General features: G+C 62.0%; 43 protein-coding genes, 3 tRNA genes and 2 pseudogenes. 25 read left to right on the top strand and 23 right to left on the bottom strand.

Going from position 1 to position 51,626, the window contains the following annotated elements; translation table 11 throughout:
- The coding region (locus GXB81_RS14700; RefSeq protein ID WP_205989575.1) for a DUF932 domain-containing protein at positions 1 to 703 on the bottom strand (703 nt) is incomplete at its 3' end.
- Between the two features lie 387 nt (positions 704 to 1,090).
- Positions 1,091 to 1,420 (bottom strand): hypothetical protein, encoded by a 330-nt coding sequence (locus GXB81_RS14705; protein WP_205989577.1) that lies wholly within the window; start codon positions 1,418 to 1,420, stop codon positions 1,091 to 1,093.
- Positions 1,421 to 1,484: 64 nt separating this feature from the next.
- On the opposite strand from GXB81_RS14705, the gene GXB81_RS14710 reads away from it, so the two are divergent.
- The gene (locus GXB81_RS14710; protein ID WP_205989579.1) at positions 1,485 to 1,802 is read left to right on the top strand and encodes a hypothetical protein; all 318 of its coding nucleotides are present in this window, start codon (positions 1,485 to 1,487) and stop codon (positions 1,800 to 1,802) included.
- A 24-nt stretch (positions 1,803 to 1,826) separates the two neighbouring features.
- Here the strand turns inward: GXB81_RS14710 and GXB81_RS14715 are convergent, their stop codons facing one another.
- Complete coding sequence (locus GXB81_RS14715) at positions 1,827 to 2,705, bottom strand: IclR family transcriptional regulator (protein ID WP_205989581.1); 879 nt, start codon at positions 2,703 to 2,705, stop codon at positions 1,827 to 1,829.
- A 185-nt stretch (positions 2,706 to 2,890) separates the two neighbouring features.
- A complete protein-coding gene (locus GXB81_RS14720) occupies positions 2,891 to 3,787 on the bottom strand; it encodes an amidohydrolase family protein (protein WP_345889915.1) in 897 nt (298 codons plus the stop codon).
- Between the two features lie 204 nt (positions 3,788 to 3,991).
- Between GXB81_RS14720 and GXB81_RS14725 the strand changes: the two genes are divergently transcribed.
- The 7 genes from GXB81_RS14725 (at position 3,992) to GXB81_RS14755 (ending at position 10,783) form a co-directional block, all read left to right on the top strand.
- Positions 3,992 to 5,329 (top strand): acyclic terpene utilization AtuA family protein, encoded by a 1,338-nt coding sequence (locus tag GXB81_RS14725; protein ID WP_205989582.1) that lies wholly within the window; start codon positions 3,992 to 3,994, stop codon positions 5,327 to 5,329.
- Positions 5,326 to 5,652, top strand: a complete 327-nt coding sequence (locus GXB81_RS14730) for a hypothetical protein (RefSeq protein WP_167038659.1) — start codon at positions 5,326 to 5,328, stop codon at positions 5,650 to 5,652. Before GXB81_RS14725 ends, GXB81_RS14730 begins: the two co-directional genes overlap by 4 nt.
- A 57-nt stretch (positions 5,653 to 5,709) precedes the next feature.
- On the top strand, positions 5,710 to 7,098 hold the full coding sequence (locus GXB81_RS14735; protein ID WP_205989584.1) for an MFS transporter: 1,389 nt from the start codon (positions 5,710 to 5,712) through the stop codon (positions 7,096 to 7,098).
- Positions 7,099 to 7,237: 139 nt separating this feature from the next.
- Complete coding sequence (locus GXB81_RS14740) at positions 7,238 to 8,332, top strand: porin (RefSeq protein ID WP_241016371.1); 1,095 nt, start codon at positions 7,238 to 7,240, stop codon at positions 8,330 to 8,332.
- A gap of 86 nt (positions 8,333 to 8,418) precedes the next feature.
- A complete protein-coding gene (locus GXB81_RS14745) occupies positions 8,419 to 9,225 on the top strand; it encodes an SDR family NAD(P)-dependent oxidoreductase (RefSeq protein WP_205989586.1) in 807 nt (268 codons plus the stop codon).
- A gap of 55 nt (positions 9,226 to 9,280) precedes the next feature.
- Positions 9,281 to 9,796: a carboxymuconolactone decarboxylase family protein gene (locus GXB81_RS14750; RefSeq protein WP_167284730.1), complete on the top strand. Its 516-nt coding sequence runs from the start codon at positions 9,281 to 9,283 to the stop codon at positions 9,794 to 9,796.
- Between the two features lie 54 nt (positions 9,797 to 9,850).
- Positions 9,851 to 10,783 (top strand): 3-keto-5-aminohexanoate cleavage protein, encoded by a 933-nt coding sequence (locus GXB81_RS14755; protein WP_205989588.1) that lies wholly within the window; start codon positions 9,851 to 9,853, stop codon positions 10,781 to 10,783.
- 198 nt (positions 10,784 to 10,981) lie between these two features.
- On the opposite strand, the gene GXB81_RS14760 is transcribed toward GXB81_RS14755, so the two are convergent.
- The 3 genes from GXB81_RS14760 to GXB81_RS14770 all read right to left on the bottom strand — a co-directional run bounded on the left by GXB81_RS14760 (position 10,982) and on the right by GXB81_RS14770 (position 12,766).
- The gene (locus GXB81_RS14760; protein ID WP_205989589.1) at positions 10,982 to 12,208 is read right to left on the bottom strand and encodes an integrase arm-type DNA-binding domain-containing protein; all 1,227 of its coding nucleotides are present in this window, start codon (positions 12,206 to 12,208) and stop codon (positions 10,982 to 10,984) included.
- Between the two features lie 159 nt (positions 12,209 to 12,367).
- Positions 12,368 to 12,454, bottom strand: a tRNA-Leu gene (locus GXB81_RS14765).
- A 225-nt stretch (positions 12,455 to 12,679) separates the two neighbouring features.
- Positions 12,680 to 12,766: transfer RNA gene (locus GXB81_RS14770), tRNA-Leu, on the bottom strand.
- A 374-nt stretch (positions 12,767 to 13,140) separates the two neighbouring features.
- On the opposite strand from GXB81_RS14770, the gene rnr reads away from it, so the two are divergent.
- Together rnr and rlmB are read left to right on the top strand one after the other, a co-directional pair.
- Positions 13,141 to 15,636, top strand: coding sequence for a ribonuclease R (gene rnr / locus GXB81_RS14775; protein WP_167283482.1), 2,496 nt, complete (start codon positions 13,141 to 13,143; stop codon positions 15,634 to 15,636).
- Between the two features lie 229 nt (positions 15,637 to 15,865).
- On the top strand, positions 15,866 to 16,609 hold the full coding sequence (gene rlmB / locus GXB81_RS14780) for a 23S rRNA (guanosine(2251)-2'-O)-methyltransferase RlmB (RefSeq protein WP_167038645.1): 744 nt from the start codon (positions 15,866 to 15,868) through the stop codon (positions 16,607 to 16,609).
- 104 nt (positions 16,610 to 16,713) lie between these two features.
- Here rlmB and GXB81_RS14785 read toward each other — a convergent pair whose 3' ends face one another.
- The 4 genes and pseudogenes from GXB81_RS14785 to GXB81_RS14800 form a co-directional block, all read right to left on the bottom strand.
- Positions 16,714 to 17,028: a hypothetical protein gene (locus GXB81_RS14785; RefSeq protein ID WP_205989591.1), complete on the bottom strand. Its 315-nt coding sequence runs from the start codon at positions 17,026 to 17,028 to the stop codon at positions 16,714 to 16,716.
- A gap of 242 nt (positions 17,029 to 17,270) precedes the next feature.
- Complete coding sequence (locus GXB81_RS14790; RefSeq protein ID WP_241016373.1) at positions 17,271 to 17,537, bottom strand: contact-dependent growth inhibition system immunity protein; 267 nt, start codon at positions 17,535 to 17,537, stop codon at positions 17,271 to 17,273.
- Between the two features lie 246 nt (positions 17,538 to 17,783).
- The gene (locus GXB81_RS14795; protein ID WP_241016375.1) at positions 17,784 to 18,077 is read right to left on the bottom strand and encodes a contact-dependent growth inhibition system immunity protein; all 294 of its coding nucleotides are present in this window, start codon (positions 18,075 to 18,077) and stop codon (positions 17,784 to 17,786) included.
- Positions 18,078 to 18,107: 30 nt separating this feature from the next.
- Positions 18,108 to 18,916 (bottom strand): annotated as a pseudogene (locus GXB81_RS14800) (RNase A-like domain-containing protein).
- 211 nt (positions 18,917 to 19,127) lie between these two features.
- Here GXB81_RS14800 and rpiA point away from each other — a divergent pair.
- Together rpiA and GXB81_RS14810 are read left to right on the top strand one after the other, a co-directional pair.
- Positions 19,128 to 19,823, top strand: a complete 696-nt coding sequence (rpiA, locus tag GXB81_RS14805; protein ID WP_167038638.1) for a ribose-5-phosphate isomerase RpiA — start codon at positions 19,128 to 19,130, stop codon at positions 19,821 to 19,823.
- 1,015 nt (positions 19,824 to 20,838) lie between these two features.
- Entirely contained in the window at positions 20,839 to 21,261 is a 423-nt protein-coding gene (locus GXB81_RS14810) for a transcriptional regulator (protein WP_167038636.1), read from the top strand.
- A gap of 347 nt (positions 21,262 to 21,608) precedes the next feature.
- On the opposite strand, the gene GXB81_RS14815 is transcribed toward GXB81_RS14810, so the two are convergent.
- From GXB81_RS14815 to GXB81_RS14825, 3 genes are all read right to left on the bottom strand, one after another.
- Entirely contained in the window at positions 21,609 to 23,018 is a 1,410-nt protein-coding gene (locus GXB81_RS14815) for an undecaprenyl-phosphate glucose phosphotransferase (protein WP_205989594.1), read from the bottom strand.
- Positions 23,019 to 23,062: 44 nt separating this feature from the next.
- Entirely contained in the window at positions 23,063 to 23,797 is a 735-nt protein-coding gene (locus GXB81_RS14820) for a Crp/Fnr family transcriptional regulator (RefSeq protein ID WP_064269966.1), read from the bottom strand.
- 1,239 nt (positions 23,798 to 25,036) lie between these two features.
- The gene (locus tag GXB81_RS14825) at positions 25,037 to 26,110 is read right to left on the bottom strand and encodes a DUF1839 family protein (RefSeq protein ID WP_167038632.1); all 1,074 of its coding nucleotides are present in this window, start codon (positions 26,108 to 26,110) and stop codon (positions 25,037 to 25,039) included.
- A 400-nt stretch (positions 26,111 to 26,510) separates the two neighbouring features.
- Here GXB81_RS14825 and GXB81_RS14830 point away from each other — a divergent pair, with 400 nt between their 5' ends.
- The 3 genes from GXB81_RS14830 (at position 26,511) to GXB81_RS14840 (ending at position 29,686) form a co-directional block, all read left to right on the top strand.
- Positions 26,511 to 27,044 carry a GNAT family N-acetyltransferase gene (locus GXB81_RS14830; protein WP_167038700.1) on the top strand — a complete coding sequence of 178 codons (534 nt, stop codon included), beginning with the start codon at positions 26,511 to 26,513 and terminating at the stop codon, positions 27,042 to 27,044.
- 718 nt (positions 27,045 to 27,762) lie between these two features.
- Positions 27,763 to 28,482, top strand: a complete 720-nt coding sequence (locus GXB81_RS14835) for an FCD domain-containing protein (protein WP_167038630.1) — start codon at positions 27,763 to 27,765, stop codon at positions 28,480 to 28,482.
- A gap of 205 nt (positions 28,483 to 28,687) precedes the next feature.
- The gene (locus GXB81_RS14840) at positions 28,688 to 29,686 is read left to right on the top strand and encodes a Gfo/Idh/MocA family oxidoreductase (RefSeq protein ID WP_167283511.1); all 999 of its coding nucleotides are present in this window, start codon (positions 28,688 to 28,690) and stop codon (positions 29,684 to 29,686) included.
- Between the two features lie 115 nt (positions 29,687 to 29,801).
- Here GXB81_RS14840 and GXB81_RS14845 read toward each other — a convergent pair whose 3' ends face one another.
- The 6 genes from GXB81_RS14845 to GXB81_RS14870 all read right to left on the bottom strand — a co-directional run bounded on the left by GXB81_RS14845 (position 29,802) and on the right by GXB81_RS14870 (position 35,014).
- Positions 29,802 to 30,461: an amino acid ABC transporter permease gene (locus tag GXB81_RS14845; protein ID WP_167038628.1), complete on the bottom strand. Its 660-nt coding sequence runs from the start codon at positions 30,459 to 30,461 to the stop codon at positions 29,802 to 29,804.
- Positions 30,462 to 30,651: 190 nt separating this feature from the next.
- Positions 30,652 to 31,446, bottom strand: a complete 795-nt coding sequence (locus GXB81_RS14850) for a cystine ABC transporter substrate-binding protein (protein ID WP_167038626.1) — start codon at positions 31,444 to 31,446, stop codon at positions 30,652 to 30,654.
- Positions 31,447 to 31,562: 116 nt separating this feature from the next.
- A complete protein-coding gene (locus GXB81_RS14855; protein WP_205989596.1) occupies positions 31,563 to 32,585 on the bottom strand; it encodes a quinone-dependent dihydroorotate dehydrogenase in 1,023 nt (340 codons plus the stop codon).
- Between the two features lie 205 nt (positions 32,586 to 32,790).
- A complete protein-coding gene (locus tag GXB81_RS14860) occupies positions 32,791 to 33,612 on the bottom strand; it encodes an arginyltransferase (RefSeq protein WP_205989598.1) in 822 nt (273 codons plus the stop codon).
- Between the two features lie 109 nt (positions 33,613 to 33,721).
- On the bottom strand, positions 33,722 to 34,459 hold the full coding sequence (gene aat / locus GXB81_RS14865) for a leucyl/phenylalanyl-tRNA--protein transferase (RefSeq protein ID WP_167038620.1): 738 nt from the start codon (positions 34,457 to 34,459) through the stop codon (positions 33,722 to 33,724).
- A gap of 9 nt (positions 34,460 to 34,468) precedes the next feature.
- Positions 34,469 to 35,014 carry an NUDIX hydrolase gene (locus GXB81_RS14870; protein WP_167038618.1) on the bottom strand — a complete coding sequence of 182 codons (546 nt, stop codon included), beginning with the start codon at positions 35,012 to 35,014 and terminating at the stop codon, positions 34,469 to 34,471.
- Between the two features lie 80 nt (positions 35,015 to 35,094).
- Between GXB81_RS14870 and GXB81_RS14875 the strand changes: the two genes are divergently transcribed.
- A complete protein-coding gene (locus tag GXB81_RS14875; RefSeq protein ID WP_167283402.1) occupies positions 35,095 to 35,634 on the top strand; it encodes a hypothetical protein in 540 nt (179 codons plus the stop codon).
- Here GXB81_RS14875 and GXB81_RS14880 read toward each other — a convergent pair.
- Positions 35,635 to 36,266 (bottom strand): annotated as a pseudogene (locus GXB81_RS14880) (IS5 family transposase); the annotation flags it as partial.
- A gap of 447 nt (positions 36,267 to 36,713) precedes the next feature.
- On the opposite strand from GXB81_RS14880, the gene GXB81_RS14885 reads away from it, so the two are divergent.
- From GXB81_RS14885 to GXB81_RS14915, 7 genes are all read left to right on the top strand, one after another.
- A complete protein-coding gene (locus GXB81_RS14885; RefSeq protein WP_205989600.1) occupies positions 36,714 to 44,996 on the top strand; it encodes a hemagglutinin repeat-containing protein in 8,283 nt (2,760 codons plus the stop codon).
- Positions 44,986 to 45,627, top strand: a complete 642-nt coding sequence (locus GXB81_RS14890) for a hypothetical protein (protein ID WP_205989602.1) — start codon at positions 44,986 to 44,988, stop codon at positions 45,625 to 45,627. The genes GXB81_RS14885 and GXB81_RS14890 overlap by 11 nt, the downstream gene beginning before the upstream one ends.
- A 65-nt stretch (positions 45,628 to 45,692) precedes the next feature.
- Positions 45,693 to 46,445 (top strand): ribonuclease domain-containing protein, encoded by a 753-nt coding sequence (locus GXB81_RS14895; RefSeq protein WP_205989604.1) that lies wholly within the window; start codon positions 45,693 to 45,695, stop codon positions 46,443 to 46,445.
- Entirely contained in the window at positions 46,442 to 46,819 is a 378-nt protein-coding gene (locus tag GXB81_RS14900; RefSeq protein ID WP_205989606.1) for a barstar family protein, read from the top strand. The genes GXB81_RS14895 and GXB81_RS14900 overlap by 4 nt, the downstream gene beginning before the upstream one ends.
- A gap of 56 nt (positions 46,820 to 46,875) precedes the next feature.
- Positions 46,876 to 48,621, top strand: coding sequence for a ShlB/FhaC/HecB family hemolysin secretion/activation protein (locus GXB81_RS14905; protein WP_205989607.1), 1,746 nt, complete (start codon positions 46,876 to 46,878; stop codon positions 48,619 to 48,621).
- A gap of 61 nt (positions 48,622 to 48,682) precedes the next feature.
- Positions 48,683 to 49,006: a hypothetical protein gene (locus tag GXB81_RS14910; RefSeq protein ID WP_205989609.1), complete on the top strand. Its 324-nt coding sequence runs from the start codon at positions 48,683 to 48,685 to the stop codon at positions 49,004 to 49,006.
- A gap of 90 nt (positions 49,007 to 49,096) precedes the next feature.
- Positions 49,097 to 49,729, top strand: coding sequence for a hypothetical protein (locus GXB81_RS14915; RefSeq protein ID WP_205989611.1), 633 nt, complete (start codon positions 49,097 to 49,099; stop codon positions 49,727 to 49,729).
- Positions 49,730 to 50,133: 404 nt separating this feature from the next.
- On the opposite strand, the gene GXB81_RS14920 is transcribed toward GXB81_RS14915, so the two are convergent.
- Positions 50,134 to 50,210 (bottom strand) — tRNA-Met (locus GXB81_RS14920).
- Between the two features lie 227 nt (positions 50,211 to 50,437).
- On the opposite strand from GXB81_RS14920, the gene GXB81_RS14925 reads away from it, so the two are divergent.
- Both GXB81_RS14925 and GXB81_RS14930 read left to right on the top strand, forming a co-directional pair.
- Positions 50,438 to 50,935 carry a heme-degrading domain-containing protein gene (locus GXB81_RS14925; RefSeq protein WP_167038696.1) on the top strand — a complete coding sequence of 166 codons (498 nt, stop codon included), beginning with the start codon at positions 50,438 to 50,440 and terminating at the stop codon, positions 50,933 to 50,935.
- A 4-nt stretch (positions 50,936 to 50,939) separates the two neighbouring features.
- The gene (locus tag GXB81_RS14930; protein ID WP_167285136.1) at positions 50,940 to 51,278 is read left to right on the top strand and encodes a multidrug efflux SMR transporter; all 339 of its coding nucleotides are present in this window, start codon (positions 50,940 to 50,942) and stop codon (positions 51,276 to 51,278) included.
- 40 nt (positions 51,279 to 51,318) lie between these two features.
- Here GXB81_RS14930 and GXB81_RS14935 read toward each other — a convergent pair whose 3' ends face one another.
- Complete coding sequence (locus GXB81_RS14935; RefSeq protein ID WP_346777796.1) at positions 51,319 to 51,615, bottom strand: hypothetical protein; 297 nt, start codon at positions 51,613 to 51,615, stop codon at positions 51,319 to 51,321.
- Between the last annotated feature and the right edge of the window lie 11 nt (positions 51,616 to 51,626).

Consider the following 51,626-nt stretch of genomic DNA (forward strand, 5'->3'; position numbering starts at 1 on the left):
CTTTGGTGAGGTTTTCCTGCACGCGGTTAAAGACCGTCCAGAGGTCGTCGCGGCGATCCTCGAAGCGACGCGGAGCGAGCAACTGGTTTTCGGTGATGGGGGCCGGTGCCTCTGCGTCGGTCGGGTCGTAGCGCAGGGCGAGCGCGGAGCGGGCAAACGCCTGCTGTTCGTCGCGATCGAGCGTCACGTCGCGCATGGCGTCCTTCTGCTCGCGGATCAGGTCGAAGCCGTCGAGCACATCGAATGCGCCGTTGATGACGTTCTGCACGATGTTGCCCTTGTGCGGCACGCGGATATCGACAACGTTCTCGCCCGCGACCATGCCGTTCTGGCAGACGAAGCGCAGCACGCCCGCGAGCATCTGGTAGCTGCTGGTGCCGTCGTGCGAGTTCAGGAGGACGATGTCGTTGGCTTCGTCGCCGTTGATCTGGTCGGCGTGGCGAAGGCGAAGCATGTGCTTCGTGTATTCGCGTCTGCCCTGATCGCGCACGCGGGTCTGACAGATCATGAACGGCTGGAAACCTTCGTTGCGCAGGCCGCGCAGTACGTCGATGGTGGGAATGTAGGTGTAGCGTTCCGAGCGGCTTGCGTGCTTGCCGTCCGCGAAGATGGACGGCGCGACGCGCAGAATCTGGTCGTCCGACAGGGGCGAGTCGGCCCGAAGCATCGGTGAACCGTAACGGAAAGAGGAAGTGAGTTGCATGACTATCTCCACAGCTAGAGGGTTGACGTACGGGCTGTGGGATGGCCCTGGTGCTTACGCGGGAAACCTTCCCGGTGGAACTCGGGGTTGGCTTCTGCTTTTGCCTGACACCCTGTTTCCTGCCCGTGCGACCCAGGGAGCCGGGGGCGGGGCGGTGTCAAGGAAAGAGGCGAGGGATGGTGCGGGCAACACGGTTCTTCGCCCCCGCCCTCGGCTACGGTCGCGGGACAGGGCAGGAAACGGGGCGGCAGGCAGATGCCAAGGTGCGAGTTCGACGGAAGGAATGGCGAACGCGTTTTCTGCAGCGTCAGATTGAGGTCGAGCGCGTAATCGAGTGTGTGCGCGGCCAGACGCCGCAAGCGACCCCGGCGGCGCTGCAAGATGATCCTAGGCAACTGCTTTCGGCCGCAGGCCCTCGGCGGGATCGGAGATGAGACGGTGCGTCAGCGCGAACGGGCGGGAGAGCTTTTTTCGATCCTTCGCCCGGGGCGCAAGCGGGCGCGGGAGTATCCGGCCTTGCAGGCATGGGCGGGTATTACAGGTGAGCCGTTGCGGCAGGTTCTGAAGGCGCTTGACGAGCCGGGATGCGCCGAGGCATACGCGTTTTTCACGTCGCCCAACGATCTGCTGGGTGGCCTGACACCCATCGAAGCGATGCTTGGCAAGATAGGTTCGGAAAGGGATGTCGACGACGATGCTCGACGCTTCTGTCGACATCCCCGAGCGATCGAACGGAAGCGGTCTCTCACGCAGCCTAGGCCTATGCGGCGGTGCTTGCGTCATGAGTGCTGCGTCGTCGGGCGGATTCCGAGGCCGGGACCTGGAACTTGAGCTGCTGGATACGAACAGTGAACCCCTGGTCCGCCTGTTCGCGCATCCGGGTGGGGATTGGGACCCGCCAGAAGAAAAGTACCGGAATCTGCGCGTCGACCCGCCGGCTGGGCACAAGGACGCGTTTGCCGTTCTTTATACCGGCAACACGCTGGCGACAGTCGCGATCGAGTGTCACATCCTTGCGGCGGACGCGGCCGACCGGTACCTATTTGCACCGGAGCCTTCGAAATCAACGCGAAGCGCGATGAAGACGCGAACGGATTGATGCGCCTCCAGTTCAAAATGAACCTCAGTGAAACTCGGATTTCGACGTGGGTTTGCCATCAAGGACGCCGCTAGCCCCGTTGGTCTCCCTGCGAGGATATGGACCGGTGTAGCCAAGCCTCCGGGATATGTCTTCGCCCGTGCGTTGAGTGAGTTCGCGGATGTGTGCTTCCTGTGGGCGAAGCCGATAAGTCGGCCCCGTGACGCTGACGCCGGCCAGCATGTGCCCGACTTCATTCCAGATTGGCGCCGTAATTCCGCTCATGCCTTCGAACATGTTCTCATGCGAGATCGAGATCCCGCGCTCGCGAATACGCTCCAGTTCCACGAGCAGGTCTTCTTCGTCGATGATGGTGTGCGGCGTAAATGCTTCCAGAGGGCTGCGCCTCAGATAGGTCTGGCTCCATTCGACAGGCTGATAGGCAAGCAGCAGCTTGCCTATCGAAGTGGAGTGAAGCGGACGGCGCAGTCCCACCGGAAGGGAGAATCGCACCGGCTTGCGCGTTTCAATGATCTCGATGGTTTCGGCAAGCTCTTCGTCTTCGGCGAGAATGCCGAGCTGCACCGTTTCGCCGATATTCGCGAAGAGCGCCTGCAATGCAGGGCGCGCAGTCGGCAGGAAGCGTTCCTTGGCGGTTATCGCCGCGGCGATCGCGTAGGTCTCCGTGCCGAGACGGTACATGCCCGATACGTTGATGACGTAGCTCGATGCCTCGAGCGAGCGGAGGAGCGTGAGGAGGCTGGTCTTCGGCAGGTGCGTCAGGGCGGCCAGTCTGGCCAGCGTCAAGCCGTTCGTGCTGATCGCCAGTTCGTAAATTACCTGCAGCACCCGGGCGGGCGAGCGTGTCGTCTCGTATTGTTTGCGCGAAGTTATGCCTTCCGCGTCGGACTTGTATCTGTTCATCACCGTGTCTTGGCGGAATCCGGGAATTGCGTTGACCTGTGTTCCGCGCCGGGCGGCGGGCTCCCGTTCACCGCAGCCACCGGCAGGTCATTATAGCGGAAGCAATTTTCCGGAGGCCGGGGCTCGAGTGGGCCTCCGCGCGGCGTCGCGCGGAGGTGCGGGCCGCGTCGGCCGTGATGCGGCGATCAGCCTTGCTGGTCCTGGAAGTAAAGCTGAGCGGGGTTGTCGACGAGGATGCCATGAAGCGTTGCCGGATCCTGCGCCCACTGCGCGAGCCGGTTCAACAGTTGCCCGTCGTCCGGAACGTCCTCTTCGTACGAGACGTGCGGCCAGTCGCTGCCCCACAAAACCCGTTGCGCATTGATGGACACGAGCGCGCGGGCGCGTTCGTCGTCGGGCGAGAAACGCCATGCCGAGAGCTTGACCCACGCCTTGCCTTCAGAGAGCAGATCGTGAAGGCCGCGAAAGCCCGGTGATGTCATCGAACTTCCCTGATACACATGCGCCATGTGATCGAACACGACCGGCACGGGCAGCCGCCGCAACAGGGGGATGAGTGCTTCGATATCCTCAGAATCGATGAAAAGCTGGACATGCCAGCCGAACGGCTGGATTTTCGCGGCGATCTCAGCGATCTCATCCACGCTCGTTCCCCCCGCCACGACGCGCTGGAGCCGCACGCCTCGTGCGCCGCGCGCATGCATGGCGGCGAGCGTATCTTCATCGACGTCCGGCTCGACCACGACCACCGCGCGGGCATGCTCGCCCATTTGCTCTGCCGAGTCCAGCGTGCACGCGTTGTCTTTCGCGAAGAAGCTCGGTTGGACGATCACGTTTCGTTCGATGCCGGTTGCACGCTTCATGCCGAGGTAGTCGCCCAGCGTCGACTCGGGCGGTTGCAGCGAGCGCGTTTCGCGCAACGGGTACTGCCCGAATGGTCCGACGATGTGCATGTGGGTGTCGCACGCACCGGGCGGAACCGCGAAGGACGGCGGTTGGATATCTCGACGGAATCCGAGTGGGTTCGCACGGGGTGGCGTTCGATTGACGGTCATGGTCTTGGGTCGGGAGGGCCGGTTCACACAGGCTCGGTGTTTTCGGAACGGCGGTGGCCGGTGGCCGGGTCGCCAGCTTGTGTTTTCATGCTAGGCATTCCGATATCGGACGTCAATATAAAATTCGGAACAAAACTTGTTGACGGTTCCTGAACTCGTGCGGTTTAATGTTCCGAAATAAGAACGAATATTGATTTTCGGAACAAAATTTGCCGAAACAGGAGACATGACATGGCGGGACAAGTGGTGCGTATCGGCGCTGGGGCAGGCTTTGCCGGAGACCGGATCGATCCGGCGCGCGATCTCGCCGAGCGCGGCAATCTGGACTACCTCATATTCGAGTGCCTGGCGGAGCGCACGCTGGCCTATGGGCATTTGCAGCGGGCGCAGGACTCGGCCCGTGGCTACAACCCGCTGCTGGAGAAGCGGCTGAACGCGGTGCTTCCCGCCTGCATGGCGTACGGCACGACGATCGTCACCAACATGGGGGTCGCGAATCCACGGGCCGCAGCCTACGTCGCGATTGAGGCCGCTCGCAGGATGGGCCTGCGCATTCGCGTGGCCGTGGTCGAGGGCGACGACGTGACTGCCCGCATTTCCGATGCGACGTTCTTGCCCGAGATCGGCAGGACGGTTGGCGAGTCCGGCTTGCGCCTTGTCGGCGCGAACGCGTATCTGGGCGCGGAAGCCATTCTTCCGGCGCTGGACGCGGAACCCCACCTCGTGATCACCGGACGCGTCGCCGATCCCTCGCTCTTTCTCGCGCCGCTGGCGCATCGCTACGGCTGGAAGCTCGACGACTGGGCGACGCTCGGGGCGGGCACGGCCGTGGGCCATCTGCTCGAATGCACCACACAGGTCACGGGCGGCTACTTTGCCGACCCGCCGTATAAAACCGTGCCAAATCTCGCGTACGTGGGTTTTCCGCTTGCCGAGGTCGATGCCGACGGAAGCGCCGTCATTACGAAGCTGGAACGGACCGGTGGATGCGTCACCGACCTGACCGTGAAAGAACAATTGCTTTACGAGGTGCATGACCCGAGCGCGTATCTCACGCCTGACGTGACCGCCGACTTTTCCAACGTCCGCCTCGACGATACCGGCGGCGACCGGGTCGCTGTCAGCGGTGCAACAGGGCGCGCGCGTCCCGACCGGCTGAAGGCGATCGTCGGCTTCGACGGCGGCTTCCTGGCGGAGGCGGAGTTCAGCTATGCCGGCCCTGGCGCGGTGCAGCGCGCGCAGCTCGCAGCGGCAATCGTCGAAGAGCGCATGCGCAACGTTCACGGCTGCGACGAACGCATCCGCCTCGATCTGATCGGCGTGAATGCGCTGCACGCCACCGCCATCCGCCGGCCGGTCGAGACGCAGGACGTGCGTTTGCGGGCGGCGATGCGTACCGGTAGCCGCGACATGGCGCAGACGCTTCTGTCCGAAGTCGAAAGCCTGTGGGTTGCGGGGCCCGCGGGCGGCGGCGGTTACCGGGGCAGTGTCAATGCTTCGGTCACGACACAGGCCGTGTATGTCGGCCGCGATTCTATCGAGACGAAGGTGGAGGTGTTGCAGTCATGAAAAGAACGGTCCCGCTCCGTGAGATTGCGTCGGCCCGTACCGGCGACAAGGGCAATGTGTCCTGTGTCTCGGTCTGGCCTTATGACCCTAAGCATTACGAAGATATCAAGGCTTCCTTGACGGCGGAGCGCATCGCGAAAGCCTGGCCGGATCTATTCCGGGGCCCGGTCGAGCGTTTCGAGATCCCCGCGCTCCAGGGTCTCAATTTCGTGATCCACGATGCGCTGGAGGGCGGCGTGAACGCTTCGCTGAATCTGGATTTTCATGGCAAATCGTTCAGCTTCCTGCTGCTGGAGCTACCAGTCGAAGTGAGCGATCTCTAACTTTGCGGCGGGAACGGACGATTATCCGAATACATAAAATAAATTCAGGAGACAAAAATGCAGAACACGGTTTATGCCGCGACGCGGCTCGACAGATTACCGCTGAGCGCTTTTCACTGGCGCCTGTTTTTTCTGATCGGAACCGGGTTATTTCTCGATGCTTTCGACGTTTATCTGGGCGGTGTCGTCACCGGCACGCTGCTCAAATCCGGCTGGTCGACGCTGGAGTTGAATGCCTGGTTTACGACACTCACCTTCGCCGGCCTGACGGTGGGCGCGTGGTGCGCGGGTGTGCTCGGCGACCGCTTTGGCCGGCGCTTTTCGTATCAGCTCAATCTGCTCATTTTCGGTGGCGCGTCGATTGCTGCGACCTTCGCGCCGAGCATGTACTGGCTCATCGCGCTACGGTTCATCATGGGAATTGGCATGGGGGCCGAGATCGTCGTCTCGTACGGCATGCTCTCTGAGTTCGTGCCGCCCCGCTATCGCGGCCGGCTGCTGGCCGCGCTTTCCCTTTTTGCGAATTCAGCGGTGTTTGTCGCGTCACTGGCCAGCCTGTGGATCATTCCGGCTTTCGGCTGGCGCTACATGTTCGCGGTCACCGGGGTGGCCGCCGGCATCGTCTGGTTGATGCGCAAGAAAATGCCCGAGTCGCCGCGCTGGCTCGTCAGCCAGGGGCGCTTCGACGAAGCGCAGGCGGTGCTGGAGGCGATCGAATCTTCCGTTGCCCGCAAGCATGCTCTGCCCGACTACCTGCGCGAAGATCCCGTGCAGCCCGAGGCCGTGCCGCTCGGCGTGCTCTTCAGGACGCCGGTGGTGTGGCGCACGATTGTCGGCTCACTGATCATGGTGACGATCGGATACAGCATCTACGGGCTGATCAACTGGCTGCCGTCGTTTTTCGTGCACCAGGGTTTCAATATCGTGAAGTCGCTGACCTATAGCACGGTCATGTCGCTCGGCGCGCCGGCCGGCACGATTATCGGCATATTCGTTGCGGACCGGTTGGGCCGGCGCCCGGCGATCATTGGCGCGGCGCTCGCAACGGCCGTCATCGGGCTGGCCTACCAGCACACGACGTCGAGCACGGCGCTGCTGTTCGCCGGTTTTTGTCTCGTTGCGGGAATCTACGTTCTGGTGGCGGTCGGCCAGGGCGCCTACGTGCCGGAGCTGTTCGCAACGCCGTACCGGCTGCGTGGCAGCGGCATTTGCGGCACGGCTGGCCGCGCGGCCAGCGCGCTGTGCCAGTTCTTCGTGCTCTGGCTCTTCACGGTGGGCGGCGTGAACATGGTGGTCGGGTCGGTGGTGGGCATCCAGTTGCTGTTGGCGGTGATGGTCTGGCTACTGAAAATCGAGACGAGCGGATTGCGCCTGGAGGAGACAGTGGGCGATGGCGCGAGCTTCGGGGCACAGGATCAGCAAGGCGCGGTCAATGTCAGTCACTGAGCGCTAAAGAGCGACGGCAGTGCGGATTCGGTGGGGTTCAGAGTATAGATTATTTAGTCATGCGAACTTAAAAGATGGCATGAACCACCGTAGCGGAACAGATCATCGGAGGCAGGGCGTTGCCATGAAAATACGTTACATGATCGGGGCAGTGGCATTGAGTCTTTATGCTTCGAGCGCGTGGAGCCAGTCGTCGGTCACGCTTTACGGGTTGATTGACGAAGCGATCCGGTACGACAACCATCAGACGCCGTCCGGTGGTCACAACATCACGATGGGTACGGGCGGTGCGATTTTGGGGAGCCGCTGGGGATTGCGCGGCGTCGAAGATCTGGGCGCCGGGACGAAGGCCATCTTCACGCTGGAGTCGGGCTTCATTGCGAATACGGGCGCCATGGCGTTTCCCACGCCGAGCGGGCAAACCCGCATATTCGGGCGGCAAGCCTTTGTCGGACTGTCGAAAACGGGCTGGGGCACGCTGACGTTCGGCAGGCAATATCTGCTCGCCTATTTAATGGGTGCGTCGCACGACACATTCGCATTCGCCAACTATGCGGCGACCTGGGGGTTCCAGGCGGCCGGGCTGGTGGGCGGCGCACGGCTCGACAACACCGTGCAGTACAGCTCGGACAACTTTCACGGATTCAGGCTGAACGGGGCTTACACGTTTGGCGGCGTGGCCGGTGACATCCATCGCAATTCGTCGCCGGCGGTGAGTGTCGGCTATGACAACGGCGCGCTCAGCGTGGGCGTCGCGTACCAGATCGTCAACGACATCGGCGGCGAAGTACCGGCGAATAGCGGGTACGGGAACACGTATTTCGGCATTGCCATTCCACAAAGTTCGCAAAAGATTTTCATGGCCGGCGCGACCTGGACGCTCAGCAACGCCGCACTGTACGCGCAATATATTTACAGCCATGTTTATTCGGCGGATTACCGGAACGATTCGATGTCGCTGGGCGCAGCGTACCGGTTCAGCCCGGCATGGGAAATTCGCGATGCGGTCTACGTCGATATCTTGCATCACGCGGCAGGCGAGGGCGCGAGAATTACCACCGGCCCCATTCTGTTCTATCACGTCTCCAAGCGGACGGACCTCTATACCGGATTCAACTACAACCACCTGAGCGGCCAGTGGACGAAGCTGGCGTCGACCAGCGGATTTACCCAGTCTTTTAACGGCTACAACTCGCTGTTTGAAGGCGTGCTTGGGATGATTCACCGATTCTGACCGGATATGCGTGCGTACGCGGCTTCTCGTTCGCGAAGCACAGCATTTCTGTTTTACGCAAGCGCAGCTAGTTTGGAGGAAACGCAATGAACTCGGCAGGAAGGCTGGAAGGCAAGATCGCGCTCGTCACGGGCGCTGGATGCATCGGACCCGGATGGGGCAATGGGCGCGCAATCGCTGTACGGTTTGCCGCCGAGGGCGCGCATGTCGTCGCGATCGATCGCGACCTCGCATCGATGGATGAGACGCTGGAGCTGATCCGGCAGTCGGGAGGGCAGGTCACGCCATACGAGTGCGACGTGACCGACAGCGGGGCGATCGCCCAACTCGTCGCGCAAAGCACGGCGCGCCTGGGCCGCATCGACGTGCTCGTGAACAACGTGGGGGCGCCGGCGCCAGGGGGGCCTGTGCAGCTGAGCGAGGCGCAGTGGGAAAAGCAACTGGAGCTGAACCTGACGACAACCTACCTGATGTGCCGGCACGTGTTGCCGGTGATGGAGCAGCAGGGCGCCGGCGCGATCGTCAATATCGCTTCGACGTCGGGCATTCGCTGGACGGGCGCTGCGCAGGTCGGTTATGCGGCAGCCAAAGCCGGCGTGATCCAGATGACGCGTGTCGTGGCGGTCGAGTACGCGCAAAAAAATATCCGCGTGAACTCGGTGGTGCCAGGGCTGCTGCATACGCCGCTGGTCGACACGACGGTCGCCCGCAACCAGACCGGCGGCGATGTTGAATTGCTGCTGAGCAAGCGTAAGGCACGCATCCCGATGCCATTCATGGGCGATGGCCGGGACACGGCCAACGCCGCGCTGTTTCTCGCGTCGGACGAGGCCCGTTTCATCACGGGCACCGAAATCGTCGTAGACGGCGGCATGAGCGCGCGCTGCGACTGACGCGAAACGGCGCTTGCGCATTTCGCCCCTTTCTGCAACTCAATACGGAGTTTCCATGGCACGCATTCCCTATCCCGATCTCAGCGCCGGTGAAATCGCGCCGCTGGTCGATCGCATCGTCGCCGAGCGCGGCCGGATGCTCAATCTCTATTCCATGCTGCTGCACAGCCCGCCCGTTTGCGAGGGCTGGCTCTCGTTCCTGACCGCGATTCGCCAGCGTTCTTCGCTGCCCGCGCGGGTACGCGAGATGATCATCATGCGTATCGCGGTCATCAACGACGCCGACTACGAATTCCAGCAGCATCGTCCTATTGCGCTGTCCGTTGGCGTGAGCGAGGAAGAAATCGACGCGTTGCGAATGGGCCGTCTGAACGGATTCGACGACCGCGACCGGGCGGTGCTCGCCTACTGCGACTCGATGACGAAAAACGTGCACGTGCCGGACGACATCTTCGCGGCTGTACGGCGTCACTTTGATGATCGGGAACTTGTCGAAGTGACCGCGACGGTCGGAGCATACAACCTGGTGTCGAGGTTTCTCGAAGCGCTCCATGTGGATCACGACGATTAGCGTGCTCACGCGCATCGATATCGCTTTACGACGAAACTGTCTGGAAGAACATCCATGAATCATTCAAGGAAGGTCATCATTACCTGCGCGGTCACGGGATCCATTCATACGCCCACGATGTCGCAGTATCTGCCCGTTACTGCTGAGCAGATCGCGCAGGCGGCGGTGGACGCTGCCGAAGCGGGCGCATCGATCGTCCACCTTCATGCAAGGAACCCCGCCGACGGGCGGCCGACTCAGGACCCTGAAGCATTCGGTGCGTTTCTGGGCGAGATCCGGCGACGCTCCAACGTGGTCGTCAACATTACGACCGGCGGCAGTCCGCACATGAGCGTGCAGGAGCGCCTGAGGCCAGCGCTGCACTTCGCGCCGGAACTGGCCTCGCTGAACATGGGGTCGATGAATTTCGGGCTGTATCCGATGCTGGACCGATATGCGCAATTCGATCACGCATGGGAGCGCGAGCATCTCGAGAAAAGCCGCGATCTGGTCTTTCGCAACACGTTCGCCGATATCGAAACGGTTCTCACCTCATGCAGTGCGCAGGGTACGCGTTTCGAGTTCGAGTGCTATGACACATCGCACCTCTACAATCTCGCGCATTTCGTCGATCGCGGGCTCGTCAAACCGCCATTCTTCGTGCAGAGCGTTTTCGGGCTGCTTGGCGGGATCGGCTCGCATCCCGAAGACCTTGCGCATATGAAGCGGACGGCCGACCGGCTGTTTGGCGCCGACTACGTATGGTCCATTCTCGGTGCGGGACGCAACCAGATGCGCCTCGCCGCGATCGGCGCGGCTCAGGCATCCTGCGTGCGCGTGGGGCTTGAGGACTCGCTTTGGATCGCCCCCGGCGAACTCGCGAAAAGCAACGCTTCTCAGGTTGAGCAGGTGTGCAAGATTTTGGCAGGGCTTGCGCTCGATGTGGCAACGCCGGACGAAGCGCGGGCGATGCTGGGGCTCAAAGGCTCGGACAACGTTCGGTTCTAGATCGCGGGAGCCGCTCGCACGGCAGGGATCTGGTGCAAATCGCGCGGATGTGAATCGGTTAGTCGTGCAGAACGGCAAGTCACTGATGCATGTGGCACCGGATCGTGGCAAACGTAGCGGAGGGCCGTGTCGGGTTGAGTAGTTTTACGGCAAGCGGGGGCAGGGAGGACAAATCTGGAGGGTGACGGAACAGCAGTTTCAATCGACTGCGCCACCGGCTGGCGTTGTTCTGCATAGCCCGTCGATATAGTCCGCCCACTCCTGCATCACTCTGCGACGACCGTCGTCGAAAGTTGTCCTGTCGTAGGCCTTCTGCACGTCGCCTCGTTTGGCGTGTGCGAGTTGCGCTTCGAGAACATCGATGTCGATGCCGAGCCGCTCCCGGCCAACGGTCCGCAGCATGCCGCGGAACCCATGAGTAGCGTGTTTTCCCTGGAAACCCATCTCGCGCAGGGCCTTGCTTAACGCGTCGCGATGTAAATGCGGAGTCTTCTGACGAGCCGGAGACGGAAACACATAGTGTCCGCGGCCTGTAAGCGACTGCAATTCGCCGAGCAACGCAACCGCTTGCTTGGGTAGAGGCACAATATGGTCGTGGCGCATCTTCATCCGCACGGCCAGAACATGCCATTCGCCCGCTTTCAGGTCAATTTCGTCCCACGGTGCAGATGCGACCACGCCGGGGCGTAAGCCCGTGAGCATGGTCAGTTTCAGTGCGGCCCTGGTAATCGGCGACTTGTAGGTATTGATGGCTTGCACTAGCGAGGCGATCTCGGTGGGTTTCGTAATCGCCGGGATGTGGCCTTTCTCGTGTCGCGGGATGACGCCGCGCAGCGACAACGGAACACCGTCGTCTCGCAGGCTATGGTGGATCGCATACGTCACGATGCCGCCGACGTATTGGCGAGCCTTCGTTGCGAGATTGGGGGCATGCGCCGCTATTGCTTCCAACACCGGTTTGACTTCCGACGTCGCGAGCGTCGAAATGGGCTTGCTGCGTAATGGCGGGATCAGGTATTGCCGAACTACGAACTCCGCTTTGCGGTAAGTCTCGTCGGCCCACTCCTTGCGCTTGAACGCGAGCCAATTCTCCGCGACGAGACCGAACGCTCCTTCAGCGATGCGTTTGCGTGCAGCGGCCTCGGCTCTGCGATGCTCGACCGGATCAGTACCATCACGCACGAGACTACGCGTAATCGCAGCTGACTTGCGCGCGTCGACGAGTGTAACTTCGGGATAGGGACCAAGACTGAGAAAGTTCTCCTTTCCCGTACTCGGGCGACGATAACGGAGCAGCCACGTTTTGCTTCCGTCCGGCCAGATGCGCGGGGCAAGCCCGTTACCGTCCGAGAGCAGGTAAGGGCGTTCGCGCGGTTTGGCGACGCGAAACACTACTTCGGACTTCGGTTCGGCGTGTTTGGGCATCGCTCGGTACCTCGATTCCGTGTATACGCAAGAAAGAGTGTACGCAAAAATCGCCGATGCCACCGGTATATGACGGCTGTCCACGGAAACAAAAAACCCCGTAAGACTTTGATCTTACGGGGTTTCTCGAACTACTGCGGCTTACGCCGGAACAACCGTTGGTGCCCAGGAGAGGACTCGAACCTCCACGGTGTTGCCACCGCTAGGACCTGAACCTAGTGCGTCTACCAATTCCGCCACCTGGGCACGTCTTCAAGCTAGACCGCTATTCTAGCGTGACGATCAAGTTTGTCAATCCCTGCTTCAAACAAACTTTCCTGTCCGCCCGGTCGAATCGCGCAGCGAAGTTGCTTTCGCGACCGATCCCCCCGTCCTGCTCATCCGAGCCGACCGATCGTAAACAGCCTGTCGGACTACCGGGTCTTACACAAAAAAGTAGAGCCGCCCAGAAGGCGGCTCTACTTTTGAATCTGGTGCCCAAGAGAGGACTCGAACCTCCACAGTGTTGCCACCGCTAGGACCTGAACCTAGTGCGTCTACCAATTTCGCCACCTGGGCAGGTGATGAACAGCAAAGAACGCCATTATAGCGACCGATTCAGGTCTGTCAAGCATCGCGCCAAAGTCGATCGAAGCCCGGCGCAAGCTGTCGCGCCATGTCCGGCAGAGGTCGCAGACGCCCCGCTTGGCGCGCGGCACGGGTGTTAGAATGCCTCGCAGTACTGCGTTGGCCTCTGTCGTTCGTTGGCATATCGGCAGGGCCTCGAGCGGGAGCCGGCGCTTCGCCGTCTCCGGTGAGTTTGCAACGCAGTCGCAGTAGAGCACGGCAGGCGCAACAACCGATGCAACGAGAGGCGCTGTGCAGTTGCAGCTTGCAACCGAGCGCATATCGCAAACGTCTAACAGGCCGGGCCCTCACGTCGGCCGACGTCCATGCAACGAGAAAAAATCATCGACAAGCCCTTGAGCAAATTTCCGTATCCGATTCCAAGCCGCGAAGAAATCCTCGGCGTGCTGCGCACGAGTGAAACGCCGCTTGCCGCGAACGACATCGCCGAAGCCTTGTCGATCAAGCGCCAGGAGCGCGAAGGATTTTTCAAGCGTCTCGGCGCGATGGAGCGCGACGGCCAGATCCGGCTCGATCAGCGCAACCTCTATCAACTCACCCATCCGTCGAACTTCGTCGCGGGCCGCGTGCAGGGGCATCGCGACGGCTACGGCTTCCTGATTCGCGACGACGGCCAGGACGACCTGTTCCTGCCCAACGGCGAAATGCAAAAGGTCATGCACAACGACCGCGTGCTCGCGCGCATCGTCGGCTATGACCGGCGCGGGCGCCCGGAAGGGCACATCGTCGAGGTCACGGACCGCGCCAACAAGCGCGTGATCGGGCGTCTGCTCAACGAGAACGGTGCGCTGATCGTCGCGCCCGAAGACAAGCGCATCGGCCACGACATCCTGATCACGCAGAACACCAAGAAGGCCAAGGTCGGCCAGGTCGTGGTGGTCGAGCTGACCGATTTCCCGAGCCGTCATTCGCAGCCGCTCGGCCGCGTGGTCGAAGTGCTCGGCGATATCGACGACCCCGGCATGGAAATCGAAATCGCGGTGCGCAAGTACGGCGTGCCGCACGAGTTCGGCGAGGCCGCGCTCGACGAAGCCGCGCGCCTGCCCGACGAAGTGCGTCCGGCCGACGTTCATCATCGCGTCGATCTGCGTGACGTGCCGCTCGTCACGATCGACGGCGAAGACGCACGCGACTTCGACGACGCGGTCTATTGCGAGCCGGTCAAGGTCGGCCGTGGCGACGGTTTCCGCCTGATCGTCGCGATCGCTGACGTGTCGCACTACGTGCATCCGAAGAGCGGGCTCGACACCGACGCGATCGAGCGCAGCACCTCGGTGTATTTCCCGCGCCGCGTGATTCCGATGCTGCCGGAGAAGCTGTCGAACGGGCTGTGCTCGCTCAATCCGCAAGTGGACCGCTGCGTGCTCGTGTGCGACATGATCGTCACCGCGCGCGGCGACGTGAAGGCCTACCAGTTCTATCCCGGCGTGATGCATTCGGCCGCGCGGCTCACTTATACGGAAGTCGCCGCGGTGCTGAAGAACACCAAGGGCCCCGAGGCGACGCGCCGCGCTACGCTGCTGCCGCAATTGCAGAATCTGTACGGCGTGTACAAGGCGTTGTTCGCGGCGCGCCAGAAACGCGGCGCGATCGACTTCGATACGACCGAGACGTACATCGTCTGCAATGCGCAGGGCAAGATCGAGCAGATCGTGCCGCGCACGCGCAACGACGCGCATAAGCTGATCGAGGAATGCATGCTGGCCGCGAACGTGTGCGCGGCCGACTTCCTCAAGCGCAACAAACATCCTGGCCTGTTCCGCGTGCATGCGGGACCGAGCGCGGAAAAGCTCGAGAATCTGCGTACGTTCCTGCGCGGCATGGGCCTGACGCTCGGCGGCGGCGACACGCCGCACGCGAGCGATTACGCGGCGCTGATGGCGCAGATCCGCGACCGGCCCGACGCGCCGATGCTGCAGACGATGCTGCTGCGCTCGATGCAGCAGGCGGTCTACAGCCCCGACAACATCGGCCACTTCGGTCTCGCGTACGAGGCCTATGCGCACTTCACGAGCCCGATTCGCCGTTACCCGGACCTGCTCACGCATCGCGCGATCTACGCGATTCTGCAGGGCCGTAAGTATCAGCCCGAGCCGCCGCACGGCGTCGAACTCAATACCGCGCTCTCGCCGCGTGCCCGCGCGATGCAGCAGGCCGACGAGGAAAAGCGCGGCACCCGCGCGCGGGCGAACAACGTCGCGATCTGGGAGGAACTCGGTCTGCACTGCTCGGCGAACGAGCGTCGCGCGGACGAAGCATCGCGCGACGTCGAAGCCTGGCTCAAGTGCTATTTCATGCGCGACAAGCTCGGCGAAGAGTATGGCGGCATGGTCAACGGCGTGACGTCGTTCGGCATCTTCGTGCAGCTCGATTCGCTGTTTATCGAAGGTCTCGTGCATGTGACCGAACTCGGTTCGGACTACTTCCAGTACGACGAGATCAAGAACGAGCTGCGTGGCGAGCGTACCGGTATTCGTTATCGCCTGTCGGATCGCGTGCGTGTGCAGGTGAGCCGCGTCGATCTCGACGCGCGCAAGATCGACTTCCGCCTCGTGCGCGACACGCCGATCAAGCCGCCCGCGTCGCGCGGCGCATCGGCCGACCGCAGCGAAGGCGGCGGGCCGCGCGTACGTGCATTGCCGGCAGAGGACAACGGCGTGCCGGTGCCGGGTCCGCGGCGCAAGAAGGCCGCGCCGGCGCAGAGCGCGGCGATCAAGGAAGCGCGCGCGGCGCGCGGCGCGGCGAAGAAGCGTAGCGCCGCGACGAAGGCGACGTCGAAGCAGGCACGCAAGAAGCGCTGAGGTCGTCGCAGTGTCCGGGCCGCGCGCAGCGGGCACGTGAAGCGTGCCGGTTGCGCGCGGTCTGCATTTGGGCGGGCAGCGGTTTGGGCGGCTGAAGTGCGAGGCGCAACAACGCCGTACGCGCGGTGGCGCGCGTGCACACTACGCAGTACGACCTCGGCACGACACAGGTTTTTATCTTCATCACAGCGGCGCGTTTGACGCGCGCCCAATCAAAGGTTGTTCAGTCATGGCACGTCTCAAGGTTTTATACGGTTTCCACGCAGTGACCGCGCGTATCCGGCACGATGCGTCGACGGTCGAAGATGTCTATTACGACGCGACGCGCAAGGACCGTCGTATGACCGAGTTCCTGCATGCCGCGAAGGAAGCGGGTGTGCGCCTGATTGCCGCCGACGAAACGCGGCTGTGGGGGCTCGCGCATACCGAGCGCCACCAGGGCGTGGTCGCGCGCGCCGGCGATCTGCCGCTCGCGCAGAACCTTGCCGAACTGCTCGACGGCATCACCGGTTCGCCGCTGATCCTCGTGCTCGACGGCGTGACTGATCCGCACAATCTCGGCGCGTGCCTGCGTGTCGCCGACGCGGCCGGCGCGCATGCAGTGATCGCACCGCGCGATCGCGCGGTGGGCCTGAACGCCACCGCGGCGAAGGTCGCGAGCGGCGCGGCCGATACCGTGCCGTACATCACCGTGACGAATCTGGCGCGCGCGCTGCGCGAACTGAAGGATGCGGGCGTGTGGGTGGTCGGTACGGCCGGCGAGGCAGAGAAGAGCGTCTACGAAACCGGACTCGACGGTCCGGTCGCGCTCGTGATGGGCGCCGAAGGCGAGGGCATGCGGCGTCTGACGCGCGAAACGTGTGACGTGATCATGCACATTCCGATGGCGGGGACGGTGGAGAGTCTGAATGTTTCGGTTGCCTCGGGGGTGTGTCTGTTCGAGGCGGTGCGGCAGAGAGCGGTGAAGAAGTAATTCCTGTTGGTCAATGGCTTCCGCCCGGAGCGCACTGGTGTTCCGGGCGGGTTGCTCGTGATGTAGCGAGAGATTCTGTTGATTGATGTGGGTAATGACGTATTCTAAATATCCAGATAACCTCGGGGGGCGCTGCTCAGATATTGGATATTAGTTTTCCCTTTTTCTTTCAGGAAGGCGACTGCGTTTCTGAACGGTGGATTATTCATATCCTGTTCTTCTATTATTCGCCACAGATCTTCGCCCTCTGATTTCATTTTCAGAAAATGAGCGTTGAATGGTTCGTCCACGTAGGCTCTGGCTATATAGTGAACGTTTTCGTCGATAAACTCGTAAATGTCGTATTCGTAATAATAATCGTACATTCCATTTTCATCGGAGTCGCTGCTGTCGATGTGGCGTGCTGATATTACTTGCATGGATATGTTATTTGAAAAAATATCTATTGTAAAAGATGATTTTTATTTGATGTAAAATGTTGCGTCATGGTGTAATGCTGCGTTAACGAGAAATTTTTAGATTGTGCTGCGTTATCCGATCCTTGTTACGCAGACTACACCATAGCCATCGGCCCTGCATACGCATCGTAGGCGATAATCCGGCGGCTCAGCTACTCCTTATTATCGCGTCAACTTGCCTGCCAAAGTGGCAGGCAAGTTGACTATTGGCTCAATAGCCACTTTAATTCGTTGAGAAAAGAAGCAGTTGTGTGACCCCAAAGTTTTGGATAAAAGCCATTGTTATAGTTTTTTTCAAAGGCTGAATCAAGATCCACTGGATGTTCATCCATGAATAAATTTATCTCTTTGATCATTTCGTAATGGTAATCTCGTGGGCTATCTCTCTTGTAGCATGAGATGATTTCCGGAATTGTATTTCCCCATAAATCAAAATCCTGATTAAAATATGCTCCAAAGAGTTCATGCATCCGTGGATAGTGATCTGATAGCATGTTTTACCTTTGATCAATGCATGCGACCTGTCTTTCTCGGTTTATTTTGAAAAAGGAGACAATTTTTCACAGTTCCACTCCGCAGGTCGGAATCCTAATCGAGATGCTTACTAAATAGAATCTGGGACTGCGGGTATGGTGTTTTGTCGATCATTTAGTTGATTGCGCCCGGGTCATGCTAGTGTTTCCGGGCGGGTTGGGAGCGATATGATAAGCGACAGGTTACTCGTTCAAAAGCCGATTTAATTCATTCAGAAAAGAAGCGGTTGTATGACCCCACAATGCCGGATCAAATTCCGCGCCATATTTAGTTTCAAATGTAGAATCAAGATCATTCGGGTGTTCGTCCATAAAATAATTTATTTCATTGATTAGTTCGTTATGGCGTTCTTGTGGATTATCTTTTTTATAGCAGGAAACAATTTCCGGGATTGTATTGCCAAACAAATCGAAGTCCTGACCGAAGTAGGCCCGAAAAACAAGGCTCATCTGTGAGTAGTGTTCCGAAGGCATCATTCACCTTTCATTGATGTAGGTAGTAAAAATCTAATATGGCATGCCATTGTAGACCTGGTATTTCAAAACGACGATCACCCTATTCATTGATGTCAGCTTCCCCGTCGATCTTGTTATTCCGTAACCAATTTCCCCCGGAACTGTTTTAACGAGATCGAGCGTCGAATTTCGAACTGCGGTCTTCGCCCAGGTTTGGATTCTTGTCGTATTGGCGCTTATAACTTCCGATATCGCCCATTCGGCTCGTTCCAGACTGGCAAAAGACGATACGACTTGCCGCCTTGGCTCAAGCTGCAGCCTTTCCCGCAACTGTGCCTCCGTTCTTTCAACGTGCTTCAGTATCGTATGCCCGCCAATCGAACTACCCATTTTCGCCTCATGCGCATGCAGATTAATACGCCCGATCGTAATCCGCGCCGCCCGCGCCGCCTTGATCGAACTGGCGAATCCGAACGGTACAGCGATATCGAGCGACAGACCGATCTGATTCGCTATGTCCGGGCGGGCTTTGAGCGTTTCGGCGAGTTTCGTCGCACTCTGCTGCGTTAGCGTGGCGATGTTCAGCCCCGTCAAAACCTGACGCAGTCCGGCCGCTGCGGTGTCCGAACCATGCACGCCGAACACGACGCAGCCGGCTTTGCCTGCCATCGTCGGCTCCGGCAGCACGCATGGCGTGCTCGCTCCGATCATTTCCACCACGCCGGCGGCGACCTGCAGGCCGCCCCAAAGCCGGTTGGAAAGCATCTCCGCGTGGCTGATCGACGCGCGGCCAGTATTGCGGCCAGTTGCGGCGCGCTGAGCACCACACGCACGCCATTCGAGCCATATTCTTGCGACATTCGAAAGTCCTCTGTCATTGAGTGGACCTGCGAAACTAGCAAGCGACAGGAGGATGCGGAATGGGCGAAGGATGATTCTGCGCTTCCGTTGCTTTTTATCATGGGCATCGACACAGCTTCGCTCGATGCGCGGCGCGCAAGTGGCCCAAACGAGTGCTCGCCGAGCCACTCCGGTAAACTAACGCTTTTTCACGCTTTTCCCGCCTCTCTCATGACTCAAGACGAACTCAAGCAACTGGTCGGCCAGGCCGCCGCCGATTACGTGAACGCCAACGTGCCGCAAGGCTCGGTGATCGGCGTCGGCACGGGCTCCACCGCGAACTGCTTCATCGACGCGCTGGCCGCCGTCAAATCCCGCTATCGCGGCGCGGTGTCGAGTTCGCTCGCCACGACCGCGCGCCTGCAATCGCATGGCTTCAAGGTGCTCGATCTCAACGAGATCGATTCGCTGCCCGTGTACGTCGACGGTGCCGACGAGATCGACCGCAGCGGCGCGATGATCAAGGGCGGCGGCGGCGCGCTCACGCGCGAGAAGATCGTCGCGTCGGTGTCGGACGTATTCGTTTGCATCGCCGATGCGAGCAAGCTCGTCGACACGCTCGGCAACTTCCCCTTGCCGATCGAAGTCGTGCCGATGGCGCGTACCGCGATCGGCCGTCGCGTGACGGCGCTCGGCGGCGTGCCGGTCGTGCGCGTAACGAAAGAGGGCGTGCCGTTCATCACCGACAACGGCAACGAGATCATCGACGTGAAGGGCTTGAGCATCAGCGATCCGCGTACGCTCGAAACACACATCAACGCATGGCCGGGCGTCGTCACGGTCGGCCTGTTCGCGGGCCGTGGCGCGAACCTGTGCCTGCTCGGCACCGACACCGGCGTGCAGACGATCACGTACGGCGAGAAGTAAGCGAAGCGTTTCTATTCGCTCCAACGCGTGTGAGCCGTTCAGCCGGTTCACACGCGTTTTTTATGGCTCTTCCGGAAAGGATCGGACGGGCAAATGAGCGGGTAAATAAACCTACAAATAAACCCGCAAATAAACCTGAAAATAAGCAGTCGAATCAATCAAGGCCCATCGGCTCCAGGCCGTGAACCGGCACTTTGAATTATTCGCGTACTGTCAGGCGTCGAATGTGGGCACCCGCACGCACAGCGATGAACGCGCCACCTACACTCTTTGCTAGTGACAGGTGGCGTTTTTGACAGGCAGGACGCGAGATGAGCGGCGATCGAGTGCAACCGGTTCGTCGCTCCCGGTGGTGCCAGGAAGAGACTCGACAGAATCATCGAGTGCCTTCTCGACACCGGCCTTCCCAGTCTCGCCGATTTTCTCGAAGATCGCGCGCCGCTTGCCGGCAAACCTGTCACCACGTCGTCGATCTCGCGTCTGCTGTTTGCGCACAGATGCGATTGCGCCTGTCTGCCGTCGATGCTGTGCATTCGCCGATGCGCCACGCGCGTGAGAAGCGTGCCGGCCGCACATCGGTTTCGTCGTAACGCAGTGACTTCGCAATGAGTAGCAGTCAGCCGTTCGGACCGGCGTGTCTGGGCGGCTATTGATGTGCCGGTTCGTTTCGTGTGGTCTTGCACGCGGGGCGCGCATCGTCGATGTGCGCTTCACGCGCGGGATCATCCGCGGCGGACCCTTTAAGAGAGAGCATGGCTGGATTGCATCAGCCAGCATTGAGAGGCGCGCCGTGCGCGGTTGAAGTGGGATTCATCGGCGCCGGCATGCCTCGCGTGGCCATAACGACCTGAAGCAGACGGCTCGCCGGCAAGGACTCTGGGCTACTTCGCCGTATCGTTTTCGATGTAGACGGTACAGGGTGCGACGGCGATTCACTACAACAGGCAGTCGCCATTCGTTCGTCAGGTGCTGACGTATTACGAATGCGATCTTGGACGAGGACGAATTTAAACTCATGAACGCCGATCGCCTAGCGGGATCTTTTCCCGACATTTCCGAGGCTTGGGCTGCGTTGCAGGCTCAGTTGCCGATCAAGCCGATTCACAGCGAAGAGGACTATCAGCAGATGCTGCAAGTCGCGAACTCGCTCGCCGAACGTCTGAACGGCACCGACAAGGACCCGCTCGTCGATCTGCATGCGATCGTGCGGGAGTTGATCCGCCACTGGGAAGCGCACAACGTGATGCTGCCGAAAGCGGAGCCGCGCGAGGTGCTGCGCCATCTGCTGGTCACGCACGGACTCAAGCAGAAGGACCTCGCCGGAATCGCGTCACCGACCGTCGTCAGCGACATTCTCGCGGGGCGGCGCGCGATCAGCAAAAAAGTCGCCAAGGCACTCGCGGTGCGTTTTCAGACCGACGTCAGCGCGTTTTTGTGAAAACGGCGCGGCGCCGGCCGTGGGCCGTGCGCTGCGTTGCAGGGCTGACTTTCGGTGACCGCGGTTCGCGGAAGGTTCTGTCCCTACGCGCCAACGCGGGCGGCTCATGATCCAGCCGCCCGCGTTGGCGTTTGTACCTGCATGCATGCGCTTGCTTTCGCGCTTACCGCGGCGGCGCCGACTAAATTAAATGAATGCTCTGCGAAACAAAAGGCTGCGCCCCGATCGAGGCGCAGCCTTTTTTCTACTCCACATTCAAGCTTGAAGCATTCACCGCATGAATAGCCGACGAATCGCCGACCCGAAGACGTGTACGCAAACGCGTGGCCGTTTCCGTATCGCCCTGGTCAGAACGCATTGCGGCTGACAAAGCCCTTGAAGATCGTAATGAACACGATCTTCATGTCGAACCAGAACGACCAGTTGTGGATATAGAAGAGATCGAACTTCACGCGCGCTTCCATCTTCTCGACCTTGGTGGTCGCGCCGCGATAGCCGTTGACCTGAGCCCAGCCTGTGATGCCGGGCTTGATACGGTAACGGTGCATATAGCCGTACACCTGGTCTTTATAGAGGTCGTCGTGTTCGATCGCATGCGGACGCGGACCCACCACCGACATCTGTCCGAGCAGCACGTTGAGAAACTGCGGCAGCTCGTCGAGGCTCGTGCGGCGCATGAAGCTGCCGAGCCTCGTCACGCGCTTGTCGTTGCGGGTGGCCTGCGTCAGCTGGCCGTGCGCTTCCTTGTGCACGGTCATCGAGCGGAACTTGTAGATCGCGAACGGCCGGCCGTCCACGCCCTTGCGGACCTGGCGGAAGAACACCGGCCCGGGCGAGGTGAGCTTGATACCGATCGCGAGCGCGAGGAACACCGGCGCGAGCATGAGCAGCGCGAGCGCCGCGAACAGGCGGTCGAACATCAGCTTGGGCCACATCTGCGGCGGCGAAAACGACGGCGCGCTCAGATTGAGTGTCGGCAATCCGGCGACGTCGACGAGCGCGTGATTGAACAGCGAGAGGCCGCGTACGTCGGGAATGAAGCGCAGGTTGACGAAGTCATGTCTGAACATGCGCGTGAAGCGATAGATCGTATGCTCTTCGGAAAGCGGCAACGCGAGCCATACTTCGCTCACGCGTTCGTCGCGCACCTTGTCGGCGAACAGGTTCAGATCGGTCAGCACCGGCAGGCGCTTCAGACGCGCGCAAGACGCGGCGGCGTGCTCGACGTTCGTGGCAAGGCTGGTGTCGATGCTGGTATCGAACACGCAGACCGGCTTGAAGCCCGCCTGCGGCGCATGTTCGAGATGCGCGAGCAGCATGCGCGCGAAGCCGGGAGTCGCGACGATCGCGACCGTGCGCGTGTTCATGCCGCGGCGGCGCACGCTATGCAGCACCACGTGCATGATGCAGCGGGTCGCGATGATCGAGGCGCCGGAAATCAGCGTCGCATAACCGAACCACAGGCGCGATACCGCGTCCATCCGATGCAGCGAAAACGCGAGCATGAGCGTGGTGGCGACCACCATGAACCAGGCGGCGGCGATTCTCCCGAGCACGGGAGTCAGCGCCTTGCCGCGCGATGTTTCATAGACGCCGAAGGCCGGAAACAGCAGCAGTACGAGTACGCAGCTGAAGGCGATCAGCAGACGCTCGGTATCGGGCAACGCGATCGGTGACGAAAAACGCATCCAGTGTGCGAGCAGGCCGCCGGCAATCACGAAGAGGGCGTCGAGGCATCGCGCGGTATTCCTGAACATAGATAACGATCCGGTAATCGAACGGTGCAACCCAGGTTCGATGTTTATTCCACGGTCTCGGCTTGACGCAGACGCGGCAGCAGACGATCGAATTCGCGCTTGACGAGCCCATAGCATTCGCAGGCGCGGGCCTCGAGACCCTTGCGGTCGAGTACCTTGATATGGCCGCGGCTATGGTGAATCAGGCCTTCGTCGTGCAGCTTGCCGGCCGCTTCGGTGATGCCCTCGCGGCGTACGCCGAGCATGTCGGCGATCAGTTGCTGCGTGACGGTCAGATCGTTCGAGGCGACGCGATCGACTTCGATCAGAAGCCACCGGCACAGCTGCTTGCTGAGCGCGTGATGGCGATTGCACGCGGCGGTCTGCGCGACCTGCGTGAGCAGCGCGTGCATATAGAGCAGCATCAGGCGGCGCAGAAAGTCGGAGCGCGCGAACTGCTGCTTGAGCGCCTGGGCGCTCATCCGGTAGGCGAAGCCCGCGCATTGCACCTGCACGCGGTTCGGCATGGTTTCGCCGCCGGTGAGCACCGGCACGCCGGTCATGCCTTCGCGGCCGACCGCGGCGATTTCGACGGAACTGCCGTCTTCCATCGTCGAGAGCATCGAGATGATGGCGGTGGTGGGGAAGTACACGTGATGGATGCGTTGACCCGAATCGCACAGTAACTGCTCGGTGCGCAGGTGAACCAGTTCGAGATGGGGAGCTAGCGCCTGCCATTCGTGCGACGGCAACGCGCCCAGCAGATGGTTACCGTGCAAATCGGATTGAAGTGTCAACATGATCGGTCCTCGCATGAAAGTCGCGTCTCATGCGACTTTCTGTTTATTTGATCCGATTCCCACATCCCCGAAACATGCTGCCTGGCGAGCAGCGATGGATGCAGGATCGGCCCCGTATGTGGCCTTTGCGCCGCAGCCCTTCTTGTGGCTCTCGTTTGCGACGGCGCTTGTGTTGCGCTCACCTAATAGCGAGGACCGTGCCAACCTTAATGAAAGCTTATGCCGACGCGGTGCAACGAATCAGGACCTGTCTCCGCACGGGGGCAATGGATCGTTTTTGTTTCATTCATGTACACCCCCCTGGTTCGGAGGATGCATGGCATGAGAACTTTCAGTTTGGCTCAATCCCTTGATATGACTGGATTTCAGCGAATTGGCAGGGGGCTGCCCAGAGTGTCGCAAAATTGAACCTGGCGTCTCATGCACGTTTTAATGCTCGGTTGGTCTCGTGCAGGAAATGATTCAGAACTGTTAAATGCGGTACATCGGCGCGCGCGCGCGGAGCCCTTTTTGAAGGGGGAAAAGTTGCGCGGCAACCAACAGTGGTTTGATGCACCCAACACCTGGCTGCGCGTGAAGCCGGGTTTTACGCGGTTCGTGAAGGTGCGCCAGCACCAGATGACCACTCGCTCCGGACGATGGCGGATAACGCATGGACCCCGCACACTTCACTCCGAATGCGGGGTTTGTTTCATCAGCTTTAAAGTCTGCGTTCGATGCATCTGCAACCATTTCGCGGTTGGTTGCCGGTTACGCGACGGAGAGCCTCGCAACGATACGCGGATGACTCGGCGCGAGATGAAGCCAGAGACGAAGCCAGTCGCGCGCGGGGAGCGCGGGCGGGGCAATGATATGAACGAAGTGCCGCGCTTCGATGCTGCGAAAACCGCTCGAACCCAAAGAGTGAGACGCGGCACGGTCGTCATCGAGTTGCAACGTCAGAGGATATAAAGTGGGCTCCCCGCATGTGCGGCCATTCGCGTTTCGCGTGCCGCACGCGCGGCTTGCCGGCTAGTGCATATGCATCGATCCATTGCAAGGACGAAACATGGCTGCGGTATCCGGGTGTCGGCGAGTGTCGCGCGACTTGCGACTGGCGGCGATGTTCAGGGAATGGACGAAACGTAACGTCGACGAAACAACGCCAATGCCGTGGTCGAGATGGCTCGTGAGGCCGAGCGTGTCGAATGCCTGCGGGGTGTGGGGGAGGTGCGCAGTGTGCGGTGCGAGGCCGGCAGGTCAACGCACCAGCGCGGCAAGCGGCGGCAGCGTCTTTTCATAAGCGCTTTCGAGCACGTCGAAGCAGTCCTCGCATGCGTCGCGACGTCCACGCGCGATTGCGCGAACGAGCCGGAACTGCATCACCATCGCCTCCGACGCAATGCGCTGCGCCGCGGCCGGAATCGTCGGTGGAATCTCGAAGCCTTGCGCGAACAGCCATAGCAGATGCTTCGAGAGACACTCGAAGTTCGCGCCGAGCTGGCGCATCAGATTGAACGCATAGAGGTCGAGGTAGGCCTCGCCGCGTTCGAACAGCGTGTCGAGATGCGCGGGAAACGCGGCACGCCATTGCGAAATCGGGTTGATAAGCGGACGCCGCTCCAGATGCGCGCACAGCAGTTCCGCCGAGGCTTCCGCGAGATCGATGCCTTCGAGTGCCGGCCGCGTCTGTTTCGCGAACTCGACGTAGGGGAACAGCAGACCGGCTTGCTCCGCGAAATGCGGCAGCTTGCGGAACACGCCGTCGTAATCCTCGCCTTCCAGCAGGTGATAGCCGGCGTTGTGGAAGTAACCGATGCGGCGCGCGGCGACGTCGACGAAGTCGATCCCGATCGTGGTCTTCGGATGCGGGCTGCGATGCGAGGACGCGCGCATATCGGGCAGGTAATGGCCGTCCACTTCGACGAGCACGGTATGGCCGCGCAACGTTTGCGCGAGCACGCGCGTTTCGAGCGAGTCGTAGATCGCGAGCTCACGCACCTGGGTGCCGTACAGACGTTCCAGATCGTCGAGCGGAAACTTGAAGCAGGTGAACTGATCGCCTTCGAAATCCTGCGTGACCGTAAACGCGAGGGCGGCGCGCGGCTCGAAGCCGAAGCCATGCAGCAGTTCGATCCATAGATCGGCGTAGCAGTTGGTCTCCTGCCACACACGTTCGCCCTGATGCAGCGCATGCGGCACATGCTGGCGCGATGGCGCGCCGCAGAGCGGCTGCGTGCCGGCGAGCCGAGGCGTGGGTAGGCCGCCGGGCCGTCGCGGCAGCGGCGAGGTCGCCAGCGCGCTGGCGAGCGCGGGGGTCAGCAGGGGATTCATGCGCGGTCTCCGGCCGCGGTGCGCGTCGCCGGCATCGTGGACATCGCGCGCGCTGCGCTCGCGTTCCATCGCAAGACGCGTATATCGCCGGGCCATGCGTCGGCGTCGATCGGATGATTCGAGATGCGGGTCGTCGGTGTGTTCATGTGCGATGCGAAGCTGAGTGGAACCGCGAGCGGCGCGTCGGCCTGCTTGCGATGAAGGCCGCATCGTGATGCCGCCCTTCGTTAGGCGGCATTTAAGAATGATCAAAGTCCAGCGTCAGTGCGATGCCGTACGGAAACGGGCGTTTCACGCACGTAACGTGTTGCCATAACGAGGGGCCGTCATGTCATGCCATGCCGTCGGGCGAGGCATGACATGTACTGTCCCGCTGAACCTGTTGACCGTCGAGGGCATGATGAACTGGAAAACGCTGGAATTCGATCAACTGTCAGCACGTGAGTTATATGTTGTGCTGCGCGCGCGTAGCGCGGTGTTCGTCGTCGAGCAGTCGCATGTCTGTCTCGATGCGGACGGCCGCGACGAGCACGCGCTGCACGTCTTCGCAGCCGACGACATGACGCGGCCGATGCCGATCCTCGCTTATGCACGCGTGCATCCCGGCGATGCGGAAGATCCGGAGATCATGATCGACAAGGTACTGACGAGTCCGCTGCGGCGTGGTGACGGTACCGCCGAACTGCTGATCGAACGCGTGCTCGACGCGGTGGCCGAACGCTGGCCCGGACGCGCCGCGCGCGTGAGCGCACCGGTCGGACTGCGCGGTTTCTACGAGCAGTTCGGTTTTCGCAAGACCGAAGGGCCGTACCTCGAACACGGCGTGCCGTTCATCGGACTCACGCGCCAGGTGCACGGCAGTCAGCTGCGCTTCGGTCAGCGACGACGCGCCCGCGACGGCGAATCGTTCGTCGATACGTTCGAGTTGTTGTGATGCCGCGCATGCGAGTGAGGGCGTCGGGCGCGCGGTTGGGTCTGCCGCCACGTTGATCGGTGGCGACTGAGCGTGCTCATGCGGGTGTACCTGTTACGGAGATGCATCGGAATCCGTATCAATGCGCCGGGATGTCTCTATCGCCGGATGACGGTTGTCATGCCTGAAAGAGAACGCCTTGTATCCGTGCTGCGTGTCGACTATTCCGGTATCGGCGATGCGTCCGGCAACGCGTGAGCGTGACAACCCGGGAACACGAAACCGGCCGCCCGCGCGGCATGCCGGCGAGCCGGGTGGTGGGTCGAGTGGCACGCCGCTCAATTCGCGCGCGCATCGGCCACGCCATTCGGCCTTTCAACTTCCTTCGATACCGGTCGCAACCACGCCGGCGTTCAGTGCAACCGCAGCGCCACCAGGTCGCGTCCCCTTTCGTGAAAATCAGACAATTTCATCCGGCAACGTGCGTATTCGCACTATGCAAACTTCGCAATGCAGGCACGCTTGAGAGGCCAGTTTGGCGTTGATCGACAACACGCGCGTTGCAGGTACGAAACAAATCATCAGAGGGATAACCCTGTCAGGAAGTGTCCCACTGGCGCATCCGTTTCGAAGCTAGCAACGTATCGTTAAAAAATGTGAAATGCATAAAAACGATTTGTATGGGCCATTCAATCAACAGGCTACGCGGGGTTAACACCGCTTCGGGGAGATAGAGGTCATGGAACAGGCAAACAAGGATCGCTCGCTGGTGAGCAAAGTGATGGACGGGCTCGTCACCGGCATCGTCGAGGAGAAGTACGGCGCGATACTGCCGCCGCAGGACGTGCTCTCGAAGGAGTTCGACGTGAGCCGCACCGTGATGCGCGAGGCGCTCTCGATGCTGCTCGCGCGCGACATGCTGGACGTGCGGCCGAAGATCGGCACGCGCATCCGGCCCATGAGCGATTGGCGCATGATCGACGAGGACGTCGTGAACTGGCGTTTTCGCGCGAAGCCTGATCCGCTGTTTTTGCGCGACGTGATCGAGTTCCGCATTCTGATCGAGCCGCGCGCGGCGGCGCAGGCGGCCGCGCGCGGCGGTGCCGTCGACGTTGCGGCGATCCGCGAGGCGTTCGAGGCGTTTCGCCTGATTCGCCCCGGCGAGCCCGGTTATCAGGAAGCCGATGAGCTGTTCCACACGCGCATCGTGATCGCAAGCGGCAACCAGTTCTTCAAGCAGATGGCGGCGATCATTCGCGGTGCGCTGTCGACCGTCAATCCGATCATGCACGACAAGGACGATCTGGGCGAAACCGCGATCGCCTCGCATCGACGCGTGGTCGAGGCGATCGAGCGGCGCGATCCGAAAGAAGCGGAAATCGCCTCGCTCGCGATGATCGACTACACCGCCGAAGAGCTCAGCGGCCGGTTTTCGGCGGAGCCGTCGACGCGCGCGTGAGCGCAACGGCGCAGGCGAGGGCGAGGGCGAGGGCATCGCCGCGCGCGGCTGAGCGGTGTGCGCGGGAGCGTGCGGTAGACGGAGCGCATTTCGCGTACGGCAGGCATGGGCGACATGCGTTTCGTGCGCGACAATGACGGCTCTCCTGAACCGCACGGACCCTGAAGACACGATGACAGATGCAACGTTGGCAGCGCACGAGCCGATGCACGAAGCCACGCCCGCGGCGGACACGCCGCGCGTGATCCGCTGGGGAATCGTCGGCACCGGGCGCATTGCGCGCCGTTTCGCGCAGGGGCTCGGCTATGTGCCGCAGGCGCGGCTTGCCGCGCTGTGGTCGCGTCGCGCGGAACCGGCGCAGGCCTTCGCCGACGAATTCGGCGGCGCCGTCTACGCCAGTTTCGAGGCGCTGCTTGCGAGCGGCATCGACGCACTCTATATCGCGACGCATCAGGACAGCCACGCCGACTATGCGATCGCCGCGTTGCAGGCCGGTCTGCACGTGCTGTGCGAGAAGCCCGCCACGATCAACCGGCCGCAGCTCGAACGCGTGCTCGCGGTTGCGTATGCTTCGCAACGGCTCTTCATGGAAGCGATGAAGCCGCCGTTCTATCCACTCTACAGAAAGCTGCGCGAGCAGCTCGCGGCCGCGCCGATCGGCGAGGTCGGCTTCGTGCGCGCGGGCTGTTCGGTGCCGGGCGTGCCGGCCGATCATCCGTCGCTATCGTTCGAGCATGCAGGCGGCGCGCTGCTCGATATCGGCATCTACGAAATGTTTCTCGCGGTGGACTGGCTCGGCGCGCCACGCGGCGTGCAGACGTTCGGCCGGCTCGGTGCGAGCGGCGTCGATACGTTCGCGAGCCTCAACAGCGAGCACGAGCGCGGCATCGCGCAGCTGTTCTGCGGGCTCGATCTGCACGGCAAGGGCGATGCGCTGCTGATGGCGCAGGGCGGCCATGTGACGCTGCACGAGCCGTGGTGGAATCCGTCGCGCGCGACGATCCGCTATGCCGATGGCCGCGTCGTCGAACTCGACGAGCCGTTCGAAGGCGGCGGGCTGAACTACGAGACTGTGCACTTCTGCGAGCTGATTCGCGCGGGACGGCTCGAAAGCCCGCTGATGCCGCACGCGACGTCGCTGCAGATGATCGCGATGGCCGATGCGGCGCGCGCGGCGCTCGGGGTGAAGTTCGCCGGGGAGTAAGGGGACGAACGAGGGGACGAACGAGTCGATGAATGGGCCGGCGTGCGAGCAGAAATACGAGCGGAAATACGAGCAGAAATCCGGGCCGGCCAGAGAGCCGCGGACCGCGCGGCGCTCAATGCCGCGTCGGCAGCGACAGACGCCGTTCGTACCAGCGCTGCGCCCATTCGAGCACCTGGCATAGCACCCAGTACACGGCCGCGGCGGCGAGATAAAGCGGCAGCGGCTGATAGGTCGACGCGATCATTTCCTGCGCGCTGCGCAGCAGTTCGGTCACGGTGATAACGGACACGAGCGAGGTGTCCTTGATGAGGCTGATCAGGCTGTTCGACAGACTCGGCACGGCGATGCGCAGTGCCTGCGGCGCGATCACGTAGCGCAGCGTCTGACGGCGCGACAGCCCGAGGCTATACGAGGCGAGCCATTGGCCCTGGTGGATGCCGAGAATCGCGCCGCGCATGCTTTCCGACAGATACGCGGCGACGTTCGCCGACAAGGCGATCACGCCGGCCGGGGTCGGATCGAGCGAGATGCCGAAGCTCGGCAGCCCGTAATAAATCACGAAGATCTGCACGAGCAGCGGCGTGCCGCGCATCACGCTCACATAGATGCGTGCGATCCAGTTCAGCGGCCGGCTGTGGCTGATGCCCATCAGCGCGAGCACGGCGCCGCCGATCAGGCCGAAGATCATCGACAGGATCGCGAACTTGATCGTCAGCAAGGCGCCCTGCGCGAGCACAGGCAGCGATTGGATCAGCAGGGAAGTGATGGACATGGGCGGTGTTCTTGGGGATGCGCAAAGCGCACATCATAAACTTTGGCGGGCGTGACGGCGCGGCTTGCGCGGTGCGGCTCGGGGTATACGCGACGCGCGGATCGGGTCCCGCACCGCGCTCGCCGCAAAAACGCGAAGGGCGGCATCGCCAACGATGCCGCCCTTCGTTTCACTATTTACGACGCGCGTGTTACTGGATCGGCTTGCTGACGTCGATGCCGAACCACTTGTCCGAGATCTTCGTGAAGGTGCCGTCCGCTTCGAGCTGGGTCATCGCGTCCTCGATCGCCTTGGCGAACTTCGGGTTGCCCTTTCTGAACGGAATGCCCGACGGGGGGGCGGTGCCGACGTTCGCGCCGGTGCGCAGCGGCAGTTGCGAGTTCTTCAGCAGGTACGCGAGCATCAGACGGTCGTTCAAGGCCGCGTCGAGCCGGTCGGCGGCCAGATCGCGCAGATACTCGGGCGCGCCCGGGTAGGTCTTCACGTCGATGCCCGGCACCGACTTCGCCATGTCCATGTAGTTCGTGCCGAGACCGACGCCGAGCTTCTTGCCCTTCAGGTCGTCGAGCGACTTGAACTGGCGCGTGTCGTCCTTGCGCTGGATCAGCTGCGCGGCCGAATACGTGTAGGCCGGCGAGAAGTCGAGCGCTTGCTTGCGCGCATCGGTGATGCCGACCTGGTTGACGATCACGTCGAACTTGCCCGCCTGCAGACCGGCGATGATGCCGCTCCACTCGGTCGTGATGAACTCCGGCTTCAGGCCGAGCTTCGCGGCGACGGCCCTGGCGATGTCGACGTCATAGCCGACCAGCTCGCCCGACGGCGCTTTCGAGTTGAACGGCGGGAAGGTGCCTTCGAGGCCGATGCGCAGCGTGCCGCGCTGCTTGACCTGGTCGAGCAGATCTTCCGCGTGCGCGGTGACGGCGGTCAACGACGTGCCGATCAAGGCGGCAACCAGCAGTTTTTTCAACAGGCCAAATTTCATTGGGTTCCTTTTTGTTCGTTTGGCATTGTGACGGCGGTGAGCATAACAAACAAAACTATCGAAGCAAAAATATCGTTTGTTTATGTCTATATTCCGGGGCGGCGCGCCGGCTGATTTCAGCGCAACGCCTGTGCGCATTCGGCGACGAGCGCCGGCCCCCGATAGATAAAACCGGTATAGAGCTGCACGAGCGACGCGCCGGCCGCGAGCTTCGCGCGCGCGTCCTCGCCCGAGAAAATGCCGCCGACGCCGATGATCGGCACCGTCTCGCCGACCTCGGCGCGCAGTTTGCGAATCACCTCGTTCGACGCGTCGAACACCGGCTTGCCCGACAGGCCGCCGGCTTCGTCGCCGTGCTGCAGGCCGGCGACCGCGGTGCGCGAGAGCGTCGTATTGGTCGCGATCACGCCTTCGAACCGGTGGCGCAGCAGGGTGCCGGCGATCGACTTGATCTGCTCGTCGTCGAGGTCCGGCGCGATTTTCAGCGCGAGCGGCACGAGCTTGCCGTGCAGGTCGGCGAGACGCTGCTGCTTGTCCTTGAGCGCGGCGAGCAGCGCGTCGAGTTCGTCGGCGCCTTGCAGCTGGCGCAGGTTCTTCGTATTCGGAGAGGAGATGTTGACCGTCACGTAGCTCGCGAACGGATATACGCGTTCGAGGCAGTAGAGATAGTCTTCGGCGGCGCGCTCGATCGGCGTGTCGGCGTTCTTACCGATGTTCAGCCCGAGGATGCCGCGATAGCGCGCGGCCTGCACGTTCTGCACGAACTGGTCGACGCCGGCGTTGTTGAAGCCCATCCGGTTGATCACCGCGTTCGCCTGCGGCAGCCGGAATATGCGCGGGCGCGGATTGCCCGGCTGTGCGCGCGGCGTCACGGTGCCGATCTCGATGAAGCCGAAGCCGAGCGCGGCGAGGCCGTCGATGCACGCGCCGTCCTTGTCGAGCCCCGCCGCGAGCCCGACCGGGTTGCGGAACGTGAGGCCCATCACGGTGCGCGGCGCGTCCGGCACGCGCGGCGCGAGCGCGCTGGCGAGGCCGGTGCGGCCGATGGCGCCGAGCATGCGCAAGGTCAGATGATGGGCGTCTTCCGCGTCCATGCGAAAGAGCCGGGCGCGAACAAGCGGGTAAAGGGAGCTGAGCACGGGACGAGGCAGCCGGACGGCCGGAAAATGGGAACCCGTTATTTTACCGGCTTTGGGCTTCGATGAGACCGATTGGGGGCGTGATCGGGGCGTAGGAGGGCGCCGGAGCGTGGTGGACGCGGCATGCACATGGGCCGCGCCGGCGAGCGGGGCCGGCGTCGACAACGCGGTTTGCCTGCTCCGGGCCGTTGCTGTCGGGGAGCCGCTACGGCCGCAGCGGTCCGCGCCGGCCGTGCATCGCGAGATCGACCGGCGGCAGGTCGACACTGGCTGGATCGAGCACCCGCCAGGCGCCGTCGAGCAAACCTTCGAGCGGCCGGAAATTCGCCTTGTAGGCCATTTTCGGGCTCTCGCGAATCCAGTAGCCGAGGTACACGTAGGGCAGGTTCAGGCTGCGCGCCTGCTCGATCTGCCAGCAGATGTTGTAGGTGCCGAAGCTCGCGTGCGGCAGGCCGGGCTCGAAGAACGTGTACACCGACGAGAGCCCGTCGCCGAGAATGTCGATCATGCTGATCATGCGCAGCGTGCCCGGTGCGTCGGGGTGCTCCGGCGACGGTTCGCGAAATTCGACGAGCCGCGAGTTGATCCGGCTTTGCAGCAGGAACTGCTCGTACTGGTCGCGGCTGTCGCGGTCCATGCCGCCGCCCGCGTGGCGCGCCGACTGGTAGCGCATGTAGAGCGTGTAGTGCTCCTCGTCGTAGTGCAGCGGTGCGACGGTGGCGACCAGCTCGCCATGCTTTTTCCACACGCGGCGCTGCGTGCGGTTCGGCTGGAAACGCTCGACTGGCACGCGCACCGGCACGCAGGCGCGGCAGCCGTCGCAATAGGGGCGATAGGTGAAGACGCCCGAGCGCCGGAAGCCCGCTTTCACGAGTTCCGTATAGACGTCCGAATTGATGAGGTGACTGGGGGTGGCGACCTGCGAGCGGGCGATGCGGCCGTCCAGATAACTGCAGGGATAGGGCGCCGTTGCATAAAATTGCAGCGCTGAAAGCGGGGAAAGAGGCAGCTCGTTGGGATGAGTCACGTTGGCAGCTCTCGATGCGTCTCTGGTAATGCAAACCCGGCGCGCCTGGCGGTTCATGGCCCCGGTCCTGATGGGCGCGGGCGGCGGAGCGGATTCGGCCTGATTCTTCCTATGCGGCGCGCGCGAAGAGTTCGACCCATGCGGTCTTGTCGAAGCGCCACGGAATCGCCGGTGCGCCAACCGACGCGCGAACGTGCGCGACGAACGCCTTGCGCGCTATCTCGCGCCCGCCCAGCGACGCCAGATGCGATGTGTTCTGCTGGCAGTCTATCATTTCTACTTCGTGACGTCGCAGGTGCCCGACCAGCGCGGCCAGCGCCATTTTCGAGCCGTCGGTGACCTCGGTGTACATCGATTCGCCGAAGAACATGGTGCCGAACGACACGCCATACAGACCGCCCACGCGCCGGCCCTCGAACCAGGTTTCGATGCTGTGCGCATCGCCCATCCGATGCAGCGACGAATACGCCTCGACGACGTCGGCCGTGATCCAGGTGCCGCGCTGTCCGCGTCGCGGCGCTTGCGCGCAGGCGCGCATTACGGCGGCGAAATCGTGATCGACGCGGATTTCCCATGCATCGTCGCGCAGCACGCGCTTGAGCGTCTTGCGCAGCGACGGCGACAGCTTGAATTCGGCGGGGCGCAGGACCATGCGCGGATCGGGGCTCCACCACAACACGGGCTGGCCGTCCGAGTACCAGGGGAAGATGCCGCGCCGGTAAGCGTCGATAAGCCGCGACGGCAGCAGGTCGCCGCTCGCCGCGAGCAGTCCCGGCGCGCCGCTCGACGCGCCGAGCGCGCGCTCGACAGGCGGAAACGGATCGTCGACGCCGAGCCAGGGAACCATGTGCGCTCGTTAGCCTTCGCGCAGCGAGCGGAAGATGTCGCCCGTGTGCAGGCCGAAGCTGCCGGCCGTGCGGTCGGCGAAGAAGAAGCGCAGGGTCTGGCCGACGGTCGGAAAGGCGATCTCGTCCCACGGAATTTCGTGTTCCTCGAAGAGCTTCACTTCGAGGCTTTCCTCGCCGGCGGCGATGTCGAGATCGAGCAGGCGCGCCATGTAGAACAGATGCACCTGATGCACGTGCGGCACGTTCAGCAGCGAGAACAGGTTTTGCACCTCGACGCGCGCGCCGGCTTCCTCGAGCGTTTCGCGCGAGGCGGCCTCGGCGGTCGTCTCGCCCATTTCCATGAAGCCGGCGGGCAGCGTCCAGTAGCCGTAGCGCGGCTCGATCGCGCGACGGCACAGCAGCACCTTGTCGTCCCAGACCGGGACGGTGCCGACCACGTTACGCGGATTCTGATAGTGCACCGTGCCGCAACTGCCGCATACGAAGCGCTCGCGATTGTCGCCCGGCGGAATGCTCAGACTGACGCCGTGGCCGCAGACAGAACAGAATTTCATTGGAAAGGGGACGAGAAAGGGTGATAGGAGTTTATCACCGGGGCGCGGGATTATTGAGGCACGGACGCCGCGGGGGTGCCGTGCTTGCATCGCTTCAGGCATGGGATTGCCAGAAAAACAAAAAGTCTTGCAAGGCTCAGAACCTATACATACCGATGGATGCGCCCGGACGGTTCGATGGGCCGCTTTACCGTGGGCCGGTGGCCGGATATGAACCCGGCGAAGCACGCGAAGCAGCCCGCCGTGAGTCGGAACTACAGGACCGCAAAGGTGATTCCCTGACTACTGTTGCCGTGCGCAAGGTGAAGCGCTCGCAAGTCGCCAAGGCAACGCGCGGCATTCCGACCCTGCGCGGCTACCTCGAAGACACCTGCCTTGCCGAATTGCGCACGTCCTGCAAGACGGCCAATCACGGCGACGCCAACGTGCAAATCATCCTGCAATCGTTTCCCGATTTCCTCGATTTGCCGCTCGATCACCTCCCTGCCGCACCGCTCTACGGCGTAGCGCAGCGCATCGCGCAAGGCGGCAGCGTGACTGGCGTAGCGGTCGCGCATGGTGCGCTTTTCCGGGGACAGGTACGGCCGAAAACGACAAGGCCCGCGCTGCGCGGGCCTTGACATGCCACGGCGGGCGATACGGGCCGTGATGCCGCGCTGCCTCAGGTAACGACGGCAGCGTGCAAAGTCATAACCCTTGTCCGCATGCAGCTTGCCCGGGCGTTTGCGTGGCTGTCCGTTCAGGCCTGGCACCGCAGGAATGGCATCAAGCGTGGGCTCGAATGCCATCGAATCGTGCCGGTTAGCCCCCGTGACCGTGATGGCCAACGGAATGCCGCGCGCATCTACGACGATGTGCCGTTTCGACCCGAGCTTGCCCCGGTCTGTCGGGTTAGGGCCGGTTTCCTGGCCCCCCGGGGGCTGGAAACACTGGCAGCATCAAGACTTGCCCGTTCCCAATCAATCTGGTCATGCTCACGCAATCGGCAAAGCATCGCCAGATGCAGTTTCTCCCACACGCCTACGGCTTGCCAGTCGCGTAGCCTTCGCCAGCAGGTCATCCCGCTGCCGAAGCCCAGTTCTTTCGGTAGGTATTCCCATGGAATGCCTGTTTGCAGGACATACAGGATGCCGTTCAATGCTGTGCGGTCATCCACCGTCCGGCGGCGTCCGCCTTTGGGCGACGGCGTGAACACTGGAATCAACGGCTCCAGAGCCGCCCACAACTCGTTACTGATTTTTCGTCTTGCCATCTCGCCAGGATATGGCGTCCATCGCTTGATGTCCAGGTTGTGTTGGCGACTCTAATGCGGGCAAAGCCGCCGCGAAGCTCAATGCGTTGAAACATGGCATGTGCTCGACGTACTGGCGCGAGGAGCGGCGGCGGGTGCATGCACTGCTACGCGAGTGCCGGGATCGGTGTACGCGGTCATGGTGACACGTCTGAGTACATCGTAACCAGACGGCCGGTTTCAACACCTTTCGTCGATGAACTGCTGGTGTCCGTTTTAACTGCCCGTCCCGCGCGGGCTTTTTATTTCAGCATAAAACATATCCGTCTGAAATAAGATAAATCCTAATTCGTTATTCACGATGTATTAATGCGAAATTTGACGGTTATTCACCTTTTTATTCTGGATTTAAAACCCGTCAGTCATTAGTTTACGAGCCCTGATTGCTTCGTAACGCGAATTGGCAAAGTGAATAAAGATAGTTATCGGCTGGTATTCAGCCATCTGGGAAACATGCTCGTTGCCGTTGCGGAGACCGCCACGGCAACAGGGAAGGAAGCCGGACAGACCCCAGTTTGCAGTCACGGTAATCCCGCAGGATACACAGCGTTATTTTCGCTGCGGCAGATCGCGTTCGCGGCACTTGCATTGCTCGGTGTGCTGCCCGCCTGGTCCAGCGCACAGATCGTCCCCTCTGGCGCGAACGCACCCAACGTGATCAGTACGGCGAACGGATTACCCCAGGTGAACATCAACCGGCCTTCCGGCGCGGGTGTGTCGATGAACACCTATTCGCAGTTCGACGTGCAGAAGGCCGGCGCGATCCTCAATAACTCGCCGGTCATCACGAACACGCAGCAGGCCGGGCAGATCAACGGCAACCCGAACTTCGGGGCGAACCAGGCTGCGCGCATCATCGTGAACCAGGTCAACAGCAGCGCGGCGAGTCAGATCAACGGCCATCTCGAAGTGGCAGGACAACGCGCAGAGGTGGTGATTGCTAACGGTTCCGGCATTTCGGTGAACGGCGGCGGCTTCCTGAATACCTCGCGCGCCATTCTGACGACAGGCAGGCCGAACTTTGCCCCCGATGGTTCGCTCACCGGTTTCAACGTGAGGGGCGGCAACATCACCGTGCAGGGAGCGGGACTCGACGGCTCGACCGTGGATCAGGTTGACCTGCTGGTCCGTGCGGTGCAGGTCAATGCGGAGATATACGCCGGAAAGAACCTGAACGTTATCACCGGCGCAAACCAGATCGGTCACGACTCACTGGCGTTCACGCCGATTGCAGGCGACGGACCCGCACCGGATGTCTCGATCGACGTGAGCCAGCTGGGCGGCATGTACAGCGGGCGCATCTTTCTGGCGAGCAACGAGTATGGCGTAGGGGTTTCGAACCAGGGCGTGATTGCCGCGCAGGCGGGCGACCTGAGGTTGCAATCGAATGGCCTGCTGTCCCTCGCTGGCAAGACCAGCGCGAGCGGCAATCTTGCCGCAACAGGCAGCGATATCCAGAACAGCGGCACGACCTACGCGCAGCAAAACGCGACGCTTTCGGCCAGCGGTACAGTCACGAACAGCGGCCTGGTGGCCGCGCAGCAGAATACTTCCCTGAGTGGTGGCTCGGTGAGTTCGACCGGCACGCTCGCGGCGGGTGTGAACGGCGATGGCTCGCTTGCGCAGACGGGTGACCTGAATGTAAGCGCATCCGGCGCTGTCACGGCAACCGGCCGCAATGTCGCGGGCGGCAATGCGAGCGTGAGCGGCGCGGCGCTCAATCTCGCGGGCAGCACAAACTCGGCGAACGGCGCGCTCGTGCTGGCTGCCAACGGCGGTGACCTGAACCTGTCGGGCGCAACCACGACGGCGGGCGGCGCGCTCGACGTGCGCGCGGCCGGTACGCTGACGAACGACAACGGCGCAATGTCGTCGGGTGGTGCGCAGACCATCACGGCGGGCGCACTCTCGAACCACTATGGCCAGATCGTTTCGGGCGGCACGCTGACCGAGGCCGTCGCGGGCGCTATCGATAACCAGGGCGGCACGATGCAGGCCGCTGGCGCACTTTCTTCGTCGAGTGGTTCGCTCGACAACTCGGGCGGCACCATCGCGTCGCTAAACGCAGACGGCGTGTCTATCACGACGACCGGCCTGCTCAACAATGGTGCCAACGGCGCTATCGGCGGAAACGGGAACGTCGGCATCCAGTCAGGACAGATCGCCAATGCAGGTTCTATCACGGCGGTCCAGAGCCTGATTGCGTCGGCCGTGCAGACCCTGTTCAACAGCGGGACGTTCGCGACCAATGCGAACATGACGCTGTCGGCCGGCACGACGCTGGCGAACGCCGGCCAGTTCGGCTCAGCCCGTGCGCTCACACTTCTCGCAGCGACGTTCGACAACAGCGGCGGCACGACCAGCACCGATCAGTTCACGCTGCACGCCACGAACCTTGTGAACCACGGCGGCACGATCACGCAGACCGGCACCGGCGCGACGACGCTCGACGTGACCGGGACGCTCGACAACTCGGCAGGCGGCACACTCCAGACCAACAGCACGGACCTGACTCTTGCACCGGCCACGCTCGACAACGACGGCGGCACGATTACGCATGCGGGTACCGGCACGCTGACGACTGCGCCGGGTAACGGTGCCGGGTCAATATCGAACGTTGACGGAACGATCATCACGGCCGGTCAGATCGCGGCGCAGGCCGGGAGTCTGAACAACGCGACGGGGGTGTTTGCCGCGCGGGGCAATATCGCGGCGAGCGTCGCAGGCAATATCAACAATACGCAGGGCGCGATGCGCTCGCTCACATCCCTCTCGCTCGCGAGTGGCGGCGCGCTGACGAACACGAACGGACAGATCCAGTCGGGTACGGGCGCGGCGGGCGATGCGAGCACGCTCGACGTTCAGGCCGCGTCCATCGACAATACGGGCGGCCTCATCAGCAACCTCGGCACGGGCGATACGACCGTGCAGGGTGGCAGCCAGCTCATCAACAGCGGTGGCGTCATGACGGGCAACGGCAATGTCGCCGTGGATACGTCTGCACTGGTGAACGCGCAGGGCGGTCAGCTGAGCGGCGCGAGCCTCGCGGTCCAGGCCGATACTCTCGACAACAGCGACGGCAGGATCGGTGCCTTCTCGGGTTCGACCGGCGACGTGGCCATCACGACAACCGGCGCTATTGCGAACGCGAACGGCCAGATTGGCGCGACGCATGATCTTGCCGTGAATGCCGCAACGCTGACGGGCGGCGGTGTCTACAGTGCGGCCCATGACGTTGCAGTGAGCGTTCAGGGCGATTTCGCGCCCACGCCCGATGTGCAGTTCAACGCCGGTCATGACCTGTCCTTTACCCTGCCGGGCACGTTCAGCAATCGCGCGCTCGTTGAGGCGGCGAACAATCTGAACGTCAACGCCGCCGATGTCCGGAACAGCGGCGTCATGATGGCGGGCGGTACGCTCGCGACGCATTCGGACACGCTGGAAAATACGGGCGTAATGGTCGGCGGCAGCGTCTCGCTCAACGCGACGCAATCGATCACGAACGTCGGGCCGACCGCGCTGATCGGCGCGACGGACAGTAACGGCACGCTCGAACTGCTCGCGCCCGATATCGAGAACCGCGACGACACCACGACGACCGATACGCAGGCGAGCACCGCGATTTACGGTCTCGGCAAGGTCGTGCTGGCGGGTGGAAAAAACGCGGACGGCAGTTATAGCAGCGCGAACCTGATCAACAACGTCTCGGCGCTGATCCAGTCCTCGGGCGACATGGGGCTGTACGCGACCCAGGTCACGAACACGCGGCGCGTGATGACGACCGACGGGGCCTACGTGGAGCCGCTGGACGAGAGTTCCCCGTTTGTCGAGGCGCTGGGTATCAGCCTGTCCGGCTGCGCGGCCATCGACATGGTGGCATGCGGTCCGGGCAATCCGCAGGTCCAGGGCCTCCAGTTTGATCCGAATGCTTCCAACTACGATCCCGACGCCATCGCCAGGGCGCAGGCCCAGCCAGGCGGCATGCCGATCATTCCGCCGAACGGCGGCCAGTGGAACAGCACCTACCAGTACACGACCTATACGGGCGTGGCGCTCGCGAACCTCATCACGGGGATCAGCCCGCAGGCGCAGATCATCGCCGGAGGCAACCTCGACGCCTCGAATGTAGGCCTCTTCCAGAACTACTGGAGCGCGGTCGCCGCCGTGGGCAACATCGCCGCGCCCGTGACGCTCGACCAGAACAGCTGGCGCGGGCAGCTTGCGCCCGGCGTGCAGGTGACCTATTCCGGCCAGTATCACTACAACAATTACGACAACACCGAACACAACTGGCAGTTGCCGTTCGGCGACCCGAACCCCGGTGGCTCCCCGTTCGTGACCTCCAATCCGGGCAACTACCAGGTCGCGCCGGCTGACGTCCGCACCTATGCGTTGCCCAGCTACGAATCGACGTTTGTCGCGGGCAGCACGCTTTCCGGCACGGGCGTGAACATCGATAACACGGCGGGCAATGCAGGTATCCCATCGCCCGGTCTTGCCCCCGGCCAGTCGCAGGGCGGCGTGACTGTTGGCGGAGTCAGCGGTGGCGGTCTGGTCAATCCGGTCATCGCCAGTGCGACTGCGCAGAACGTGCTGCAAAACCTCTCGATTCCCCAGGGCGGACTGTTCAGCCCCGCGAGCGCACCGGGCGCAACCTACCTGATCGAGACCAATCCGGCGTTCACGAACCAGAAGTCATTCATATCGAGCGACTACTACCTGCAACAGCTTGGCCTGAACCCGCAGACCGTCGAAAAGCGTCTGGGCGATGGATTCTACGAACAGCAACTGGTGCGTAACCAGATTACGTCGCTGACCGGCAAGGCGGTACTCGGCCCGTACACCGATCTTCAGTCGATGTATCAGGCGATGCTTGACGCGGGCGCGTCGCTCGCGCAGTCGCTCGACCTGCCGCTCGGCATGAGCCTGTCGGCTCAACAGGTGGCCGCGCTCACGAGCAACGTCATCATCATGCAGACGGAGACCGTCAACGGCGAGCAGGTACTCGTGCCGGTCGTCTATCTCGCGAAGGCCAGCCAGCAGGACATGAGCGGGCCGTTGATTGCGGCGACCGACATCGATCTGCAGAACACGCAGACCTTCACGAATAGCGGCACGATGCAGGCAGGCAATACGCTGTCGATCCAGGGCCAGCAGATCGACAATGCGTTCGGCAAGCTGCAAAGCGGTGGGTTGATGTCGCTCGCGACCACTGGCAATGTTGACCTGACCTCGGCCACCGTGAACGCGGGCAGCCTCGCGCTGAACGCGGGCGGCGACCTGATCCTCAATACCGCGGCGAATACCGTCGATCAGGTCAGCGCGACGGGAGCGACGCGCACCACGACCACACTTGGCCCGATCGCGAACCTGAACGTCAAGGGCGACGCGGCAATTGTGACGGGTGGCAACCTTGAGCAGAACGGCGGCAACCTGAACGTGGGCGGCAACCTCGGCATGGCCGTAGGCGGCAACTACGATCTCGGCCCGGTGCAGACCGGCGAGCACAAGGTGGTCGCTGGCGCGAACGGTGTGTCGAATACCAACGTCAACCAGACGACAGGCAGTTCGATTAACGTCGGCGGCGTCTCGCAGATCGGCGTGGGCGGCAACCTGACCGCGACGGGCGCTGATATCAACCTGGGCGGTGGCGGGACGGTTGCGGTGAATGGCGACGTCACGCTCCAGGCGGCGAAGGCGACCTCGACCGTCGACAGCAGCAGCTCGGGCAGCGACAGTCACGGCAGCTATTCAGCGTCGCAGCATGCATCGGCCGATACCCTGACGGGGACGACGCTCAATGCCGGAGATTCACTGACCATCGCATCGGGCCACGATCTCAACGTTATCGGCAGCACGATCAGTCTCGACCAGGGGACGGCGACGCTGGCGGCAGCGAACAACATCAACATCGGCGCGGCCACCGCAACCTATGTCGATAATTCGCAGGAACAGCACAGCCACAGCAATATCGTGAGCGGCGAGGAAGTGGCGAGTTCGAGCAATACCACCGCCACGCTCTCGCAGGGTAGCCTGGTTTCCGCAGACGCCGTGACCATCGTCAGCGGCAACGACATCAACGTCAAGGGCAGCACGATTGTTGGCACAAACGATGTTGCGCTCAATGCGGCACATGACGTGAACATCACCACGTCACAGGACACCATGCAGTCGTCCAGCAGCTATGAGAAGACGCGAACGGGCCTGGGAACGAGCGGATTGAGCGTCACGGTCGGTACCAACAAACGCGCGACGACCGATGAGGCATCGGGTGTCACGAACAACGCGAGCACAATCGGTTCGCTGAATGGTGACCTCTCGATCCAGGCGGGCAACACCCTGCACGTCACGGGCAGCGATCTTGTCGCAGGCGGGAACCTCGCCGGAACGGCGGCGAACGTCATCATCGACGCGGCCACCGATACCTCGCACCAGGCGCAGACGCAGAAGACCAGCAGCGGCGGCCTCACGATTGGTCTGGCGGGTTCGGTCGGCGATGCGATCAACAACGCGTATTCGGAAAGTCAGGTCGCGAAGAGTTCGACCAGCACGGGCAACGACCGCGCTGCCGCCCTGCACAGCATTGCGGCGGCGGGCGATGTGGCCTTGACCGGCCTGACTTCTGCGGGCGTGACGGCTGACGGTAAGCCGGATATCGGCATCAAGGTCAGCATCGGGTCGAGCAAAAGCGAAAGCCAGTCGTCGGAAGATCAGACGATGCAACGCGGCTCCAGCGTGCAGGCGGGCGGCACGGCGGGATTCGTGGCGACGAACGGCGACCTGACTATCGCCGGGTCGAACATCAGCGCGAACGATGTCATTCTGGCGGCGAAAAACCAGGTGAACGTCATCAACACGACCGACACCGATTCGACACGTAGCTCGAACAGTTCCAGCAGCGCGAGTGTTGGCGTGCAGTACACGCTGGGCGGCGGCTTTGGCGTCTCGGCGACGATGTCGAACGCGCATGGCGATGCGAACAGCGACGCGGCAATCCAGAACGCGTCGCATGTGAACGGCGCGAACAGCGTCACGGTGATCTCGGGTGGAGACACGAACATCATCGGCTCGCAGATCATTGGCAGGCAGATCGCGGCCGACGTGGGCGGCAACCTGAATATCGTCAGTGTGCAGGATGTGACGAACAGCGCCGCGCACCAGAGCAGCACGGGCGGCGGGTTCACGATCAGCCAGGGTGGCGGCAGCGCCAGCTTCAGCGCGCAGAACGGCCATGCCGATTCGAACTACGCAGGCGTGAACGAACAGGCCGGCATCAATGCCGGCGACGGCGGGTTCAATATCAACGTCAAGGGCAATACGGACCTGACGGGCGGCGTGATATCGAGCACGGTCGACGCGTCGAACAACAGCCTGACGACCGGCACGCTCACGTTCAGTGACATCCAGAACGAGTCCCACTACAGCGCCAACAGCAACGGCATCAGTGCGGGCGTGGGCTTTGGTGGTAACACCGGCAAGGCGGTTGGCCCCGGCTCGGTGAGTGGCGCGCCGGGTGTATCGCCGATGATCTCGCAGAACGAAAGCGGCGACCAGAGCGCAACGACGCGCAGCGCGATCAGCGCGGGCACGATCAACGTGACGAACGGCGCGGGCCAGACGCAGGACGTGGCGAACCTGTCGCGCGACACGACGAACACGAATGGCACAGTTGCGGAAACGCCGGACGTGAACGCTATCCTGAACCAGCAGGCCGACACGATGCAGGCTGCACAGGCGGCGGGCCAGGCGGTGTCGCAAGGTATCGGCGCGTATGCAGACATGAAGCGCGACGAAGCGGCGGCGGCCTACAAGGCCGCGTCCGATCGCGGCGATAGCGAAGGCATGGCCGCAGCAGCGGTTGACTACAACAACTGGAAGGAAGGCGGCGATTCGCGCGCCGGACTGCACGTGGCGGGCGGCGCGCTGATTGGCGGGCTCGGTGGCGGTAGCGCGCTTAGCACGATTGGCGGCGCTGCTGGCGCGGGCGTGGCGTCGAAGATGGCCGGTTCACTGAGCGATATCTCGAAGGGGGTAGCGTCAGCGACGGGGTCGGACCTGATCGGCAATCTCGCGGCCAACATCGCAGCGGGCGTCGGTGGAGCTGTTGTCGGCGGTACAGCGGGTGCGGCGATGGCATCGAATGTGCAGCTGTACAACCAGTCGATGGATGATGAACGTGCGTTGACGGGTGATTCTGGGAAGAAATCGCCGTCCCTGTTCGACCTTGCGCTGCAAGGCATTGCGAACGGCCTGAATGCGATCATTGGTATGGGCGGTGGCGTGCCGCCTATGGCCGGTCCTGGGATGGTTCTCGCAGATTCGATCGCTTCAAATGCAGTGTTGGGAACACCGGGGTATGCGCCCGACATCGCGACGCTTGCGAAGGGTGATGGCGCGCCCCCGCCGAACTTGTCTCCTGATGGTGCTGGCCGTGGTGGAGCCTTCAATGAAGCTAAACGCAACGCGGGAATTCCTGTGAGTCAGCAACCGGTCGAGGTCAGGCCCAACGTTGATCGACAAGGAAACGTTCAGCCCGGTTATCAGTATGTGTATGAGGTTCCCGCAGAAGGTGGTAGAACAAAGGAAGTAATCATTCGCGACGACGTTGGCGGGCATTTTTTTGGAAAAAATGATCCACAGAATCGAGGCTCTCATTTTAACGACCCAGCAGGAAACCACTATGACTACTGAAATCGATGTTGGCGTCGCCGAAGACGCATTCGAAAAGAATAATCTAATCAAACTTGAATGTTCAACATACGAAACGACTATCGCGTTGTCAGTTGTTGATTGGATCGCAAAGAGATTTCCGCGCGACGCGGCACTCCTCGATGTTTTGCATTTTGTATATCGTTCGATATTCGAACGAATGGATGGCTATCATGTTTGGTTGCTGCTAGGTGACACACGATGGCAAGATGACACGCGGATCATACGCTTCCGGAAAATGTTTAGTTCCCTAAAGGCTCAAGGATTAGAGTTCAAAGCCTTTCAAGATCGACGGGAATTCATGATCGAGCAGTTTGGGAGACTAAAGTTCTTTGGTGCTGTTCGCCTTGATGAGGATGAATTGGCACTTGTGCCTAAGGTAATGCAGCCAGGATCGTGCACTTACTTACTTGCTCTGCCTGGCATTTTGCCGGATTTGCCAGAGTTTAGCGGATGGTCGGGGCGACTGAATGAGGATTCGGAATTGATTCAATTGAACGTAAAAAACGACGGCATAATATTTCAACGCGTTGGCTATTTCGACGACCCCGAAGTCGGACTGGTTGCACTTGGCAAGCCGAACGTTTTGGCGAGGCTTGTTGCACAACGCTAACTACAACAACTGAAAGGAAGGCGGCGATTCGCGCGCCGGACTGCACGTGGCGGGCGGCGCGCTGATTGGCAGGCTCGGTGGCGGTAGCGCTTGGCACGATTGGCGGCGCTGCTGGCGCGGGCGTGGCGTCGAAGATGGCCGGTTCACTGAGCGATATCTCGAAGGGGGTAGCGTCAGCGACGGGGTCGGACCTGATCGGCAATTTCGCGGCCAACATCGCAGCGGGCGTCGGTGGATCTGTTGTCGGCGGTACAGCGGGTGCGGCGATGGCATCGAACGTGCAGCTGTACAACGCCGCGAACGACAAGAACGACACCGAGGCGAAGAAGGAGGCGCAGGAACTGAAGCAGGCGCTCGACAAGGAGCGGGCGATGCTTGGGCAACAGGGCGGATATGTAACACCAGGGACGGGAGTCGCTACGGTCCCGTCCACTGCGCTAGCGGCTGGGGCCGCAGCGGCAGGTAAAGGTACTTCGGGGAAGACGTCGATGATCGCTGGTGCTACGGTTACGGACAAATTCACTGGAACCAGTTATCAAGGAATCGTAGATTTACAGCCTACGCTTGATCGGATCGCGAGCGGCGGCACACCAATTTCTCGCAATGATGGAACTGTCTTCCCAAATAGGCCAGTGAACGGTGTTCAGAGTTTGCCCGCCCAGGCACCTGGCTACTACACCGAGTATGTTGTTACTACGCCCGGAGTTAGCGGCCCAGATCCGCAGCGCATCGTTACTGGTCAAGGCGGGGAAATCTATTACACCCCGGACCACTATCAAACATTTGTTCCCGTGAAGAAATGGGGCAGGTCACTATGAACGTTTTCACCTTCGTCCGAGATACAAGGGAGTTTCGAGCTTCTGATGCCTGTATTGGCAGAATCGCCGGGGATATTCGCACAGCACAGCAACTGTTTGAGCGATATGCCACGGCCCTCTCGTTTCCCAGCTACTTCGGCTTTAACTGGAACGCACTCTTTGACTGCCTCCGCGATTTTCATTGGATCAATGAAGCTAAAGTTGTCGTGGTCCACGATGATTTGCCCGGACTATCGGCTGAAGAGATGAGAACGTATCTTGAGGTGCTGCGGGATGCAGTTTGTGACTGGAGACCCGGCGAGGCGCACTCACTTCAAGCTGTATTCAATGAAAGAGATCGCCATGTTATTGATGCGGCATTGTCCACGCACTGAGCCTAGTGGCTCTCGGCGCACGCGATACGCGCAGGCCTAAACCTATCTGTACCGTTATGAGAATTCAAAAAAGGCTGGCGGCCCTTCCGCTCACAGCCCTGATAGCGCTCGCGCACGCGCAGCAGACGCCAGCGGACAAAGCCGCAGCGGCACGCGCCAACGCCGAGCAGAGCCAGCAGGTCGAGCAGCAACGCAATGCGCAGGAACGCGAAGCGACGGTTAATGCGCCTTCGGTGCGCTCGACGGTTGAGCGCGCCTCTGGCTGGCCAGACCTGCCGCCTGAAACGCCATGCTTCCGCATCGACTCGTTCGTGCTTGACGTGCCGGCAACGCTATCGGAAGCAGTCCGCTCGCAAGGCGCATCCGCATTGCCGCTCGACCGCTTCGCCTTCGCGCGCGAATGGCTCGACCACTACACGGGGCAATGCGTAGGCAAGGCCGGACTCGACACGCTCACGAAGGGACTGCAACAGGTCATCCTGAGCCGGGGCTACATCACCACGCGCGTACTGCTGCCCGAACAGGACCTGTCAACCGGGACGCTGAAGTTCGCGCTGGTGCCGGGTGTCATCGGCAAGGTCCGCTTTGCCGATCCCGCCATGCGCGGCACGTGGAAGACGGCCTTCCCGACCCGCGATGGCAACGTGCTGAACCTGCGCGACCTCGAACAGGGACTCGAACAGATGAAGCGCGTCGGCAGTCAGGACGTGTCCATGCAGATCGTTCCGACCGATGTACCCGGCGAAAGTGACGTGGTGCTCGATGTGAAGCGCACCAAACCGTGGACTGTGGTCGAGTCGGTCGACAACTCCGGTACGCGCGCGACCGGCAAGCTGCAAGGCAATCTGAGCCTCGGCATCGACAACCCGCTCGGGCTGAACGACATTTTCAACGTCGGCGTGAGTCAGGACCTCGAATTCGGCGACAAAGGCCTCGGCTCGCACGGCTGGAACGGCTTCTATACCGTTCCATGGGGCTACTGGACCGGCACGCTGTCGGCCTATACGAACACGTACTATCAGCAGATCGCGGGCGTCAACACGACTTTCGTGTCAAGCGGCAATTCGCAGACGGTCGATTTCAAACTGGCGCGTGTCCTCATGCGCAGCCAGAACAATGTGCTCGGCGTGCAGTTCCGGATGACGAAGCGCTTCGGCGAGAGCTTCATCGAAGATACCGATATTCCGCAGCAGCATCGCAACAATACCTTCATCGAAGCCGCGCTGACCGATCGCCATTACTTCGGCGCATCTCAGTTCGATGGCAGTCTCGCTTACCGTCAGGGGATCGGCGGACTTGGCGCAACGCCGGACTATTACCCTGATGGCCCGACTTACCGCTTTCACATGGCCCTGCTCGACGCGAACCTGTCGGTGCCGTTCCAGATCGCGAACCAGCCGCTACGCTACGTCACAACCGTTCACGGCCAGTTCACCAACAACACGCTCAACTATATCGATGACCTGACCATTGGCAGCCGCTACACGGTGCGCGGCTTCGACGGCGAAACGATGCTGGCCGCCGAGCGTGGTTTCTTCTGGCGCAACGAGCTTCAGGTGCCGATCGGCTCGACGGGCCAGTCGGTGTATGCGGGTATCGATTACGGCCATGTGTTCGGGCCGAACGCCGCGTTTCTTGCCGGGACACAACTGGCGGGTGCGGTGATCGGTGTGCGTGGCGGTACATCGGCAAAGGTCGGCGCATTCGCCTATGACCTCTTTGCAGGTACGCCCATCTACAAGCCGTCGGGTTTTCCGACTGCGCGGGTGACGCTGGGTTTTCAGGCGACGATGCAGTTCTGACGCCAGAGTCATAAAACGTAGCGGGCTGCGTAATTTCCGATCACGACGACGGACTTCGACCATGACGACTTCATCCACTCCACGTACCGGCTCACGGCCCGGTGACGCGACCCGGTTTCAACGTCTGGCGCAGGCGGCTGCCGCCAGCGGCATGACGCTGCTGGCTACGCAGTGGGCCGGCGGAAAAGCGGTGTACCCGGTCATCTGCCGGAACGGGCATCGTTTTGCACGACATGGCTCGCGTCTGCTGAAGGGCAACACGACGTGCCAGCAGTGCCAGGCGGACGAAATCCGCCAGCATTTCTTCGCTGTCCTGAAGCAGAAAGGCTTCCGGTGCAGCGATAACGCCTTTCGCGGATTAACCGCTCGACACACTTTCACCTGAGGCAACGGCCATGCATGGACCGTCGAGGCCCGCAAGATCGTGGAGGGCACGGGCTGCCCGGCATGTGCGGCCGGGCGGCGATCCGCGCGGATGACGCTGCCGGACGGCCTCAGGCGGTTGCAGGACACCGCCGCAGCGCATGGCGGCCGCTGCCTCGCGTCGTCGTATGGCGGGATGAGGGGGGCGCATCGGTGGGAATGCGCGCGGGGTCACCAGTGGCAGGCGGTGGCGGCGAGAATCGTCGAGGGCAGATGGTGTCCGCGTTGCGCGAGCCAGCGGCATAGCGAAAACCAGCGTGACCCGAACGGGATGGCGCGACTCAGGGCGCTCGCGCAATCGTACGGCGGCGAGTGCCTGGACGAAGGCTATTCCACGGTCGCGGCCCGCTACCGTTTCCGGTGCGCGCACGGGCACGAGTGGAGCGCACGGGCGCATCTGGTCATTGCGGGAAGCTGGTGCCGGCATTGCGCGAACGAGTCGAAGCGCTCGACGCTCGAACAGATGCGGGCGGTCGCCCATGAGCGCGGCGGCCAATGTCTCAGTACCGTGTATCTGGGCAGCAAGGCCAGACTCGTATGGCAATGTTCGATGGGGCATGTATGGGAAAGCCTGCCGGGCAACGTGATCCATCGTGGTGCCTGGTGTCCGGCGTGCTTCCGGCTGCGTATCACGAAGAAGCCGCATCTGCGCTCGCGTTATGACGTGCGGGGGGGAGCCGGATAAGGCCGCGCTCTGACACTGCACGGATCGACAGGCACCGCAGCCTGCAAAAATGATAGCTTTTGATAACGGATTTGGGAGAGGGCTCAATGTCTTGCGAGCGGATTCCGGGGCGTTTTCCCGGAATGCGGGGATTCACGATTGCGCGTCTACCAGATGGTATGGCAGGTCGCCGGGGAATGATGGTCAGGGTTCGCCATTCCACGCGCCCTGATCGGGATGCGGAAATCATCGGGAGCGGACGGCGCTGTTTCAGGCCCGAGCGGCGACAGGTCGCCTCAACCCCGTTTGGCATGGTACGTACAGGCGCAGATTCGCGTCGACGCCAGCGGGTTACATGGTGGTTACACGAAGCCGGAAAAGACAAAAGGGTTACGCGCAAAAATGCTGTAACCCTTTGATTTGACTGGTTGCGGGGGTAGGATTTGAACCTACGACCTTCGGGTTATGAGCCCGACGAGCTGCCAGACTGCTCCACCCCGCGTCCGTCGAAGAAAAGATTATAGAACAACCCGACAGCCGGCGCAATAGCCATGTAAGGATTAGCTTCATTACGCTTCGCGCGGGCGGCTCGTTGCCGCGCGAGTCCTCTGCCGTACCGCTGCTTGCGCGAGGCCGCCCGCAAACGCTGCGCTAGAATTCCGGTTCCTTACGCGCCTCGCCATGCTTCACGACGGCGAGCGCTTCAACTCTTTCCTCGCTCCGGATTTCATGGATATCGCTCACGATCTGCAGGTGATTGCCACTCAGGAAAAGACCCTCGTGTTTCCGCGTTTCGATGCCGACCGCGCGTGGCAGGTCGGTGTCCATTTGCGCGAGGTCGCGAAGGCGCGCGGCGTTGCCGCCGCGATCGACGTGCGCACTTTCGGCCAGCCGCTGTTTTTCAGCCTGCTCGACGGCGCGACGCCCGATAACGTCGACTGGGCGCGCCGCAAGGGCAACACGGTCGCGCACTTTCGCCGCAGTTCGTACGCGATCGGCCTGAAGATGCAGCTGGCCGGCGCGACGCTCGCCGACCGGCACGGTCTGCCGGTGGCCGAATATGCGTCGCACGGCGGCGCGTTTCCGCTGACGGTGGAGGGCGCCGGCGTGATCGGCTCGATCACGGTGTCGGGGCTGCCGCAGCGCGCCGATCACGAGTTCGTCGTCGAGGCGCTGTGCGCGCATCTCGGGCACGACTACGGCAAGCTCGCGCTTGCGAAGGTCTGACGCGATGCGGCTGCCTCCGTATGCCTTGCTCGCCATCGCGATCGTCGCCGAAGTGATCGCGACCTCTGCGATGCGCGCCTCCGACGGCTTTTCGCGGCTGCTGCCCTCGGCGGTCGTGGTGGCCGGTTACGGCATCGCGTTCTACTGCCTGTCGCTCACGCTGAGGAGCATTCCGGTCGGCATCGTCTACGCGGTGTGGTCGGGCGCGGGCATCGTGCTGATCACGCTGGTCGCGCTTCTGTTCTACCGGCAGGTGCCTGATCTACCGGCGATGATCGGGCTCGGGCTCATCATCTCGGGCGTCGTCGTGCTGAATCTTTTTTCGAAGATGCAGGCGCATTGAGCGGGCGATCCGTACTCGCGCACGTCGAGCGCCGCGCCGCTTACTTGCAGCGCACGATCATCGAGCGGTTCTTGACGTTGGCCGACACGACGTTGGTGACGCTGCCGCCCGCGGTGCCGCCTTCGTCGTTGTCCTTCGAGACGATGTCGTAGCCGGTCGCGCCGCATGCCTTGCCGGCCTGCACGTAGCACGAGGCCCAGCTCGAACCGGCGTCGGCGCCGCTGCAATTGACCGCGAAGCCGGTCTGTCCGTTCGGCAGGTTGATCAGGGTGGTGGTGTTCGACGACGCGCAGCCCGCGAGGCCCGCGGCGAGCAGCAGGGCGGCCGCCGGCGCGATCGCCCGCGACG

This window comes from Paraburkholderia sp. Ac-20336 (assembly GCF_017105025.1).
Lineage (GTDB): Bacteria > Pseudomonadota > Gammaproteobacteria > Burkholderiales > Burkholderiaceae > Paraburkholderia.

Excerpts from the sequence above, each read along its gene's own strand:
- GXB81_RS14705 (WP_205989577.1), bottom strand. The coding sequence starts at position 1,420 with ATGTCGACAGAAGCGTCGAGCATCGTCGTCGACATCCCTTTCCGAACC.
- GXB81_RS14710 (WP_205989579.1), top strand. The coding sequence starts at position 1,485 with ATGAGTGCTGCGTCGTCGGGCGGATTCCGAGGCCGGGACCTGGAACTT.
- GXB81_RS14715 (WP_205989581.1), bottom strand. The coding sequence starts at position 2,705 with ATGAACAGATACAAGTCCGACGCGGAAGGCATAACTTCGCGCAAACAA.
- GXB81_RS14725 (WP_205989582.1), top strand. The coding sequence starts at position 3,992 with ATGGCGGGACAAGTGGTGCGTATCGGCGCTGGGGCAGGCTTTGCCGGA.
- GXB81_RS14730 (WP_167038659.1), top strand. The coding sequence starts at position 5,326 with ATGAAAAGAACGGTCCCGCTCCGTGAGATTGCGTCGGCCCGTACCGGC.
- GXB81_RS14735 (WP_205989584.1), top strand. The coding sequence starts at position 5,710 with ATGCAGAACACGGTTTATGCCGCGACGCGGCTCGACAGATTACCGCTG.
- GXB81_RS14740 (WP_241016371.1), top strand. The coding sequence starts at position 7,238 with ATGATCGGGGCAGTGGCATTGAGTCTTTATGCTTCGAGCGCGTGGAGC.
- GXB81_RS14745 (WP_205989586.1), top strand. The coding sequence starts at position 8,419 with ATGAACTCGGCAGGAAGGCTGGAAGGCAAGATCGCGCTCGTCACGGGC.
- GXB81_RS14750 (WP_167284730.1), top strand. The coding sequence starts at position 9,281 with ATGGCACGCATTCCCTATCCCGATCTCAGCGCCGGTGAAATCGCGCCG.
- GXB81_RS14755 (WP_205989588.1), top strand. The coding sequence starts at position 9,851 with ATGAATCATTCAAGGAAGGTCATCATTACCTGCGCGGTCACGGGATCC.
- GXB81_RS14760 (WP_205989589.1), bottom strand. The coding sequence starts at position 12,208 with ATGCCCAAACACGCCGAACCGAAGTCCGAAGTAGTGTTTCGCGTCGCC.
- rnr (WP_167283482.1), top strand. The coding sequence starts at position 13,141 with ATGCAACGAGAAAAAATCATCGACAAGCCCTTGAGCAAATTTCCGTAT.
- rlmB (WP_167038645.1), top strand. The coding sequence starts at position 15,866 with ATGGCACGTCTCAAGGTTTTATACGGTTTCCACGCAGTGACCGCGCGT.
- GXB81_RS14785 (WP_205989591.1), bottom strand. The coding sequence starts at position 17,028 with ATGCAAGTAATATCAGCACGCCACATCGACAGCAGCGACTCCGATGAA.
- GXB81_RS14790 (WP_241016373.1), bottom strand. The coding sequence starts at position 17,537 with ATGCATGAACTCTTTGGAGCATATTTTAATCAGGATTTTGATTTATGG.
- GXB81_RS14795 (WP_241016375.1), bottom strand. The coding sequence starts at position 18,077 with ATGATGCCTTCGGAACACTACTCACAGATGAGCCTTGTTTTTCGGGCC.
- rpiA (WP_167038638.1), top strand. The coding sequence starts at position 19,128 with ATGACTCAAGACGAACTCAAGCAACTGGTCGGCCAGGCCGCCGCCGAT.
- GXB81_RS14810 (WP_167038636.1), top strand. The coding sequence starts at position 20,839 with ATGAACGCCGATCGCCTAGCGGGATCTTTTCCCGACATTTCCGAGGCT.
- GXB81_RS14815 (WP_205989594.1), bottom strand. The coding sequence starts at position 23,018 with ATGTTCAGGAATACCGCGCGATGCCTCGACGCCCTCTTCGTGATTGCC.
- GXB81_RS14820 (WP_064269966.1), bottom strand. The coding sequence starts at position 23,797 with ATGTTGACACTTCAATCCGATTTGCACGGTAACCATCTGCTGGGCGCG.
- GXB81_RS14825 (WP_167038632.1), bottom strand. The coding sequence starts at position 26,110 with ATGAATCCCCTGCTGACCCCCGCGCTCGCCAGCGCGCTGGCGACCTCG.
- GXB81_RS14830 (WP_167038700.1), top strand. The coding sequence starts at position 26,511 with ATGAACTGGAAAACGCTGGAATTCGATCAACTGTCAGCACGTGAGTTA.
- GXB81_RS14835 (WP_167038630.1), top strand. The coding sequence starts at position 27,763 with ATGGAACAGGCAAACAAGGATCGCTCGCTGGTGAGCAAAGTGATGGAC.
- GXB81_RS14840 (WP_167283511.1), top strand. The coding sequence starts at position 28,688 with ATGCACGAAGCCACGCCCGCGGCGGACACGCCGCGCGTGATCCGCTGG.
- GXB81_RS14845 (WP_167038628.1), bottom strand. The coding sequence starts at position 30,461 with ATGTCCATCACTTCCCTGCTGATCCAATCGCTGCCTGTGCTCGCGCAG.
- GXB81_RS14850 (WP_167038626.1), bottom strand. The coding sequence starts at position 31,446 with ATGAAATTTGGCCTGTTGAAAAAACTGCTGGTTGCCGCCTTGATCGGC.
- aat (WP_167038620.1), bottom strand. The coding sequence starts at position 34,459 with ATGGTTCCCTGGCTCGGCGTCGACGATCCGTTTCCGCCTGTCGAGCGC.
- GXB81_RS14870 (WP_167038618.1), bottom strand. The coding sequence starts at position 35,014 with ATGAAATTCTGTTCTGTCTGCGGCCACGGCGTCAGTCTGAGCATTCCG.
- GXB81_RS14890 (WP_205989602.1), top strand. The coding sequence starts at position 44,986 with ATGACTACTGAAATCGATGTTGGCGTCGCCGAAGACGCATTCGAAAAG.
- GXB81_RS14900 (WP_205989606.1), top strand. The coding sequence starts at position 46,442 with ATGAACGTTTTCACCTTCGTCCGAGATACAAGGGAGTTTCGAGCTTCT.
- GXB81_RS14905 (WP_205989607.1), top strand. The coding sequence starts at position 46,876 with ATGAGAATTCAAAAAAGGCTGGCGGCCCTTCCGCTCACAGCCCTGATA.
- GXB81_RS14910 (WP_205989609.1), top strand. The coding sequence starts at position 48,683 with ATGACGACTTCATCCACTCCACGTACCGGCTCACGGCCCGGTGACGCG.
- GXB81_RS14915 (WP_205989611.1), top strand. The coding sequence starts at position 49,097 with ATGACGCTGCCGGACGGCCTCAGGCGGTTGCAGGACACCGCCGCAGCG.
- GXB81_RS14925 (WP_167038696.1), top strand. The coding sequence starts at position 50,438 with ATGGATATCGCTCACGATCTGCAGGTGATTGCCACTCAGGAAAAGACC.
- GXB81_RS14930 (WP_167285136.1), top strand. The coding sequence starts at position 50,940 with ATGCGGCTGCCTCCGTATGCCTTGCTCGCCATCGCGATCGTCGCCGAA.